The following is a 57,671-nucleotide window of genomic DNA, read 5'->3' on the forward strand; positions in this document are numbered from 1 at the left end:
TTTTCAAAAGGTGCGTTGGTCAGGTTCGAGCCGGTCAGCGTCACACTGAAGCCCTTGAGCGGGCCCTGCTGGAACTCATAGCCGATCTGCGCGCTCAGCAGACCTTCGCCGCGGGTGATGTTGTAGGATTCAGCCTGCTCCACCGTGGTCGAAAGGCCGAGGAAGCTGCTGCGATACTGATAGGTGGTGCGCAGCGAGAAACCGTGCTTCTCGTAATAGCCGGTCACCACGCCCGTCCAGGCCGAGAGACCCGGCACCGTCACCGTCTGCAGCACGCCGCCGCCCGGAGGCGAGAAGCTGACCGAGCTGATGTTATGCGTGCCGTTCAGGCGCAGACCAAAACCATCCAGCGAGCGCGAGAAGGCCGAGAACGGCAGTTCCGCCTGGATTTCGAAGCCCGAAACATAGCCGCGACCGGCATTGTTCGGCACCGTCACCAGCACCTGGTTGTTGGCCGCCTGCCCGCCCGAAATCGCCGCCGCAGCAGCCGGCGAGATGGTGGTCACATAGGAACCGACCGGATCGACGAAATTGGTCAGGTTCTTGTAGAAGGCCGAAAGCGAGACCAGACCCGAACCATTCGCGAAATACTTCTGCAGCGAAAGGTCGAAGTTGGTCGACAGGTAAGGCCGCAGCGAAGGCAGGCCGCCCGTGCCGCTGAAGCTGAAACCCGCATTGCCGCCGGTGGTGGTGTTGTAGGTGATCTGGAACGGCACGGCCTCATAGGCCTGTTCCGAACGCGACATCGACTGCGAGGCCGAAATCACCACGAAGGCATTGTGCATCACCTCGCCCTTCAGCGTGAAGCTGGGCAGGAAGTAGGTGTATTTCGCGCCGCCATAGGCCGGCGAATAGGTGACCGCGCCCGTGGAGGACAGCGACGCCGACTGGCCGGTGGAGTACTGGTTGGTGTTGACGATCTGCACGCCGATGTTGCCCTTCAGGGGCACACCGCTCACCTCGCTGTCGATGTTGGCCATGATGTAGCCGCTCCACACCTTCTCGCGCACCAGCCAGTCGCGGGTGGTCGAGGAGGGGCGGTTGTCGAAGGTGCTGGTCAGCAGGCCTTCGGCAGCCAGCGGATCATAGGCCAGCGTCTGCCCATTGTAGCCATAGGGGCTGACCGCGCCGAGCAGGATCGAGCTGGGCAGCGCCAGCTGGGTCGTGGCATTGGTGGCGCCGGGCGTCAGGAAATAGGACTTGAAGTCAGCGGTCTTGGACCGAACGCTGTAGGACACGCCCGCCTTGATGCTCTTGAAGAAGCCGCCGCCCAGATCCTTTTCCAGATCGGTGCGCAGCGCCTTGATGTCATCGACATAGTCAGGCGCGTTGAGGAAGCCGGCCTGCACCACCGGCGAGGTGCCGTTATAGCCCCAGCCCAGCGGATCGGTCAGCACTTCGGCGGTGGGATTGTTGTAGTTCAGCGTGCTCGACAGATTGTAGACGCCGTTGGGCTGCTGGGTCACAGTGATCGTCGAAGGCTGGCACGAGGCCGACTTGGTCACATAGGCATTGTAGCAGGTGCCGGTGTAGGTTTCGAGATTGGTATCCCGGCGATGCGCGCGCGAATAGCTGGCATCGACATTGAGATGCAGCGTTTCCGAGAAATTATACTTGGCATTGCCGCCCAGTTCCAGCGTGCGGGCATTGCGCTGGTTGTAGTTGTTGCGCTGCACCGCATATTCATTGCTGTAGCTGGCCTGAGTCACCACGCCATTGCTGATCGTGGTGGAGCCGGGCACCAGCGTGCCCGAGCCATAGGACATCGGCACTTCAAGCCCGCGCTGCTGCTGGACGGTGCGGAAATGCGAGTAGAAACCGTCAAAAGACAGCTGCAGCTTGTCATTCGGACGATACTTCAGGCTGCCGAAGACCGACTGGCGGGTCTCGATGTTGCCCGTGGCGAAGTATTTGGCACCGCCCGGCAGATAATTGCCCGAAGCATCGGTGGGATAGCCCCAGTTCTGATACTGCCGCTCCTGCTGAGGCGAGGACAGCAACGTGCCGCCCAGCGCCACGCCCAGCGTGTCATCGGCGAATTTGTCGACATAAATGCCCGTCACGCGGTAGCCGCGATGGGTCACATCGGGCGCTTCCTTGGCATAGGCATTGCCTTCGAACTTGCCCGAAACGGTCAGGATGCGGTGGTTCTGAGCCAGCGGATCGATCGTCATCAGATTGACGGTGCCCGCCACGCCCTGCGCGATCATGTCGGGCGAAGCGGTCTTGACCACATCGGCGCGGTTGATCAGCTCGGCCGGGATCTGGTCATACTGGAAGCCGCGGTCGTCAGCGATGGTGGCGATTTCGCGACCATTGAACAGCGTCGTGGTGAAGTTCGGGCCGAAACCGCGCACGGCCAGCACGTCCGAACGCCCGTCGAGGCGCTGGGCGGTCACGCCCGGCAGCTGCGACAGCGCATCGGTGATCGAATTGGTGGGCAGTTTGCCGACGTCTTCAGCGTTCACCGTCTCGACCACGGCGATCGACAGCTTCTTGACGCGGATCGCATTGTCCACCGACTGGCGGTAACCGCTGACGATGATGTCCGCACCGGTGGCTTCGCCAGCGCTGGCGCTCTGCGTGGTGTTGTCAGGCGTGGTCTGTGCGGCATCCTGCGCCGCCTGTGCCGGAGCCTGCGCCCAGGCGGGCACGGCCATGGCCACAGCCATACCGGCGACGCCGGCCTTCAGCGCGTTGCACGACAGGCTCGTGGCGCGCAAGCGCCCGAAAATATTGGTCATAATCCCTCCCTGTTGGCCTCTTGAACCATCGCTCAGCGGTTCATTCGCCCGCCCCTCACCTCCGGGGCACGTCAAAATGACTGCTCCCGCGCTGCGGTTTTGAGAAGAAGATGACATACGTATACCATTGCTATGCGATGACGATCCGTTGCTGACGGCCCGAGCTGTTGCATCTTTATCGCTATTGGTGTGTCTTTGGTCACAGTGGCTTACGCAGAGTAACGGAGGTATGCCGCGCCCGCTTTTCAGCGCCTTGCCCGGCTGCTAGATTTCCGGCCCGAAGCAGACAGGGTTCCGCGATGACCTATAAGCCGACATCCTTCGATATTGCGCAGCGCGCCGGTGTCTCGCAGCCCACCGTGTCGCGCGCGCTGCGCGGCCATCCCTCGGTCAGCGAGGCGACGCGCAAGCGGATCGAGGCGATTGCCGCCCAGCTCAACTATGCCGTGGACCAGAATGCCTCGCGCCTGCGGTCGGGCACCACCAGGACGCTGGCGCTGCTGTTCTTCGAAGAATCCGCGCCTGAGGATGGCCAGATCAACCCCTTCTTCCTCTCGATGCTGGGGGCGATCTCGCGCGCCTGCTCGCGGCAAGGTTACGATCTGCTGGCCTCTTTCCAGGAACTGTCGCGCAACTGGCATGTCGATTACGAAGACAGCCACAAGGCCGATGGCATCATGCTGCTGGGCTATGGCGACTATGAAGCCTATCGCGACAAGTTGGCCCTGCTGGAGCGTGAGGGCACCCACTACGTGCGTTGGGGCGCGGTGAATGCCGAAAATCCCGATGGCACCATCGGCTGCGACAACCGGTTGGGCGGACAACTGGCCGCGCGCCATCTGCTCGATCGCGGCTATCGGCGCATCGCCTTTCTGGGCGATGCCTCCAGCCGCGCGCCCGAGATCGAGGAGCGCTATCGCGGCGCCTGCGATGCCATGCGCGCCAACGGTGTCACGCCAGATCCGGCGCTGTGCGTCAGCGCGGAGACCAATGAGGCTTCAGGCTACAGTGCTGCGCAGCAATTGCTTGAACGCGATATGGATTTCGACGCAGTCTTTGCTGCCTGCGACCTGATCGCGGTGGGCGCGATGCGCGCCTTCGAGGAGGCCGGGCTGAGCATCCCCCATGATCTGGGCATCGTCGGCTTCGACGATATTCCCATCGCCGCTCTGACCAGCCCGCCCCTCACCACCATTTCACAAGACCCGGCCCATGCAGGCACGATGCTGGTCGAAACGCTGATCGCCAAGATCAGGGGTGAGGCCCCGCCCGCCATGATGCTGACCCCTCACCTGATCCTGCGCCACTCGACGCAAGCGCCGATCACCGTGCTGGACTAGATCCCGTTACGTCTCGATGGCTTCGAGCGAGCGCTGCTTGGTTTCGGGAAAGAAGAACCACACCACCACAAACTGCGCCGCCATCATCAGCGCGAAGATGACAAAGGGCAGCCCGCGCGTATGTGCCGCCACAATCGGGAAGGCCATGGCAATGATCGCATCCATGAACCAATGCGTCGATGAGCCCAGACTTTGCCCGCGGGCACGCACGGCGGTGGGGAAGATCTCGCTGATATAGACCCAGATCACCGCGCCCTGACTGAAGGCGAAAAAGGCGATGAAGGCGATCAGCAGCCACAGCAGCCAACCCTGCCCTTGTCCGGTCAGGAAGACCGCTGCCGTGCCAGCCAGCGCCAGCGTCAGCCCCACCGCGCCGATCAGCAGCAGCGTCCGCCGCCCCAGACGGTCGATCACCGTCAGGGCCAGAGCGGTGAAGAGGAAATTGCACAGGCCGATGGTCACCGCCTGACGATCCGCCGAAAGCTGATCGAAACCGGCAGCTGCAAAGATGTCGTTGAGATAATAGAGAATGGCATTGATGCCCGAAAGCTGGTTGAACGCGGCGATCGCAAAAGCCAGCAGCATCGGCTTGCGATGCGCCGCCCAGGACAGGCGCCCGCCCGGTGCGGCATGGACCCGGTCATAGCTGGCCAGTTCGCCCTCGGGATCGGTGACGCCCAAGGCACCCAGCACCTGAAGCGCCTCGCCCCGGCGCCCGCGCGCCGCCAGCCAGCGCGGGCTGTCAGGGATGGTGAACATCAGCAGCAGAAGCAGCGCGCCGGGCACGGCGCTCACCGCGAATTTCACCGGCCAGGCGCCCGGCCCCGGCAGGATGGAGCTCACCACCGCATTGCTGAGATAGGCCAGCAGAATGCCCAGCACGATGTTGAGCTGGAACATGCCCACCATCATCCCGCGCTGTCTGGCAGGCGCGATCTCGGCCAGATAGACCGGCGCCAGCACGGATGAGGCGCCCACCGCCAGCCCCGCCATCACGCGGCAGGCCAGCAGCATGGTCCAGTCGGCAGCCAGCAGACAGCCCAGCCCCGACAGGCAGTACAGCACGGCAATCGCCCGCAACACGGAACGCGCCCCGAAACGATCCCCCGGCTTGCCCGCCACCAGCGCGCCGATCAGCGTGCCCCACAAGGCCGCCGAAACGGTGATCCCCACCGAAGTGGCATCGAGATGGAAGGCGGTGCGAAACCCTTCCGTGGTGCCCGCGATGACCGCCGTATCGAAACCGAAGAGCAAACCCGAAAGGCCGCCGACAAACACACCCTTGATCAGCGTGGCGTTCACTGTTTTGACTCTCCCGTCTTTTTTGCTCCGGCGCTTCGCGCAGGCGGCTTTGGCGGATGGTGTACGCAGTGCTCCCCGATGTCCAGCCGGGAAGCTCGCACAGCAGCCGCAGGGGCATCAATCCGGCGGGAACAGGGCCGCGAGGCGCGCCTCATAGGCCTTGACCTGCCGGTCCGCGCCCGGATCGAGCTCGGCCAGCAAGCGGGCGGCCTTGTCGCGATAGGCGGCCAGATCGTCATCATGATGGCGCAAGGCGCTCAGCAGGGTTTCGGCGCCGTCCTCCGGGTCGAAATCCTTGTAACGATAGCCGCAATCGCCCAGCAAAGGCGCGTTGTGGATCAGCGGGAAGCCGCCATGCAGCGCCTCATAATGGCGATAGCTCTGCCCCATGCCCCAATGGTGGCTGATCAACGCCTCGGCGCGGCTGCCCAGCATGGCGAAACCGGGAATGGCGTCAAAAAACTGGACCTTGCGCTGGCGCACCACATCGAGACTGTCGACGAAGTAGCAGAAATGCTGGCCTTCCATCATCGCGGCGCTGTCGCCCACGCAGATGCTCTCCACCGCCTCGGGCTGACGGCGGTAGGCGGCATCGCAGAGCATCAGCGGCAGATGGCAGGATGCCGCAGTCGACCGGTTGGGTTCGAGAATGGCCAGACGCCACGATCTGCGCCCCGGTGCGTAACGCCAGAGGACACCCTGCTCGCTGGCACTTTGCTCCAGAATGGCCGGGCTCCACAGCGGGGGCACCACATGCACATGGGCCAGCGTGGTGTAATGAAGATAGCTGCCATTGGCCGCCGCATAGGCGGGCCAGACCCAGATCTCGCGATAGAAATTGGGGGCGGGCAGCAGGGCCGTGGGGCAAGCGAAGGCCATGGCCTCACTGTCAGCGATCAGATCGCCGGTGATGCGCTGGGCCACCAGCACGCCGCCTTTGGCCGAGAAATCATGGGTCCAGTCTTCGGGCAGACGGCAGCCCATTTCAATGATCAGATCGAGGCTCTGCATCGCCTCATGCCTGCTAACCACCGGCAGCGGCGAGCGGGCGGAGGCTTCAAGCAGATCGGTTTCCCGCCCGGGTGCTGCATCCAGTGCCACGCAGCATGCCACACCTGTGCAGCGCAGCAGCACCATGGCCAGAAAGACCCCTGCCTGAAGCGCATCGCCATCCCACAGGCCCGGGGCAGTCGCGCTCAGGTCCAGCGCGATGCCGATGCGCAAGGAACGGGTATGGCTCATGCGGGTTGCTCGCTGCTGGTCAGGGCCAGCAGGCGGCGGGCATAGGCCTCCTGATTGGCGGCATCCTCGGGCGAGACAGAGGCGATCATGCGGCGGTTGCGCGCCTCATGAAAGGCCAGTTCCTGATCGTGCAGATCCAGCGCATGGGTGAGGCAGCCAAGGCCCGCGGCAATGTCATTGCCCTCATAATAATAGCCCACATCGGCGAAGAAGGGCGAATTGTGGATCAATGGATAATTGCCGTAAAGCACGTCGAGATAGAGATAATTCTGCCCCCAGTCGATCTGGTGAGAGACCACCACATTGGCCGTCTCGGCCAGCACCCTGGCGACAAACTGCCGCCCGTCCAGCGAGACCCTGCCCTCCTGCGCCAGCCGCGATCCGCCCACCAGCGCGCCAAAAACGGGATGCTCTGTCATATGTCTGGTGTTGAGATAGGTGAGATGCGCGATCCGGCCCGGATCGACCTTTTCCAGCGTCTCGCAAATGAGGAAGGGAATGGTGCTCATCTTGCCCGCCGAGCGGTTAGGCTCGAAAAGCGCGGGCCGCAGCCCCTGCCCCAGCATCCCTTCGCGATAGCCGAAATGCGAGCCCTTTTCCGTCAGCTCGGCCACCTTCTGCTCCAGAAACATCGGCGACCACAGATAGGGCAGCTCATGCACCGGGCAACGATAGAGGCTGCGCATCATCGCGGTAAAGGCGCGGTCCTTGGGGAGCAGCCAGATTTCGTCGCTGCGCTCGATGGGCGGGAAATAGTCGTTGCGCCCGAAGAGATCGGGCTCGACCAGATCCATATAGGGATGGCCGCAATTGAGATAGACAGCCTTGCCCCCGCCCGCGCGAAAGGCGCTCAGCCAATCGGGGTCTAGCGCGCCCGATACCTCGATGACGACATCGAGCGCCGTAAAGGCCTCCTGAGGGGAAAGCATCGCATAGCGCGCGCCCACCGCCCCGGCATCGCCGGGAGGGCCGCCGTCGCCGGTGTCGACCAGCAGCACCTGCTCAACAAAGGGCAGCGCTTCGAGCAGGCGGGCCAGATGATAGACATTCTGGCCGATGCCATTGCTCCAGATGTTGTGCTGGGCGCTGGTCAGGATCGAAAGGCCGATGCGCATGCGATCCGCTCGTCAGGGGTTGGGGTGGACAGCGTAACGTCTCTTGCCGGGTCCGGCAATGGAGCGCGTGGGTTTCCGGTGTGGGTGGCGGAGGTCTGCTATGGGGAAGGTATGCTGCAAGCAGTCAGGGTTGCGGATAATGACCGCGGGGAGCGATCGCATTGATCAGGCTGGTCATGGGGCTGCTGGGCTGAGACGGAGGCGGCGACAGATCACGCTCGACAGGGGGATTGTTGACGCACCCCACAAACCCGCCCGGGTTGATCTCTGCCTTCCACAGTCGCCCTTCCGCACGCCATATGAACAGCGCGGTGGTGTAGTCGAAACGCATTGGCGCAGGGCTGTGAGGCATCACGACCCATTTATCATGAAAGCACAGGCGCAAGCTGTGCTTGTCATCGATCAGAATGTCAAAGCTCTTGGTCAGGCCATCCGATTTGCGGATCAGCGTGGCTGAAACAGCCGATTTCCGCACGACCACAAAGCCATTGTCTGCGAAAGTATGTTTGCCATCCTCCGCCCATCTTACGCCCCGGTTTCCGAAAGAGGCCAGATCAAGATGCTGCATGACCGTGTCGGACGTAATGCCTTCCGGCCCACCATGACGAGGAGACGCGCCGATTGCCACCAGGGCAAGAACGATAGCCAACCTCATCACCACACTCTCGCCCCCCATGTCGCATGGACACAATGTTTCCCACCGCGAAGCTGAATGGTGCTGTAACGGCGTATCGGATGCATGATGGTGGTCGGTCTTATGCTCTCGATGTACAGAACGGGGAGTGCATCCGCTCCTCTCAGTTCTTAGCGTTATCGGCCTGCACGATGGGGCAAACGGTATAAGCTGAAAACGAAAAGCACCTGGCGACCATGCGCGAACGGATTGCCCATCTTACCGCTTATCCCGGATAGGATGGAGACAGAAAAACAGCCTTCGGCAATGAAGTAAGGCCAATTCTCTGGATGATCAGGAAATATGGTCACCCCGCAATGTGGGGGTAACGATGGTAGGGAGGAGGGACTGAAATAGGATCATTGAAATAATTGAATTATTTCTGGAAATTATGATCGTCCTTCAGACAGGGCCCCCAAAAGAGCCCTAAAAATTCTGGCCTGAAAAATCACTCGAACCGCCGACATTCGAGATTCAGAGGACCTTTCCCTTCTCACGACGTGATCTGTAGGTCAAACATGCGATCCCAGCGATAGGACAAGTTACGACGCATGAACGTCGCGGACTTGCCGAAGTGCTCGATTGAAGAAGTGGCGCGTGGCCTTGTCCCGCGCCTCCGCGTCCGTCAAAACGATGTTGCGCATCTCATTATCGCGCTGGAACATGCGGACCGCGCCTTGGAAGAACGCTTGGGCGAAGGCAGTGTAAACAACATCCGGCGGGTTATTGCGCAACATCTCCGCAAGGTCGTCGCCTAGAATCTCCTCGTTCACCTGCTCGAAGCGGATCATGTCGGTTTCGGAGAATTGCGTTCCATAACGTTCGTTGAACGCCTTGACGATCTCGGACAACTCCTTCTGCTCGTCCTCGGTGTAGGGCTTAGCCCCGAACTCGCTGATCCCTTTTAGCGCCGCCCTGTCGCCGACGGCGAGCGAGGCGTCACCCTGCTCCTTCTGCTCAACCTTGAACTTTTGTAGCCGGAGCATGTCGTCAGTGATTTCAATTTCGGGTGGGATCTGCCGGTTGGGAAGGAGGCGAGCGAGCCATGCGCCGTATGAGTAGAGCTTTTCCAAGCTCGTATCCTCCAGCCTCATCACCTGCGCGATAAAGCTATAGAAACGCATATAGCTGCGCAGAAGTTGGCGGAACTCCTCCTGCCGCCCCTCATCGTCATCAGCTTCAAACCGGGCGACGGCCTCACGGACAAGCCCTTCGAGCCGCGCACGGTCCACGCCATCGAGTTGCCCCTTGTAGTAAGTCGCCGCAAATCGCTCAATCTCTTCCTTATCGAGATAGGCGAATTTGAACAGCCGTCCTTCAAGGTCGTAAACGAGATTAGGATCGGAGTTGGCTTCGAGCGCTGTCACCTCGAAATATGGGCGGAAGGCATCCTGTATGTCCTCGATGATATTTTGGAAGTCGAGGATATAGGTCTGGTCCTTACCGGGCCGGGTGCGGTTCAGACGCGATAGAGTTTGCACGGCCTGTAAGCCCGCCAGTTTGCGGTCCACATACATAGCGCAGAGTTTCGGCTGGTCAAAGCCGGTCTGGTATTTCTCGGCGACGATCAGGATTTGATACTGGTCGGGATAGGGCGTGCCGTCTGGCTTAAAGCCATCGAATCGGCCCGGCAGTTCGGTTTCGGCAAAGCCTGTCAGGTCGGCTTCTGTGTAGGTTTGGCCATCGAAGGTCAGTTCGCCCGAGAAGGCGACAAGCGCACGGAGGTCGCGATAGTCTTGCGCCTTGATGTAGTCGCGCACACCGAAGAAGTAGCGCAGCGCATGATCGCGGCTGCCTGTAACGATCATTGCCTTGGCCTGTCCGTCAAGCATTTTCGCGACATGGCGGCGAAAATGCTCGACAATTATCTCGACCTTCTGGCCGATGGCGGTAGGATGTAGATTGGCATAGCGCGCAACTCGGCGCTGGCCGCGCCGCCCACTTAGCTGCGGGTCGTCTTCGATAGCTTTTTCCAGTTCGTAATAGGCCTTGTAGGTCATGTAATTCTGCAGAACGTTCAGAATGAAGCCCTCTTCGATGGCTTGGCGCATCGAATAGAGATGGAACGGGTGCGGAAGTCCGTCTGGACCCTTGGTGCCAAAGCGTTCCAGCGTGACATTGCGCGGGGTCGCGGTGAAGGCGAAGAAACTGATATTCGCCTGCGGTCCGCGCGCCTTTTGATAGGCGGCGATGATATCCTCTATATCGTCGCTGGAATCCGCCTCGCGCGTGAGCGCGTCGGTCATGGCTTGGGCGGACTTGCCGGACTGGCTGCTGTGTGCCTCGTCCACGATGACGGCGAAGGTGCGATCGCCCAGACCGGAAATCGCTTTCAAATGATCAGTAGAGAATTTCTGGATCGTAGTGACAATGATGCGCGCGCCTCTGGCGATGGCCTGCTTAAGCTGCTTCGATGTGCCGTCTATTTTGCGCACAACTCCCTGCGTCTGCTCGAACTGCGAGACTGTGTTTTGAAGCTGACGGTCCAACACAATGCGGTCGGTGACGATGATTGCAGTGTTGAATACCGCCTTGTCATCCGCGTCATGAAGGTTGATCGCGTGGTGGGCGAGCCAGCCGATGGTGTTGGATTTGCCTGAACCTGCCGAGTGTTGGATCAGGTAGTTGCGTCCCGCGCCAAACTGACCTGCGTGCGCCATAAGCCTGCACACGGCGTCAAGCTGCTGGAAGCGCGGAAAGATCAAGGCCTCGTTCTTGCCGCTGGTATCAAGGTTTACGAACCGCCCGATGATGTCGAGCAGCACGGCGCGGGAGAATATCGCCGCGCCCCATTCGCCAGAGTTGTAGAGATAGGCAACGCGGAACTCGTCCTCAATGTCGGGATTCCCGGCCCCGCCATCGCGGCCACGGTTGAAGGGCAGGAAACGGGTGCGGCCATTTTGCAGCCGCGTGGTCATGGACACATTGTCCTCGTCCAGTGCAAAATGGACCAAGGCCCCGCGCTTGAAGGTCAGCAACGGTTCTCCCGCTGGTGAACGGTCCTGCCGATATTGCTTTTCGGCGTGACGGAAATTGGAGCCGGTAAGGAGGTTCTTGGCCTCCATTGTGGCGACGGGCAGGCCGTTGAGGAACAAGGCCACGTCCAACCGCCCCCCGTGGCGTTCGCTATATTCAACCTCCTTCATCACCGAGAGGATATTGGCCTCGTATTCGGCGACGCGCTTGGGTTCCAAGCTGCTAGCGGGCCGGAAATAACAAAGGGAGAACTTGATGCCGGGGACAATCTTGATTCCCTGCCGCAACACATCAAGCAGTCCGCGATCTTTAAGGGACTTTTCAAGCTGCTTGAAAAACGTGTCTTCCGCCGCAGTAGTGTAATGCTCTTCCAGCTTGGCCCATTCTTCGGGCTGAGTGTTTTGAACGAAACTCAAGACCAAAGCCCTATCCATCGCCAGCCCACGGTGGTAATCGATCTTGGTATTGCGCAATTCATAGCCCTCACCCGCGACAAGGCGGGCGATCAGGTGGTCCTGTACCACCTGTTCCTTATGGAGGTTGTGAGCGGCGGACTGCTTCATTCGGAAACCTCATTCTCATCCCGATGGGTCGCAGCGGCAGCGGCCAATCTTTGCATCAACTTATCAGAAATCTCTTCGTGAGCGACGGATGTAGAGGCCATGATAGCCTGCACAATGGCCGCTTGGCGCCTCTTGGCCAGCAGGGACAGGAGTGATCCTTCAGTTGCCACTTGAACCGCTCTATTACCGCCAATTTGAGAAACTATGGAATCTATGGCGAACAGGGATTTTTTTAAACGCCCTGTTATTTCCCTCTGCTCCGACAGGTCGGGAGAAAGAATCCAATCGTTTGGAAAATCATTGAAGCTTATAGATTGCCTGACCCCGCCCCCTAGTGAATAGTAATATTTCGATATGTCCAAGGCATACAAGAAATAATACCAATACTCAGGGTCATCGCCCTGCGAAGCGTGCACAGCATCATATGCGGACGTTACAATCCCCCGCTCTTTCACTAGTCCCTGACGTAGACTGCGCTTGTCATTTTGGAGGTCCGTCAATCGAAGAACGATGTCTCCCGGTTCAACAATCTGGTATCCTTCAAAAGAAGCAGGGACCAGACCTTCAGCGCTCTCTATATCTTTGCGAATGATGTTACCGTAACTCAGCGAAAGAAGATTTTTCTCTTTCAGACCTTCATTTTTATTAGACTTCCTGATTCTCAATACATGCTTGAGCTTTCTAGGCATCCAATGAGGCGGCGGCTCGATCCCAGTGACCTTAGATTGAAGAGAGATCATAGTGTGACTTCCATAAGGAGATCAGATATATCGGCGCGCATACTCTCAATTGCCTTATCTATTTGTTCCATGCTTTCCGGCCTGTAGAACTGAAAGAAATATCTATTGAAGTTAATGGCGTATCCGACGCGACCGACCCCTCTATCCTTTGGGTCAATATATTGTTCATCAACCCAAGCGTCTGAAAAGAACGGTGTCACCTCGCGCGCGACATACTCGCGCCAATCCTCTTTCAGCGGCACAAGTTCGTGGTCGCGCAGGTCGGTATCCGGCTCGGGATTGCCATATTTGTCGGCACAGATGTCGGCTTCTTCATCGCGCTCGGAAAGTGCCGAAAGGATCGCCTTCTTGACCGGTCCGGCGATTGCCACGCCCTCGTCCTTGAGCGCTTTGGTCAAAACCTTGTTGAAGGCATCGCGGTTCATGAAGAGCGCGTCGTCCATGCTTAACAAGACGACCTCGATCTCTTCCCGCTCGTCGTCGGGCAGGCGGGCAAACACTTTCTCATCAGCTAGACGGGCGATCCGCTCTTGGCTCGCCCGAAAATTAAGGCGCAACGGGCGCTCGACACGGATTTCGCGGTAGCCGAAGTCCGCAACGTCAAAGATTTTGGCAACGCCGCCTTCACCGCTGCCGCCGTTCAGGAAGCCTTCATAGATACGCACAATGTCGGCGCGGGCTTCTTCGGGAATCTCGCGGCGCTTGGAGCCGAGGGATTTGCGCATAGAACGCCAAAACCGCTCGCCGCTGGCGTCGATCAACTGCACCTTGCCCCGGCGATTGTCGGGCTTGCGGTTGGTCAGCAGCCATACATAGGTCTGGATGCCGGTGTTGTAGAACAGATCGGTGGGCAGCGCGACAATCGCTTCGACCCAATCATCTTCGAACATCCAGCGGCGGATTTCGCTTTCGCCGGACCCGGCCCCGCCCGTGAACAGGGGCGAGCCGTTCATGACGATGCCTATGCGCGAGCCGATTTCATCGTCGCGCATTTTCGAGATCATGTGTTGCAGAAAGAGAAGCTGGCCATCGGAAATGCGCGGCGTTCCTGCGCCGAAACGACCATCAAAGCCAAGGGAATCGACTTCGTCCTTGATCGCGTCTTGATACTTTTTCCAGTCCACGCCGTAGGGAGGGTTGGACAGCATGTAGTGGAATTTCTTTTCCTTATGAGAGTCTTGTGTGAGCGTGTTGCCGAAGGCGATCTGCTCGGGATCGTGGCCTGTTACAAGCATGTCGGATTTGCAGATGCCAAAGGATTCCCCGTTCAATTCCTGCCCGAACAATTCGACCCGGATTGAGGGATTGAACTCCTGCAAGGCGGCTTCGGTGAGGGCGAGCATACCGCCCGTGCCGCAGGCCGGATCATAGACTTGCCGGATGATGCCGCGTCCGGTCAGCTTAGTATCGTCATTGGCGATCAGCAAGTCCACGATCAGGCGTATCACCTCGCGCGGGGTGAAGTGTTCGCCCGCCGTCTCGTTGGAGATTTCCGAGAAGCGGCGGATCAGTTCCTCGAAGAGATAGCCCATCTCTATATTGCTGACCGCATCGGGATGCAGGTTGATCTCAGTGAAACGCTCAAAGACGTTCCAAATGATACCCCCTTCCTTGAGGCGCTTAAGCTGGTCGGTAAACAGGAATTTATCGAGAAAGATGTCGCGAACGTTTGCCGAAAATTTGGTGATGTAATCGACCAAGTTTGCGTGAAGCTGGCTGGGGTCTTGACCCTTGAGGGTGGCCAGCGTGAAACGGGACAGGTTGTAGACTTTCACATTCCCGCCCACCGCGCCGAACAAAATCATGTCGCGGGTGGCGTCGTCTACGCCCTCGGGAACCGAATTGGCGGCTTCAAGAACGGCGGCTTTGGTAGAGGCAAGGATGCAGTCGAGGCGGCGCAATACGACAAAGGGTAAAATGACCTTCCCATATTCAGACTGCTTGAAGTCACCGCGTAGAATCTCGGCAATTGACCACACAAACCCGCCAAGGGTGCGAACTTCTTCTCTTTGCATCAGTTAATATCTCGCCGTTCTCGAATTTATAAACGCGACCACTACCCACCCGATCTGGGTCACTTAGGCCAGTTGTTGCTAATCGTCTCGCTGCTTCCATTTGAAAGGAAAAACTCTAATTTCCGCTTCCCTTTTGCGAGTCTGCGCGATGTCGTAGCTGCTTTGCATCTGCATGAGGGTATCCATCGACACCCCAAATCCCTTCTCGATACGCAGCGCCATTTCAGGCGACAGGTTCGCGCGCTCATTAAGCAAGGTCGAAAGTGTAGCGCGCGTAACGCCCAGCACGTCCGCTGCGGCTGTGACCGACAAGCCCAACGGCTCTATGATCTCATGCTTGATGAAACCGCCGGGGTGGGCCGGATTTTTCAAGCGAATATCTGCAATCGCGGTCATAGCTGCCCCCCTGGATCGTGCGGCGTTGGGCGACGCTATACAGATGTCGGCGTGCAAACAAACCCTATCTTCATCACAGCCCGGCCCCCGCTGCCTTGGCGGCCGCTGGCGTGGGCATGGCGGCTTGCACAAGGGCAGTCTGGACCTGTCCCGCGCGCTCGTTGATGGCCGATACTAGCTTGCCCCGGTCATTGGTGAAGACCGTCGCAGTCTCCTTGGCGCGGGAAATCCCAACGTAAAAGCTCTTCTGATCCACCAGATTGGCTGCCTTGCTGTCGGCATGGATCATGACGTGATCGGCGGTACGCCCTTGAGCGGCAAAGGCCGTGTCCACATAGGCATGGCGGAGATGCTGGTCGCGAGCAGCATCAATGTTCAGCGTTTCAGTCCTCCCGCGTGAAGTCTGGATGGTGGCGCAGCGAGCCCTTTCGTCCACTGCGACAACCTCGCACCGCCCACCATTGATCCGCCCCACCTGCCGGTCATTGCGGGTGAACTGGATGCGGTCGCCCGCCTTCAATTCCAGCGATTGGGGCGCAAAGGCTTGGCTCTGCCCGGCTCCCCATTGCCGCAAGCGCCAATCCACCTCCCCGCCACCCTCCGATCTCAGGGTGATGGCTGCTTTGGCCGGATCGATGGCCTCCACCCGATAAGCCTCGCCCCGGCTCACACCCTTGTCGGCATAATCGCGGGTGAAGCGCACCACATCGCCTTTGTCATAGCTCAGTGGATCACGGGCCTCGGCACGGGTCAGCCCCTTGTTCGTAAGGCTCTGCATGGTGACAACTGGGCCGGTAAGCACACCCGCTCTGGTGAGCGCATCGCGAATATCAGCCGTCAGCACATCCCGCCCCTCCCGCGAAGGCTCGATAACAAGGGTACGGATACGCGCCGCTTTGTCCATACCGGCATATTGCTCGGCCATGGCGGCAAAGCGTTCGGCCTGATCCGCATTCTCGATAATCCGGCCTCCGCCGCTATCCAGCGCAGCGAGCGCCTTCTTGGCATCACCCTCGATGGAAGCCAGCACGGCCTCTTTCGTGGCCTCATTGGTCTGCCGGACAATCTCGCTTAGTTTCGCGGTTTCCATCCCGGCGCCCTGCAATTGGGCAAAGGCCGCGCCCGCCTCGACCGATCCAAGCTGCTGCACATCCCCTACCAACACCACGCGGGCATTGTGCCGTTCAGCGAGGTCAAAGAGCCGGGCAGTATCGCGGGCCGACAGTAAGGATGCCTCATCGACAATCCACGCGGCGGGCTGCCCCTGATTGGGCAGCTCTGGCGACAGCAGATGGCGGGCGACAGTATCGCTCCTTGCGCCTAGCGCCTCGCCCAGCACCATCGCAGCTGACGCAGTTGGGGCCAAGGCAATGATCTGCACACCCTGCGCCTCGGCCTCGTGGGCAAAGGTCGCTAAAACGGTCGTGGTCTTGGCCGTGCCCGCATAGCCTTGCAATGCTGTGATACGGTTTTCGCTGGACAGAAGCTGCTCGGTGGCGGCCCGCTGGTCGGCATTCCAGCCAAAGCCCACCCGCTCCGCCTGAGCCGAGGCGGTAGCCACGGCTTTGGCTGCGGCAAGCGGCGATGCGATAGAAGACAATGTCCCGCGCCCTTCCGCCTCGATCCGCAGCATCTTTGTCTCGATCTCGACATTCTGGCGGGTAGTGAAGCCAGAAAACTCGGCGCCGCGCCGGTCCAGAAAGGTCCGGTCGATTAATTCGCCCTGTTTCGTGGCGGCAGCGATAGCCTCGCCAATCTGGGCATATCCCACTTTGCCCAGCCCGGCTCGCCCGGCCTCTTCCTGCAAGGCGGCGGCGGAAAACACCGATTGCCGCTCGCCCAGCTTCTCAGCTGCATGCGCAACGGCCCGATCTGCCATGGTTGCCTGCCGGGCCATATCCGCCCGGTGAGATGGGCTTGCCGCTCTGGCCTCGGCCTGTTCGATCATGGCCAACCGGGTTGCCGGGCCGAAACCGACTTGTTTGGCGGTTTCTCGCCATTCGGCAACTAGGGTGGTGTGATCGGTGGCAACCTTGGCGGCGCGGGTGTCGAGCGTAGCCATCTGCTTTTCGGCGGCACTGGCGGTATCACGCGAGGAGCCGCGTTCCCCCAGCGCCGCCTCGATCTCGGCGCTACGGGTGCTGAACGCCGCAATGACCTCCACGGACAGGCCCTTGATCTCGAACATGGAGTCCTTGCCCGGCTCGATCTCATAGCCAAGCTCCCGCACTTTCACGGCCAGCTCCTGCCGGTAGATCGCGCCGATTTGCTTCTGAAGCTGGTAGATCGCGCGGGGTTCAAGACTGCGCCACGCGCCATCCTCGCCCTGTGTCACATTCATGATGACGTTATGGGTATGAAGCTGCGGGTCTTGCGCCCGGCTCGTGCCATGCTGGAAACTGGCAACGACAAGATTGCCGGTCGCCTCCCGGTTGACGCTGCCGCCCTCCCTGACACGGGTAGCCGCCATATGCTGTTCAACGTGAGCCATCGCCGTTTGCACCGCTTCGCCATGGGCTACGATCAGCCTGCGGTCGCCCGCAACCTCGGCCATCACCGAAACGGACTTGGGCGCGCTTAGGGTAACATCCCAGCCGGGGCGATGCTCAAGCTGGCCTCCCCGGAAGGTGCCAAGCTGCTGATCGCCAACCTTCCCTTCCAAAAGGTCGCGGAACTGTTCGCGGTCCACCTCGCCGGACAGGCCGAGGACCTGCGCGCCTTTGCCCTGCCATTGCGAGGGCGAAGGGCCACCCTCCGAATAATAGTCGTCAGCCTCGTAATAGCTGGCGGCCTGTGCCGAACTGGTCAGCGCGGAAACGGAGGCCACCATCACACTGGCCCCTGAGTGCGGGGTGATGACGATGGGGGCAATGTCCCCTCGGGCGTCGGGGACGACGGCGGCGCGGCGGCGGTCGTCCTTTCCCAAAGGGTGTTCTTGGGATCGCCGGGAAGGAAACCCGCCATGCGCGCAGGACCGCGCCGCGCGATATGATCTGCGGCCAATTTGATACGCGCCACCGGCAGGCCATCGGGAAAGAGAAGATACCCCTCGAATTTGGGCAGGCGTAATTCGCTCTCCAGCACGGCAGGCCGCATCTTCCGCGTCACCCCCAAGGTGGTGCGAGGCCCATCATCGCCCTCGGCCAGCGCATCGGTCATCGTATGAATCTCGACCTCGCATTCCCCGATGGTCTGGCTGGCCCATTGCCGGGTTTCGCTGTCGATGATTTGCAGGAACAGCTTGGTGTTGCAGCAGCCCAGCATGGATTCGGCAATCTGCGGCCCATAGCGGTGCTGCATCTGCCCCAGCGCCTGAAAAGTCAGGATCGCGGCGGCGCCGAACTTGCGGCCTTCGGGCAGGAGCCGCGCCAGATTATCGACGCGAGGAAGATCGGCCAACTCGTCCAGCACGAACCAGATACGCCGGTCGGGCGAAGGCGGCAGGCCAAGTACGGCGCTGGCGGCGCATTCCAGCCAGCAGGCGAGCAAGGGCTTCGACGCCTCGAAATAGTCCTCCTTGCGCGGAACGAAGATCCAAGGGCGGGCGCCCTTCCGCTTGTCCAGCCCGTGGATGAAGTCACGAAAAGCGAAGGGCGTGCCCCCGCTGTCCTCGATGCGGAGGAACTGGATCAGGTCGGCGGCTTTGGCGAGCATGAACAAGACGCTGCCTGTTGCCCGGTCGGCATCGTCCGCGAAGGTTCGGGCTGATGAGCTCGTGGCCAGCCATTCCTTCAGATCATCCTTGGTGCGATTTTGCAGAGCATGCAGCAGGTCGGCCAAGGTGCATTTCCCGTCGCGCCAGAGCGCGCGGATCATGTTGGCGACAAGGATGCGGCTGGTGTCGAGCCACACATCGCTGTCGTGCTGGCCGGTCTCGGTGATTAGCTGGTGCGCGATCCGGTCGGCGTCGGCGGGATGTTTCATCTCGGCGAAGGGCGACCAGAAGGCGCAGCGGGCATCGAACGGGTTCAGGACGATGTCGCCCCGCTCGGGCCTGTAATAGTGGGCGATGAACTCTCCGCTGGTGTCGTAGACCAAGGCGGCTTCACCCCGCGCCTCGATACCGTCAAGCAACTGGCGCAGGGCGGTCGTCTTGCCTGAACCGGTCGTGCCGATCATTGCCATATGGCGCGTTTCCAGCCGCGAAGGGATTGGCACAGTGCCGATAGACAGGGGAGCCTTACCCGCCTCTTTGCGGGTCAGCTTGGCCAAATCCTTCTCGGTCGTCGTCGCCGTTCCGGCAATCCATCGGTCGGCCAACAGCTTCTCGCGGCGGTAGAGCGTTACACGACGCCGGGCAAGCAAGAGGCCAAACGAGCCCGTGAAGCCAAGCAAGCCGCCCCATTTGGCAAAGGTCCAGACCTGCCTGACCCTCCGCTGAAAGTAGGGGTGCGCGATGATCTGGCGTGCCGATCTGCCCGGAAGCACCTGCCCCCCGATATGGACATCGACCTCGGTATCCTTGGCCCAAGCCGATACGACCCATAGCTTAGCCTGGGCCCAGTGATACGTCTCGGTGGCGACAATCGCGTCCCGGCCTGCCATCCCATAGGGCAAGGCCATCCCGACTAGTGCGGTTGAGACAAGCATGGCGATAGCTTGCCGTTTGAATTGGGCGACGCTTCTGCCTTGCTGCTGCTTGTGCAAGGCATCGGCGTGGATACGGCGATCATGAGGGCCGGTCATCGTCTGTCCTCCCGTGCCAGCCGACGCTGGCGATTATAGGCCGCGTTGATTTCGGTGGTGATGGCCTCATCGCTCTGGCGCTGGCCCGTGGCGGCGCTGCGCGCATAGCAATAGGCGGCGCAGGCGGTGAACAGCGCCCGGTCGAGCATCCGCTCGGCGTCCACCATGCGGGTGCTGACCATCGCCAGTTCCGCGATGATCTCCCTGCCGGACGTGTCACGGGCGGGCGGGTTGGCCAGCGCCGCCACCCCGGCTTTGACGCTTCGCTGAAGCAGGGCGTAGACGCTTGTGCCGTCGCGCTCGGCCAAGGCGCGGAGCGCCTTATCGAGCGAGGCGGGCAAGCGGACGGTGTGCTGAACCGGCCTCATCGGGCCGCCTCCTTGGGAGTGCGCGGAGAACTCCCGAAAAGCCCCGGAATTGAGGCATTCCGACAACGGGCCGGGGCGGCGCACTCGCGGCGCACTCGCCAAAACTGGCGGAAAACAGGCATGCACCCGTGCGTGAGGTGTGTATCTGAATTGCTGGCTCGATGCGTAGCATCGCAGCCCCGCCACCTTGCGGTTTGGAGGTTCGGCTCAGTCACGGGCCAGCCTCCTTCCGCAGAGGGCACAAGGCGGCGAGAGAACATCGCGAAGTTCGCAATCGCGGGGCCGAACTGTCTCAACATCACGCCCATTGGCCGATGCTTGCTCCGCCGCCCATGCCGCGATCATGACCTTGGCAGCAGGATCAGCCACGCCCCTGTCGATGGCGTCGGTTCCCTCTGGCAGGGAATAGAGGTCCTGATCACGCGCCCATGCCCGGATCGCTGTTTCTATGGCGTCCTGCATCTTGCGGTGCAGAGCCTTCGCCTCGAACGGGTCAAGGTGGGCCGTGGCGCCAAGGGTGAGGACCAGACCACCGAGGGGAAGCCAATAACTATCCACCTCTTGCCATGGCCCATCGATCCGGCAGGTGGATGTGTCGCCCCGGTAGATGTCGATGGGAGGGCGTTCGCCTTGCATCGACCGGCTCAGGAAGAAGCGAAGTGCTTCGCCGTCCTGTTCATCGGCGGTGATCCTGTCGAGCATTCGGCTTAGATAGGCAGCCTCGCGGGCATCGATGCGGGTGCGATAGGTGACTTTGCCGTCACGGCGCAAAAGGTCAGAAAGCCGGTCCACGGCCTTGCGGGAAACAGGCATGGGGCATCCTTTCGTGAAAATCACGGTTGCGGGAACAAAGGTGTGGGGGAGCAGTCGCGGAGCGGCCCGCCATTCAAAAGGCTGGGGCCGTGCCGCGTCTGCGGATCAGAGCGACGTTCGGATCTGCGCCAGCTTCTTGATGGACTCGGTGGTAAGCAAGGTACGCCTGCCGATCTTGATGGCGACCAATCCGCCGGATTTGATCAGGGCGTAAACGGAGGACCGACCGACGCCCAGCGCCTTGGCGGTTTCATTGATGGATATGGCAAGGGTTTCCATGTGCATCTCCTTGGTTGCCGATTCGCGGCGGGAGACCATTCAATTTGCACACGTTTGCCGGTGTGTCGTCCAGTTATGAAAAATTTGCGGAAAACCGCAGAAAGCTGCGGGTGTCCGCGCAATCCAGAAATGAGTTCGCGTCATCCAGAAATGATTTTCTTCCCTAACCAGACCGCTCCAAGGGTGGCGCGCTACCTTGAAATCCGCAGCCGCTCGCCCGCGTCTGGCATAGTCTGAGATTGAACCGCCGCCACGATAGGAGGGCTGGTCTTGTTGCAATAGCGGATGGTGATGGTGTCCCCCCGGATCGCCGAGCAAACACCGGAGCCACGAAGAATATCGGCAAGCGCATCGAAGGTGCTGACCTTCGCGTGATACCCACCTGCCCACCGGATGGCCAAAATGTCATCGGTCGCCTTGATCCGATAACCGGCCTTTTTTGCTATTGCCGATACAGCGCCTAAAACCGTGTCGGCGTTCACATCGAAATCCAGCACAGCAGATGGGATGGCAGGCTCGTAACGATCAGCCGGTGCATGATGGGTGACGATCATCCGCAGTAGACCGCCGTCAGAACCGGCGAAAAAAAGAAACACGCTGACCAACGCAATCGCTATGCGGCGTGACCAAATCGAAGATCTATAGGAGCGCCGTAGCCGTATGCTATTGACCGGAATAAGGCGGCGCCAGCAGGGCCCTGATGGCCTTGCCCTGCTCACAACCCTTGAGGCGCCTTGCAAAGCCTTAGCCTGAATGTGGAGCTGAGGAACCGCTACCGCCGCTAGTGCTGCCACAGATGGAAGCATCGGCACCACTGGCTGCACGATAAGCGACGTGTGGTGATCGGCGCAAACCTGAATGACACTTTTTTCAAGTTCTTCCACCCGCTCGAACGCCCATGCCAACTCTTGAGGAGAAATGCGGTAGGTGTCCCCATAACGTGCTTCAATGTACGCCCGGCGGATACATGCGAAGGCCCGCCGCTCGAAATGTGTTTCTCTCGGCCATGCATCCCGCAAGCGAATATCCAACGCCTCTGCCGCCTCACGCAATTCGTCCAGCGCATGGATGCGAGGGCCGTAAAGTGTCACTGACCATAGGGCACAGAGATAGAGGTGTTCACATGCCTGATGCAGGAGCAACGCGGCCATGGGCGCATTGCTCTGGTTCCGGTAAAAGGCCGCGCCAGCGAGAAAGTCACGGCCCCGCGTATGCCAGCGCTGAAATTCGGCGAAGCCGCGCCCCGCGCGGTCCAACGCTGGCAGGCGGCGAGGTGATTGCAGGCGCAAACCCTCCATCTGGTAGAGGGCGATACCCTTTTCCGCGACGGCGACAAAATGGGGGACACCATCGAGAAGGGAGCGGTTGACCCTATCCAGACCTTCGACCGTCAGGCGGATCGGGTGAGCTAACTCTCCGAACTCCCATGCCCGTTGGAGCCGGTCGCGCACGATCCGCCAATCCCGTTGACTCCGTGCCAGTCGAGCGTGATTGACTATCGCCACCAGATGGAATGCTTCTCCCGGCGCGATTTCCTGCCAGTCTTCCGCCACATGACGCCCATGAAGGATAAGCGCAAGGATGCGACCATTCCGACGATGTTCTGAACACCCGCCCTTGGTTATATCCGCAAACGCCTCAAACAGGATCGCCGCAGCGCGGCGTAACTCCTGCTGCATCGACCACGGCAGATGGTCGGCATCCGTGCGCAGCATCATGGCCGAAACTCCTGCTGGATGCGTTCCCAGCCCTTTGGGCGGGTATGGCCGGTCACATCATGGACACGTTCCAGCAAAGCCCTGATTAGCGAACGGACCTGATCAGCTGTAAACCCGCCATCGTCCATCGGCGGGTCACCGATCAAATGCGGGTAGCCCCATTTGTAGTAAGGGGTGAGGATAACGGCGAGGCGAGCCATTTCAGGGCAGTCATGCCCTAGGCCGGTGGCGTTGGCGTATGCCAGCACCTTCGAGATATCCTGACGAATATACTCGGCATTCCATGGGTCTGGAAAACCCACGTCGAGAAGATGCGCGCACAGCGTGAGCTTCGCGACAGACCCTGCCGTGTGCAGCGTGGTCCGAATCCGGCCTCCGTGGAAACCACCCTCAATTCCGTAAAATTCGATTTCTGCGCTGTGATAGCGCCTGCGGCTAATCTCTCTGCCCTCCTTGGTCCGCAAAAGAATGGCTGGCCCATCTCCATATCGTTCATTCAGCGCTGCGATGGCCATCACCGATGGTGAGGCGATCATTGAGGCCACGACAGGAGCAGCACCAAGCCCGCGAAGCAGGGCACGGCGGGAAGTACCTTCAATCGAATCACGTTGAGAAGAATCTGGCGAGGTCATGAGTATGCCTTCCTCGTTTCTGCTTCTGGCGGCCCAGTGGGCACGGCGGAGCGATTAAACGGCACCGCTTATAACCTTAAAAACAGAAACACTCAATAACCGGTGCCGTTTAATCGAGTTCCGATTGAACGAGTGGCGCGCGCCGTTACGACGCAGGTATGGGAAGACCTCCGCTCAATGTTAAATCCACCAACATCCGCTTGCCGGAAGGGCTTGGTGAGCGGATTGACGCTCTCGTGGGAAACAGGCGGCGAGCGTCATTCATCCGAGAGGTGCTTGAACGTGAAGTCGAGCGGCTGGAAGGTGAGGACCGAGCTAGGATCGGCGGCAAATTCACTGGGTGACAGCATCCGTTTTTCGTTTGCGCGTAATTTCGGGTTCCGGCCTGCGCCCTTGCAGATGGCACAGGCGCACATAGATTTTTCGGACAAGCTCCTGCACCTGATCAGCACGTGGCACGGCGCCGGAATCATCAACATGCTCGACGAAAAAGCTGTTTAGACGCCGCCTGATCGCCGTATTCGCCATTTCCTGACGGGTCGCATCAATAGACAGAATATCGCTATCGCCAAGGAACGACACGAGGGCATCGGCGTAAGGATATTTCGCGTACCGCCCATGTCCGGCTGGACGCTTGGGCTTAATAGCCAGAATTTTTAGCACCTCTGCCGGATCAGCATCAATCTTGATCGCAGCGGCAATCCGACCGCCAGTGGGTGTTAAGCAAAGCTCCCGAACGGAAGAAAATTCCGAAAGAAGCAGGACACGCAGAGATCCGAAAAAATTACGCCGGTTGAGAAAGTGCTGCTTGCCGTGCTTATCCCGATAATAGAGCTTCGGACCGTCTTCGCGTTGCAGATAGGCAAAGAGCTTTTCCAACGCTGCTATGGTTTCCTCACTGGCTCCCAAATAAAGCGCCTCACGAGGCTTGCGCAACCTGCCTGTTCCGTATTGGTTGCGATGCCAACGCCAAACCATAAACAGTGGCAGAAGGCAGGCAGCGAGCGCTGCTACAAACAAGGAATTTCCCAGCAACTTTGAGGCTGGTGCGAGGAGGATCGAAAATATTAGGAATATAGGAGTGAATATGATGATGGTTGGTATGGTCCAACTCTGAATGAGGGGCTGATGCCCTATATACTCTTCAATTGCTTGGATAATCTTGTCCAGCTCTTCACGCGCCAGTTCTTCGCTCTCGTTCAAAAAGCGCAGGACGATCCTGCGTAGGGAACGATCCTCGTCATTCCAATCCATACTCAGTCCTCCTAGTCGCGGGACTGTTTCCGCTGTCGCGCAACTCGTCTAGATAATTGCTCCACCATTGAGCCATTTCAATACGTTCGCGCCAGTAAGCGGACTGATTATAGATGCGCCGTATCTCACCAGATACCATATGCGCCAATGCGCGTTCGATAGCGGCGGGGTTCCATTTACCTGACTCGTTCAGCAACGAGGATGCAGAGGTCCGAAATCCGTGCGCGGTCATCTGCTCTTTTGAATACCCCATGCGTCGTAAGGCCGCCGTGATCGTATTTTCCGAAATCGGACGGGTACGGCTCCGAACCGACGGGAACACATACTTCCCATTCCCCGAGAGGGACCGCATGCTCTCCAAAACAGCCACTGCCTGCTTTGATAGGGGGACCGCATGGGGCTGGCGCATCTTCATCTTCCCCGCAGGAAGTGTCCAAACCGCCTTCTCAAAATTAATCTCGGTCCACTCCATATGACGCAGTTCGCCGGGGCGCTGATAGAGGTGCGGGGTGAGCTTGAGAGCATGCATTACCGCAGGGTCGCCAACGTAGTCCTCGATTGCCCGAAGCAGGGCGCCAAACTCGACAGAATCCGTGATCGCAGCGAAATGCTTTGCCTTCGGCTGGATGAGTGCCCCGAGCAGCATCTGTGCCGGGTCGCGCTCGGCTCTAGCCGTAGCCGCAGCATAACGGAAAACACGGCTGGCGAAGGAACGTATGCGCTTGGCAGTCTCATATCGCTCGCGCCGTTCATGGTGCTTGATTTCGTGAAGCAGTTCGGCGGGGGTGATCTCCGTGACAGGCCGCCGCCCAAACTCGCTGCCAAGCAACTTTAACAACCAGCGATATTTCTCAAGAGTGCGAGGCGACACACCCTCCTTTTCCCGTTTTGCGATTAATTCCTCTGCGACGCTGGCAAAGGTGTTCGTTGCCCGGATGCTGGCCTCTATTCGCGCTTGCCGTTTGGCCGCATTCGGATCGACCGAATGGGCTACCTGCTTGCGAGCGGCATCCCTTGCGGAACGAGCTTCCGCAAGTGTGATCTCAGGGTAGGCGCCAAGCGCCAATTTCCGCTCAAGCCCGTTTATGCGGTATTTGACGCGCCACAGCTTACTGCCTCTAGGATTGACCAGCAGGTACAACCCCTGCGAGTCTGAGACCTTATAGGGCTTCTCTTTGGGCTTGGCGTTTCGGATCGCGGTATCGGTCAGCACCATTGGGGGCCTCGATTCTGCGGGGCCTCGCGAAGCCCCCTTGTTGGGCCCCCATCTTCCACGATTACGTGCAAACAGAGGCAATCACCGACGGCCAGTGATTGCTTCAAAACTACCTGAATCTAGGGATTTTTTCAATCACCCGCGACCCTGCGCGGTCTGATTTATGGTAGCGGAGGAGGGACTCGAACCCCCGACACGCGGATTATGATTCCGCTGCTCTAACCGACTGAGCTACTCCGCCACACGTTGCCGCATGGGCTTTCTGCCGCCTTTCGGATCGTCCGTCCGGGGCAGGCGCGGTCCTTAGGCGGGGGTTGCGCAGCGGTCAACCAGGAAAAATGGGGTCGGTGTATTTTCTTTCAGGATTTCCACAGGTGCTTCAAACATCAGCAGCGGGCGCGCCAAGCCGGGCGCCATAATGCACCGAGACGAAGCCCTTTCCCGATGATATTCGCAAAGTCTCTGCCGCTTATCCGGCGGGAGCCAGCCCCACTGCGCGAAAGGCAGTTCTAGATCTCACCCTTGGCGCGGCGGATGGCGAACCACTTCTTCACATTCTCATTGTGCTGCTCAAGCGTGTCGGCGAAGGCGTGGCCGCCCGTGCCGTCGGCCACCATATAGAGCGCCTGAGTCTTGGCCGGATGCAGCACCGCCTCGATGCTGGCGCGGCCCGGGTTGGTGATGGGGCCCTTGGGCAGACCCTTCATCGAATAGGTGTTGTAATCGTTCTGGGCGACGATCTCGCTGTGCAGGATGCGGCGGCCCAGCGGCTTGCCGCGCGTGATCGGGTAGATGATCGTCGGGTCGGCCTGAAGGGGCATATCCTGCCTCAGGCGGTTCTCGTAGAGGCCCGCCACCATCGCACGCTCGGTGGGCTTGCCGGTTTCCTTCTCCACGATGGAGGCCAGCGTCAGCGCCTCGCGGGGCGTCTTCACCGGGATCGAAGGATCGCGCTTGTCCCAAGCCTCTTTCAACAGCTTGGTCATGCCCGCCTGCATGCGGGTGACAACCTCCACGCGCGTCTCGCCCGCCTTCACATCATAGGTGTCGGGCAGGATCGAGCCTTCATCGGGCACGGTCACCGGGCCGGTCAGCGCGCTCTGCGCCATCAGCCGTTCCTGTACCATGATGCTGGGCAGGCCCTCAGGCACGGTGACGAAGCGGCGCAGAGCCTCCTTGCCGGTCAGGATAGAGAAGATTTTCGATTCGCTGGCGCCCTTGGGCAGCAGGAACTCGCCCGCCTTGATACGGGCATCGCTGCTGCCCATCAGGCGGACATGAAAGCGGAAGGCCCGCGCGGAATAAACCGCGCCAGAAGCCTGCAACTTCACCGCCACATCGGACAGCCTGGCGTTATCAGGGACGATGAAATTCTTTTCGGCAGGCAGCGGCCCGGCGCCGTAATAGCCATGCAGCAGGGCGCCACCGGGCACCACAACCACCAAAGCGGCCACACCGGCCAGAATCAGAGAGGTCTTCTTCTTCATGCCGCCCAATATGCCGCCGAATTTACTGCCAGTTGGCCATCAGGCCGATATGTGACGGCGGGGCCGAGGTTCAAGCCCCCGGCCCCCACTCCATCTCAGTCTTCGATCGCCTTGACGATCACGCTGGCATTGGTGCCACCGAAACCGAAGCTGTTGTTGAGCGCCGCGCGCACAACCCGCTTCTTGGCGACATGCGGCACCAGATCGACGCCATCCGTGCCCTCATCCGGCGTGTCCAGATTGAGCGTGGGGGGTACGATCTGGTCGCGCAGGGCCAGAATGCAGAAGATGGTCTCAACAGCGCCCGCGCCGCCCAGCAGATGGCCGATGGCGCTCTTGGTGGACGACATCGACACGCGGCCGATGTCATCGCCGAACAGGCGGCGCACCGCGCCCAGCTCGATGGTGTCGGCCATGGTCGAGGTGCCATGGGCGTTGATGTAGTCGATGTCGGCGGTGGTCATGCCCGCCTTCTTCAGCGCCATCTCCATCGAACGGTACGCGCCAAAGCCCTCAGGGTGAGGCGCCGTCACATGGAAGGCATCGCCCGAGAGGCCATAGCCCACCACCTCGGCATAGATCTTGGCGCCGCGCGCCTTGGCATGCTCATACTCTTCGAGCACGATCACGCCCGCGCCCTCACCCATGACGAAACCGTCGCGGTCCTTGTCATAGGGGCGGCTGGCCTTTTCGGGCTCGTCGTTGAAGGCGGTGCACAGGGCGCGCGCCTGAGCGAAACCGGCGATGCCGATGGGGCAGATGGTGCTTTCCGCGCCGCCCGCCAGCATGATGTCGGCGTCGTCATCCTTGATCATGCGCGCGGCGTCGCCAATCGAATGGGCGCCGGTCGAGCAGGCGGTGACGACCGCGTGGTTGGGGCCCATCAGGCCATATTTGATCGAGACCTGACCCGAGATCAGATTGATCAGGCGGCCATGGACGAAATGCGGCGAGACGCGGGCCGGGCCCTTCTCGGCCAGCACCAGCGATTCGCTCTCGATACCCGGCAGGCCGCCGATGCCGCTGCCGATGGAGCAGCCAGCACGCAGCTTCATCTCTTCGGGCATGTCGATCAGGCCGGCGTCTTCAAGCGCCTGGCCCGCGGCATCGATGCCGTAAACGATAAAGGGGTCAACCTGACGCTGAACCTTGTGGTCCACGCGCTTGTTGGGGTCGAAGCCATATTCGTGATCGGCGGGCTTCACCTCGCAGGCGATATGGCACTTCTGCCCCGTGGTGTCGAAGCGCGTGATGCGCCCCGCGCCCGACTTGCTCGCCAGCAGATTCGCCCAGGCGGTTTCCACGTCAGCCCCCAGCGGGGTGACCAGACCAAGTCCGGTGACAACGACACGACGCGTCATGCTTGCTTCTTCCTTCCTGCATCCCCGGCGAAAACAAAGCCGGGTTAAGACAGCAACAGGCCCAGCCCTCGCGGACCGAGCCTGCCATGCCCTCCGACCGATCCTTCAGAGACCGTTCATCGGCTCTCTGTCAGATCGTGCAGACCCGCTGGTTTTCAAGATCCAGCGCATCTGCCGCCGAGGGTATTGGCGAGCCCTTATGCTCGCCCTCGGGCTGAGGCATGGCGGGGCGTTTTGATGCGCCTTGAAGCCATATCCATCAGCCCCGGGGCACCGGCCCGCGCCCATCAAGGGCGTGGCCGGGAACCCGAAAGGCTGATCAGCCCTTGTGCTCGTCGATGTACTTGATCGCATCCGAGACGGTGCTGATCTTCTCGGCGGCATCGTCCGGGATCTCAACGCCGAACTCTTCCTCGAAGGCCATCACCAGCTCGACGATGTCAAGGCTGTCTGCGCCCAGATCGTCGATGAAGCTTGCGTCTTCGGTGACCTTCTCGGCCTCGACGCCCAGGTGCTCGACAACGATCTTCTTCACGCGGTCAGCGGTGTCGCTCATGGTATTCCCCTTAAGAAGCGGCAAAACAAAAACTCTATCGGCCCACGCCACTAATGGCTGGCAAGGGCACTGGCAAGAGGCATAGCGAAGGCGGCGGCACCGGCGACCCGGCCTTATGCGACGCAATCGCGCTTTACAGCGGCGAAACGTGATTCGGGCAGGAAATTGTGTGACCGATTGTCGCAGCAAAACCCGCCGAATCGCAGCTGTTCCGGGCTGTATGGGGCGCTCTTCCCGCCCCCGAAAGCCGGATGCGACAGGCCGAAACCAGCCGCATCCGTATTCGTCTCAAAACGGATCAACCCTTCGAAGGCTCGATCACGCGGATGTGAAGCTCGCGCAGCTGCTTGAGGCTGGCGGGCGCCGGGGCGTTCATCAGCAGATCCTCGGCACGCTGGTTCATCGGGAACAGCGTGACCTCGCGCAGATTCTGAGCGCCGCAGATCAGCATGACAATGCGGTCCACACCGGCGGCCATGCCGCCATGCGGCGGGGCGCCATACTGGAATGCGCGGTACATGCCGCCGAAGCGATCCTCCACGTCCTGCTTCGACAGGCCCACCATCTCGAAGGCCTTGACCATCAGATCGGGGTGCTGGTTACGGATCGAGCCCGAAGCGATCTCGAAGCCGTTGCAGACCAGATCGTACTGGAACGCCTTGATCGAGAGCGGATCACGCCCGTCGGTCAGCGCCTCGATCCCGCCCTGCGGCATGGAGAAGGGGTTGTGAGCGAAATCGATGCTGCCCGGCTCCTCGCCTTCCTCGAAGAAGGGGAAGTCGACAATCCAGCACAGGCGGAAGGCGCCCTTCTCGATGAGGTCGAGCTGCTCGGCGCAGCGCGTGCGCGCAACGCCCGCCAGCTTGGCGGCCTGATCGGGTTTGCCAGCAGCGAAGAACAGGCCGTCGTCCGCGCCCAGACCCAGCTCTGCATAGAGCTTTTCCATGCCTTCGGTGCCGTGGTTCTTGGCGATGGGACCGCCGAACTCGCCGCCCTTGCGGGTGACATAGCCAAGGCCCGCATAGCCTTCGCTGCGCGCCCATTCGTTCATCTCGTCGAAGAACTTGCGGCTCTTTTCAGCGGTGTTCGGGGCGGGAATGGCGCGGACCACGCCGCCGGTGCCCACGATCTTCTCGAACAGGCCGAAGCCCGAGGTCGTGAAGTGATGCGACACATCGCTGATGATCAGCGGGTTGCGCAGATCGGGCTTGTCGCTGCCATACTTCAGGATCGCATCGTCATAGGCGATGCGCGGGAACTGGCCGATGGGGGTCATGGCCTTGCCGTCGGCGAACTTCTCGAAGATGCCGCCGATCACCGGCTCCATCGTCTCCCACACCTCTTCCTGCGTGACGAAGCTCATCTCCAGATCGAGCTGATAGAACTCGCCGGGCAGACGGTCGGCGCGGGGGTCCTCGTCGCGGAAGCAGGGGGCGATCTGGAAATAGCGGTCGAAACCGGCCACCATCAGCAGCTGCTTGTACTGCTGGGGCGCCTGAGGCAGCGCGAAAAAGGTGCCGGGGTGGATGCGGCTGGGCACCAGGAAGTCACGCGCGCCCTCGGGGCTGCTGGCGGTCAGGATCGGCGTCGAATATTCGGTGAAGCCGGTGTCTTCCATGGCGCGGCGCATGGCGCTGATCACCTGCGTGCGCTTCACGATGTTGGCGTGAAGCGTCTCGCGGCGCAGATCGAGGAAGCGGTACTTGAGGCGGATTTCCTCAGGATACTCCTGCTCACCGGCGACCGGCATCGGCAGCTCTTCGGCGCGGCTCAGCACGGTGGCGGCGCGGGCATAGACCTCGATCGCGCCGGTCGGCAGGTTGGGGTTGACGGTGCCCTCGCTGCGGGCCTTCACCGTGCCGTCGATGGTCACGACGCTTTCGACGCGCAGCGAATCGAGGATGGCGAGCGCCGGGCTGTCACTGTCGGCCACGATCTGGGTGATGCCGTAATGGTCGCGCAGGTCGACAAAGAGCACGCCGCCATGGTCGCGCTTGCGATGGACCCAGCCCGAAAGACGAATGTCCTGCCCCACGGCATCAAGGGTAAGGGCGCCACAGCTGTGCGAACGATAGGGATGCATCGAAGAAACTCTTTCCATAAGCCCCCTTTCCATAACGGAACCTTTGAGGCAGGGGAGTGCAACGCGCACCGACAGGCGCCGGACGCGTAGGGCGGCTAACAATCCAATGCCGCCTGTTTGTCAAGCCGAGAGGGGCATGTTCCCTCACCCATCACCGCCGGAATGGCGCCTTTGAAGGGCGCTGTGACGGCTGCGGCCCGCATTCGGACCGACGAAAGAACGAAAAGAAGACCTATGAAAATTCATCCGCTGATCACCACCACCGACGCGCTGGCCGATCTGTGCGACCGCCTGTCGCAAGCCGATTTCATCTGCGTCGACACCGAATTCATGCGCGAGAGCACCTATTGGCCCGAGCTCTGCCTGATCCAGATCGCCGACAGCAAGGAAGCTGCCGCCATCGATCCCAAGGCGCCGGGCATCGACCTGTCGCCGCTGCTCGACCTGCTGGTGGACAATGAGGATGTCCTCAAGATTTTCCACGCGGGCGGCCAGGATGTGGAAATCATCTACAACCTCACCGGCAAGACCCCTCACCCGATCTTCGACACGCAGATCGCGATGATGGCCATCAGCCAGAGCGAGCAGATCGGCTATTCGAATCTGGTGGAAGCATGGCTGGGCCTGACCATCGACAAGGGCGCGCGCTTCACCGACTGGAGCCGCCGTCCGCTCACCGACCGCCAGATCGAATATGCCATCGGCGATGTGACCCATCTGGCCAAGATTTTCCCCAAGCTGCTGCAGCGCCTGATCAAGACCGGGCGCGGCGAATGGCTGGACGCCGAGATGGAAAAGCTGGCCGATCCCGCCAATTATTCCAACGATGCCTCCAATGCCTGGCTGAAGATCAAGGCCGCCGGGCGCAACCCCGCCATGCTGGGCCGCCTGAAAGCGCTGGCCGCATGGCGCGAGTATGAGGCGCAGGACAAGAACATCCCGCGCGGCCGCATCGCCCGCGACGAGACGCTGGCCGATATCGCCAGCCATCCGCCCAAAGCTCAGGCTGACCTTGCCAAGGTGCGCGGCCTCTCGCCGGGCTGGAAGGACAATGAGATCGGCAAGCGCCTGATGCAGGCCATCGAGAATTCCAAGCCGCTGCATGAAGATGAGCTGCCCCCGCGCACCCCGCGCGGCGCCCCGCTGGGCAAGGAAGGCGCTCTGGTTGCCGATCTGCTGAAACTGCTGCTGAAAATCCGCGCGCGGGAAATCGATGTCGCCGCCCGCCTGCTGGCCCGCTCCGACGATCTGGAGCTGCTGGCTGCCGGTGTCCGCAAGGATCTGCCGATTCTCGAAGGCTGGCGCGTGGGCGTGTTCGGCAAGGATGCGCTCGATCTGGTGGAGGGCAAGCTGGCCTTCGCGGTGGTCAATGGCCGCCTGAAGATGACGCATGTGGACGATGTGCCGCCCGCCGCCACCCCTGCCCCCGCAGCGGAGCAATAAGCCGCGATGCACGTCTATCAGCCCACCCTCAAGCAGCTGCAATATCTGGTGGCCCTGCATGAGCATGGCCATTTCGGTCGCGCCGCAGAGGCCTGTTTCGTCTCGCAATCGACGCTGTCCGCCGGTTTGCGCGATCTGGAAACGCTGCTGGGCGTGGTGCTGGTGGAGCGCACCAAGCGCAATGTCCGCTTCACCCCGCTGGGCAATGCGGTGGTCGAGAAATCGCACCGCATCCTGCGCGAGGCCGAGGAACTCTCGGATCTGATCCACTCCTCCAGCCAGCCCCTCTCGGGCGAGGTGCGGATGAGCGTGATCCCCACCATCGCCCCCTTCCTGCTGCCGCGCATGCTGCCCCGCCTGCGCCGCGAGCGCCCGAACCTGAAGCTGTTCCTGCGCGAGGAGCCCAGCGCTCAGGCGGTCGAATCGCTGCATCATGGCCGCGCCGATTGCGTGCTGCTGGCCCTGCCCTTCGCCACCGGCGAGGTGGAGAAGGAAACCATCGAGCTCGACGCGCTCTTCGTGGCCTTCCCCAAGGACGATCCGCGCGATCCGCCGCAGGAAATCCTGCCCGCGATGATCGAGGAAAACCGCCTGCTGCTGCTCGAAGACGGGCACTGCCTGAAGGACCACGCGCTGGCGGCCTGCAACCGGCCCGAACTGCGCGCCTCGGCGACGATGATCGGCACATCGCTGCACACGCTGGTGCAGATGGTGGACAATGGCCTCGGCCTCACCATGCTGCCCGAAATGGCGCTGGATGCGGGCATCCTCACCGGCACCAATGTGGTGGCGCGGCCCCTGAAATCGGAAGCCGCCAACCGCGAGATCGCGCTGGTCTGGCGCAAGAACAGCCCGCGCTCGGAAGAATTCCGCCTGCTGGCCGAGGAATTGCGCGCGGGATGACCGAAAATCTTTCCCCCGATTCGCTGGACGACATCGCCGACCTGCGCGGCGTTCCCCATACGGCGGTCGAGGATTTCTACGGCATCTTCATCGGCTGCGTGCTGATCGCGCTGGGGCTCTATCTGCTGCGCATGGCTGGCCTCATCACCGGCGGTGTGGCGGGGATCGCGCTGATGGTCTCCTATTTCGTGCCGCTCAGCGCCGGGCAGCTCTTCGCCATCATCAATTTGCCGATCTTCCTCGCCTTCTGGCGGATGCTGGGCACGGCCTATATCTTGCGCACCATCGTCGCCACCATCGCCATCATGGTGCTGGTGCAGGTGGTGGCCCAGCAGATGATGATTTCCATCATAGCCCCGCCGATGGCCTCACTGGTGGGCGGCACCGTTACCGGCATGGGCGTGCTGGCTGTCACCCGCCATGCCACGGGCGTGGGCGGCAGCGCGGTGATCGCGCGCTGGCTCAGCCGCCTCAAGGGCTGGAATTTCGGCGCGATCTGCATGAGCATCGACGCGATGATCGTGGCCGTCGCCTTTATGGTGCTGGGGCCGGATCGCGGCATCTGGTCGCTGGTGGCGGCGCTCTCGATGAATGCCGTGGTGCTGGTCTGGCACCGGCCTGATCGTTATCTGGCAGACAGTTAACGGCTGGTCGCCGGGCAGCGGCATCCGATCTCGAAAGGCTGGAACCGGGGCTGACCTCAAGGGTTAAGCAGCCGGGCGGCGGTATATCAAAACCAAAGCCGCCGCCAGATCAGTCTCTCGAATCAGGAGCCCCCTATGAACCGCAAGACCATGGCCACCCTCGTTCTGACCGGCCTTGCCTTCGCCTTCACCAGCGCCACCCCCGCGCTGGCTGGCCCGCACCATCCGCCCCGCAAGGTGTGCAAGACCGTGCGTGACCATCATCACGTCAAGCGCGTCTGCCGCTGGGTGCGCTAAAAAGCGTGCGGGGCTGCTTCGGCGGCCCCGCCCTCAATCCATATGCTTGAGGCCGACGCGCAGATAATCCCAACCGGTGACCAGCGTCAGCCCGGCAGCCACCCACAGCGTGACAAAGCCCACCGAGGCCGGGTTGATCCACCCCCCGGTGAAGGGCACCGACCAGCCCGGCACCGCCGGAATCAGGATCAGACTGCCCAGAGCCACCATCTGGAAGGTCGTCTTCCACTTGGCGAGCTTGGACACCGGCACCGACACGCGCAGGCCGCCCAGAAACTCGCGCAGGCCCGACACCGCGATCTCGCGCAGCAGAATCACCAGAGCGGCGATGATATGCACCCCGCCGATCACATTCTTGCCCGTCAGCACCAGAATGACCGCGGCCACCATGATCTTGTCGGCAATGGGATCGAGAAACACCCCCAGTTTGGAGACGGTGCCCTTGGCCCGCGCCAGATAGCCGTCGAAATAGTCGGTGATGCCCATCAGGCAGTACATGCCATAGGCCAGCCCATAGCCCAGGCGCCAGGCAGGCCACCACAGCAGCCAGACAAGCACCGGAACGGCAAAGATACGCGACAGGGTCAGGATATTGGGCAAGGTCAGCATTACCCCTGCCCATAGCGCGCAAACAGCGGGGGAAAAAGATGGTGCCGCAAAAACTCCTGCAAGACGCTCTGGCCCCTTGCTAAAGCCCTGCGCAATCCATCCGTTCTACGGCTCAGCTCGCGTTCATTCTGCGGCTTGGGGCTTATCCGCTCTTGCGGCACGGGCCGCATCCGCTAGGACTGCGCGCAAGCGAAATCCAGAGGGGCGCAAGCCAGTTACTCATGACCACATCCACGCATCTGGTGCGGCGCAGGCGATTCCTGCCGCTGTTTGTCACCCAGCTGCTCGGCGCCTTCAACGACAATCTGTTCAAGAATGCCCTTGTCTTCTTCGTCGTCTACAGCGTCTATGATTCGGATACGGCGGAGGCCAATTTCTCCGCCCTGTCGTCGTTTCTCTTCATCCTGCCCTTTTTCCTGTTCTCCGCGCTGGCCGGGCAGCTGGCCGATATGCGCGACAAGGCCAGGCTGATCCGCTTCATCAAGATGGCGGAGATCGCCATCATGTCGGTGGGGGCTGCCGGCCTGCTGCTGGCCTGGAAAGGCATGGCGGTGCAGGGCCTTGCCGTGCCGCTGATGCTGGCGGCGCTGTTCGGCATGGGGGTGCATTCCACCTTCTTCGGCCCGATCAAATACGCCATCCTGCCTCAGCATCTGCATGAGAATGAGGTGCTGGCGGGCACCGGCCTTGTCGAGGCCGGCACCTATATCGCCATTCTGACGGGCACGATTCTGGCGGGCTGGATTCCTGTCGAATGGGCCGCGGGCGGCGTGGTGGTGACAGCCCTGATCGGTTACGTCTCCAGCCTCTCCGTGCCCCCGGCCCCGCCGCTGGTGACGCCCGAGCCGCTCGATTTCCACATCTTCCGCTCTTCGGCTGCGCTGGTGCGCAACACCATGGAAGACCGAAGGGTGTTTCTGGCGATCATGGCGATCAGCTTCTTCTGGTCGATCGGCGCGATTCTCTTCATCGAGTTTCCGCCGCTGGCCAAGAATGTGCTGGGCGCCAGCAAGGAAGTGGCCAGCCTGTTCCTGGTGATCTTCTCGATCGGCGTGGCGATCGGCTCGGTGTCGATCAATGCGCTGCTGAAAGGCCGGGTTTCGGCCCGTTACAGCCCCTATGCGGTTCTGGTGATGGCCTGTTTCGTGGTCGCCTTCGAGCAGACCTGCGTGATGTGGCCCTCGTCCGACGGCACGCTGATGGATGTGCCGAACTTTCTGGTGCAGCCGCTGGCGCCGGTGCTGCTGGGCACGCTGGGCGGCATCGCCATTTCCGGCGGCATGTTCGTGGTGCCGCTCTATGCCTTCCTGACGACCTTCGTGCACAAGTCGCAGGCGGCGCGGACCATTGCCGCCAACAACATCGTCAATTCCGGTGCGATGGTGGTGGGCGCCGTGCTGGCTGCGGGGCTGAGCGCGCTGGGCGTGCTGGTGATCCAGCAGTTGCTGCTGGCTGCCGCCCTGTGTCTGGTCTCAGCCTGGCTGGCGCTGCGCCTGTGCCGGGCCGAGGGTTGCGGCGCCTCGGCCTGAGGGCCTGAGGCGCCTCACCAGATAAAGGTGCTGACCGCCACGAAGCAGGAGCAATAGGCCAGCAGGAACTGCCGCAGATCGCGCGCGGTGATATCGGCCAGCACACCGCGGCGGCGCTCGGCCAGCGCGGCGCGGAACGGATGGGCTCCGGCGGCCTTGGCAGGCACCGTTGCATCGCGACGGACAGGCACAACACGCCCGCTGCGCACATGCGGCGGCAGGCTTTGCAGGAAGGGGTGACGGGCGGCTTCATCGCCCAGAACAAGCGAACGTCTCATGCCCCGAGGTTTAAGAAATTCTTAACCTTTGGAGCAAGCCGCCCGCCGCCTGATCACAGTCCCGCAGCGGGACAGGCGGGCAAGAGTCCCGCTATGGGACAGATCGCCTTTCACCCAAACCCCGGAAAATCAGGCCTTTTCGGACAGGCCGATGATGTAGTCCCACTCTTGGGGCGTGATCACGCTGACCGACAGGCGCGAGAGGCGGATCAGCTCGATCTCGGCCAGTTCAGGATCAGCCTTGATCTGCTTGAGCGACACCGGGCGCTTCAGCTTGCGCACCGGCTTCACCTTCACACAGGCCCATTTGCCGGTCTCGTCGGTGGGATCGATCAGACCGCTCTGGCTGATCTCGCAGATGCCCACGATCTCCAGCCCGATGTTCGAGTGGTAGAAAAAGGCCAGATCGCCCACCTGCATCGCGCGCAGATTGTTGGCCGCGCGATGGTTGCGCACCCCGTCCCACGTCCCCTCGCCCTCGGAGACCAGCCTGTCCCACGAATAGGCGTCGGGCTCGGACTTCATCAGCCAATGATTGATTTTGGTCATGCGCAATGCTTCCATTTCGCCTAAGGACGGGGACAGCAGGGCGCCCCACAGCGGCATGCGCCCCTACAAACAAGCGCTTTAGCGCCAAGCGACATACAGGACTACCCATGGATCTCACCACACTTCCCGTTCTCTCGCTCGCCGCCGCGCCCGCAGACTTCGCGCGCGACATCGGGCAGAGCTTCCGCCAGTTCGGCTTTGCCATGGTGAAGGATCACGGCGTCGATCACGATCTGGTCGCCCGCGCCTGGGCGCTGACCGAGCAGTTCTTCGCCCTGCCCGAGGAGGAGAAGCGCGCCTACTTCCTCGCCAATGGCGGCGCGCGCGGCTACACCCCCTTCAAGACCGAGATCGCCAAGGGCGCCACCCGCCACGACCTGAAAGAGTTCTGGCACGTGGGCCGCGACCTGCCCGAAGGCAGCCCGCTGGCCGGCCCCTCCATGCCGCCCAACATCTGGCCCACCAAGCCCGAGGGTTTTGAAAAGACCTTCCGTGAGCTTTACGCCGCGCTGGATCATGCCGGTGAGCGCATCCTCTCGGCCATCGCGCTCGATCTGGGGCTGGACAAGCACTTCTTCGACAAGCCCATCGAGGATGGCAATTCGGTGCTGCGCCTGCTGCACTACCCCCCCATCGCCGATGCGACCGAGGGCGCCATCCGCGCCGGCGCGCATGAGGACATCAACCTCATCACCCTGCTGCTGGGCGCCGAGGAAGCAGGCCTTGAACTGCTGACCAAGCAGGGCACATGGATGGAAGTCGCCCCGCCGCCGGGCGCGCTGGTGATCAACATCGGCGACATGCTGCAGCGCCTGACCAACCATGTGCTGCCCTCCACCACCCACCGCGTGCGCAATCCCACCGCGCAGCGCGCCGCCCATTCGCGCTATTCGATGCCCTTCTTCCTGCATCTGCGCTCGGACTATCGCTTCGAAACGCTGCCCGGCTGCATCACAGCCGAGAACCCGGACCGCTATCCGAATTCGATTACGGCGGACGACTATCTGCAGGAAAGGTTGCGCGAAATCGGCCTGAGGATGTAAGCCGACCTTCCCCCCAATCATTCCGGAAGCCAGCATGACGCAGATCCTCCTCACCGCCCCAACACCCTTGGTCGAAAAGCGGCTGGAGGGTCGCTTCACGCTGCACCGCCTGTATCAGGCGCCTGACAAGGGCGCCTTTCTGGCAGAGGTCGGCCCTTCCATCACCGGCATGGTCGCCACGCAAAGCGGCGGCCTGCTGGGTGAGGATCTGCTGCAGCATCTGCCCAATCTGCAGATCATCGCCAGCTTCGGCGTGGGCTACGACCACCTCGACATCCCCGCCATCGCCGAGCGTCGCCTGATCGCCACCAACACGCCCGACGTGCTGACGGAAGAGGTGGCCGACCTGACGCTGGGCCTGCTGCTCGCCACCATCCGCCAGATCCCCGCCGCCGAGCGCCATCTGCGCGAGGGCAAATGGCTGAAGGGCGGCTTTCCCTTCTCACCCTCGCTGCGCGGGCGGCGCGTGGGCATCCTCGGGCTGGGCGATATCGGGCTGGCCGTGGCGCGGCGCCTTGAAGGCTTCGCGGTCGAGATCGACTATCACACCCGCCACAAGCGCGATGTGCCCTACACCTATCACGAAAGCCCGGTCTCTCTGGCCGCCGCTGTCGATGTGCTGGTGGTGCTGACCCCGGGCGGCGACGCCACGCGCCACCTCGTCGGCGCCGAAGTGCTGACGGAACTGGGCCCCGATGGCATCCTGATCAACGTGGCGCGCGGCAGCGTGGTGGATACCGAAGCCCTGATCGAGGCGCTGCAGAACGGCACGATCCTCTCGGCCGGGCTGGACGTGTTCGAAGATGAACCCCGCGTGCCGCAGGCGCTGCTCGATCAGCCCGGTCTGGTGCTGCTACCGCATATCGGCTCGGCCTCGGTCATCACGCGTGAGGCGATGGGGCAGCTGGTGGCGGACAATCTGGTGAGCTGGTTCGAAACCGGCAAGCCTTTGACGCCGGTTGTGGAGACGCGGCCCTTTTTACGCTGAAGGGGGTTTAAGGAGAAGATGCGAGGGGGTTACCCCCTCGCGCTCCCATAACGTCTTCCGACGATAAGGTAGCGGCACCCGATCCTTGTGCGCGGCCTATCCACCAGCGTAAGATGAAGCGCCGCAGGCAGGCATCATCGAAGAACCGGGCTAGCGATTTTAAGCCTGCGGCGCTGCGACCTTGCTCTTTGGCTGAACCCGAAACGCCACGTAGACATTCATGGGAGCGCGAGGGTGTAACACCCTCGCATCTTCCCTTTCTTTCTTCCTCTTACCCCAACACCAAAGTCACCATCGGCTGCAAAAACACATGAACCCCGGTCGAGGCGATCTCTGTGGTGACGAAACCATGGCGCCAATAGAGCCACCCCCAGACCACACCGGGCAACACATAACGCAGCGACCAATACAGCAGCATGGCAGAGCTGATCGACCCCTGCTCGATCAGCGCAACATTGAAGGCGATGTTGGCCATCTGAGCCAACAAGGCCAGAACCAACACGAGCGCCGGCGCCAAGGGGCGACCTGAACGCAGAGCGCGACACATCGCCACCAATTCGCCGAACAGGAACAGCCGATAGATCACGCTTTCGTTGAAGGCGCGCGCCATATAGGCAGCCAGCCTGCCCGGCAGAGACGCATGACCGAAGGCCACGATGGTTGGCGGCACCATCGGGCGCATCAGCACGCCATCCAGCACCAGCACATAGGCCGCCATCCCCAGCGCCCAGAGCAGCCCGACGCGGAAGTTCGCCACCGATGTCAGCCCGGCCTTTTGCGCGAAGAAGCCGCCTGCCAGCGCCAGCAGCCCCATCAGCAGGATATGAAGCGTATCGCGCCCGCCGCTCAGCAGGCGCAGGCCCTGATCGAAGGGCAGCAACGCCGCGATGCCCATGGCGATCAGGGCAATCAGCAGGATGGAACGTCGCGGAAAAGAGGCAGCCATGCCTTGCCCCTAACCGCAAACCCTTGAAAAAGCGCTTAACCGCCGCGCAGAAGCTGCACGCCCCAGTCGCGCTCGAACAGATAGAGCAGCAGCCGCGCCGCCTCGCCGCGTTCGCCGACAAGGCCGCCGTCGCGCTCCATCAGCAGGCGGGCGTCGTCATGGGCCATGGGGAGCAGGCGCTGGATCTGTTCGAGGCTGGCGGTGCGGAAAGGCGTATCGCCCGACTGGCGGGTACCCAGCAGTTCGCCCCCGCCGCGCAGACGCAGATCTTCCTCGGCGAGGCGGAAGCCGTCTTGCGTTTCGCGCATCAGGGCCAGCCTTTCGCGGCCGACTTCGCTCAGGGCCTCGCCGCGCAGCAGCAGGCAGGTGGATTTCTCGCTGCCACGCCCCACGCGACCGCGCAGCTGGTGCAGCTGGGCGAGGCCGAAGCGCTCGGCCTGCTCGATCACCATCAGCGTGGCATTGGGCACGTCCACGCCCACCTCGATCACCGTGGTCGCCACCAGCAGCTTGGCCTCTCCGCGAGAAAAGCGCTCCATCGCGGCGTCTTTCTCTTCGGGCTTCAACTGGCCATGCACCAGCACCACATCATTGCCGAAATGCGCGGCCAGATCAGCATGACGCGCCTCGGCGGCGGCGAGGTCGGCGGTTTCGCTTTCGCGCACCATCGGGCAGACCCAATAGGCCTGCTGCCCGGTCTCGAAATGGCGGCTCAGCGCGGCGACCACATCGCCGATCCGCTCCTGCGCCACCACGCGCGTGTCGATGGCTTGGCGCCCCGGCGGCAGTTCATCCAGCCGCGACACATCCATCTCGCCATATTGCGCCAGAGTCAGCGTGCGCGGAATCGGCGTGGCGGTCATGGCGAGGCAATGCGGCGTGGCCTTGCCCTTTTGCGTCAGCATCAGCCGCTGGCCGACACCAAAGCGATGCTGCTCATCGATCACCGCAAGGGCGAGGTTCTTGTAGGCCACCGCATCCTGAAAGATGGCGTGGGTGCCGACGACCATATCGATGCTGCCATCCATCAGGCCCATCAGGATGCCCTCGCGCGCCTTGCCCTTGTCGCGCCCGGTCAGCAGGGCGATGTTCACACCAGTTGGCGCAGCCATGCGGCGCAGCGTTTCAAAATGCTGGCGAGCAAGGATTTCCGTGGGCGCCAGCAGCGCGGCCTGAGCCCCCGCCTCCACCGCGATCAGCATGGATTCCAGCGCAACGACCGTCTTGCCGCTGCCCACATCGCCCTGCAGCAGGCGCAGCATCGGGGCGCTCTGGGCCAGATCGCCCTCGATCTCGGCGATGGAGCGGCGTTGCGCCCCGGTCAGCGCAAAGGGCAGCGCCAGCTTGGAGCGCAAACGCCCGTCGCCCTGCAAAGGCTGGCCCTTGCTGCGGCGGTTGCTGGCCCGCACCAGCATCAGCGCCAGCGAATTGGCCAGCAATTCATCATAGGCCAGCCGATCCCGCGCCTTGGGATCTTCCCCGCGATGCGCGCCCAGCACGGCGGGCTGCCAATCGGGCCAGCCCTGCTTGGCTTTGAGCGAGGGCTCAATCCATTCGGGCAGCTCGGGCACATGGGTCAAAGCCTGCTGCACCAGCGCGCCCAGACGCCCTTGGGTCATCCCTTCGGACAAAGGATAGATCGGCTCGATGGTCTTGCCCATCGCGGCCTTGCTGTCCTCACCCACATGCTCGGGGTGGACGATCTGCAGGCTCTGCCCGAACTGATCGAGCCGCCCGGCGATCCAGCGCGGCTCGTTCAGAGGCAGCTGCTTGCGCGCCCAGCCCGCATTGCGCCCGAAATAGACCAGAGCGCAGACATTGCCCGCCCGGTCCTGCGCCATCACCCGGAACGGCGCGCGCGGATTGCCGCCGCCGCGATAATCGACGGGCGTCAATTCCAAGATCACCTGCTCGCCCACCGCGCTTTCCTCCAGCACCTGAAGCACACGGCGGCTGACGAAACGGTCGGGCAGATGGTAGACAAAATCGCGAATCCGGTTGAGCCCGAGCTTAGCCAGCGGGCGGGCCAGACCAGCCCCCACGCCTTTCAGCGCTTCGGCACTCACGAACAGGGGGTTTAGCTCTTCGGGACGCATGGGCGTTCTCATAAAGGCGGGAATCGATTCTGCCACCCACGTTCCCGCTTTATTCCACTGTTCCGCTTTGCGGTTGATCTGGCGCCCCGCCCGGCCTAACCCGCGCCCTATGACCGACTCCCAAGCGCATCAAGATCGCCTCAAGCGCCTCCATTTCCGCGCCTGGCATCGCGGCACGCGTGAGGCCGACTATATGATCGGCTGCTTCTTCGACCGCTTCCACGCGCAATGGAGCGAAGAGGAACTGGTCTGGTTCGAAACCCTGATCGAGGAAGAGGATGTCGATATCCTCGGCTGGGCGCTGGGCTCGCTGTCCGTGCCCGAGGAGTATCAGGGCGCGCAGATGGAGCGCATGCGCAAACTGGATTACGTCGATATCCCGCGCTGATTGATCCGCGCCCGATCGGAACAAAACGCAAACCAACGCCTTCCCTCCGGGCGCGGCCTGCCCTAAAGGCGTTGGCTCTGCCCCTGCCCGCCGAATCGGCGCGGCGGGTTTTCCGCCGTGCCCGGATCTGACGAAAGCGCTGTTGCCATGCCCGATATCTCCCGCATCCTCGCCGCCAAGAGCCCGCTGACGCTGGCCGGGCTGGTGCGCGGCGCCCAGCCCATGGTGCTGGCCGATCTGGCGCGGGCTGCGGCGGTAAAACAGGGCCGCGCCGTCTTCGTCGCCGCAGACGATGCCGCCATGCGCGCCATCGGCGACGCAGCGAAAATCTTCGCCCCCGAGCTGGAGGTGGTGGAATTCCCCGCGTGGGACTGCCTGCCCTATGACCGCGCCAGCCCCGCCGTCTCGATCTCCACCCGCCGTCTGGCCGCGCTGCACCGGCTGCAGCAGAAGGTGGAGGCGCCGCAGCTGCTGCTCACCACCGTGGGCGCGATCACCCAGCGCGTGCTGACGCCCTTCCGCATCCGCGAATCGGTGCGGCTGCTCAAACCCGGCGTGGAAATCGGCCGGGAGAGCCTCACCGCTCTGCTCGCCCGCGCCGGCTATGCCCGCACCGACACCGTGGCGGACGCCGGCGAATATGCCGTGCGCGGCTCGATCTTCGACATCTTCCCCAGCGGTCTGGACCAAGGCCTGCGCCTCGACTTCTTCGGTGACGAGATCGAGACGATCCGCCTCTTCGATCCCGCCACCCAGCGCACCACCGGCACCCTGCCCCAGCACCTGCTGCTGCCCGCCAGCGAGGCGCTGCTCGATGACGACAGCATCAAGCGCTTCCGCACCCGCTATCGCGAGCGTTTCGCGGCGCACGCCACCACCGATCCGCTTTATCAGGCCGTCAGCGATGGCCGCCGCCTGGCCGGCATGGAGCATTGGCTGCCGCTGCTCGAAAACCGCCTCGTCACGCTGTTTGACCATCTGGGGCAAGCCGATTTGCTGGTGGTGGAAGCCAGCGCGCAAGGCGCCATCGAGGAACGTCTGGCCGATGTTTCCGATTATCACAATTCGCGCTCCGACCCGGAAACGCAGAAGAAATCCGGCGCCTATCGCCCGCTGCCCGCCGATGCGCTGTATCTCTCGCAGGATGAGATCGCCCGCAGTCTGCAAGGCTGGCCCGCCCATACCGCCCAGCCCTTCCCTCAGCCCGACAGCGCCGCCACGGTGGACTTCGCCTTCAGCGGCGCCCGCGATTTCGCCCCCGAACGCGCACGCGGCGACAACGCTTATGAAGCCGCCGCCAAGCATCTGATCGCTCAGGCCCGCCTCGGCAAGAAGGCCGTGCTGGCCTGCTATTCCACCGGCAGCCGCGCGCGCATCACCAGCATCCTTGGCGAAGCGGGCGAGGCCTTCAAGGCCCCCACCCCCGCTCTGGCCGACACATGGCAGGAGGCCTTGGGCATTGCCGCCTCGGGCCGGGTCGCGGCCTTGGTGCTGCCGCTGGAAACCGGCTTTGCCAGCGAGAGCGTCGAGATCCTCACCGAGCAGGATCTGCTGGGCGACCGCCTCGTCCGCCGCAAGAAAAAGAAGAAATCCGCCGACGCATTTCTGGCCGAACTGGCCGCGCTCAGCCCCGGCGATCTGGTGGTCCATATGGATCATGGCATCGGCAAGTACGAAGGCCTGCAATCGGTCCCCGTCGGCGGCAGCCCGCATGATTGCGTGATGCTGACCTATGCCGGGGGCGACAAGCTCTACATCCCGGTCGAAAATCTCGATGTTCTGTCGCGCTTTGGTGCCGAGAATGAAGGCGTCGCGCTGGATCGTCTGGGCGGCGAGGCATGGCAGAAGCGCCGCGCCAAGCTCAAGGAACGCATCCGCGAGATCGCCCATGAGCTGCTGAAAACCGCAGCTCTGCGCGCCCTGCGCACCGCCCCGGCGCTGGTCAGCGACCCGGCCAGCTTCGCCCCCTTCGTCGACCGCTTCCCCTGGGACGAAACCGAAGACCAAGAAGCCGCCATCGGCGATGTGCTGGAGGATCTGGCCAGCGGCAAGCCCATGGACCGTCTGGTCTGCGGCGACGTCGGCTTCGGCAAGACCGAGGTGGCCCTGCGCGCCGGTTTCGTCGCCGCCATGGCGGGGATGCAGGTGGCGGTGGTGGCTCCCACCACCTTGCTCGCGCGCCAGCACCACAAGAGCTTTTCCGAACGCTTCGCCGGTTTCCCGCTGGAGGTGGGCCGCCTCTCGCGCCTCGTGCCCGAGAAGGAGGCCAGCGCCACCCGCGCGGGTCTGGCCGAGGGCAAGGTCGATCTGATCGTCGGCACCCATGCGCTGCTCGCCAAATCGGTGAATTTCAAGCGACTCGGTCTGGTGATCGTGGACGAGGAACAGCGCTTCGGCGTCACCCATAAGGAGCGCCTCAAGCAGCTGCGCGCCGACGTGCATATGCTGACGCTGACCGCCACCCCCATCCCGCGCACGCTGCAGATGGCGATGAGCGGCCTGCGCGAACTCTCCACCATCCAGACGCCACCGGTCGATCGCCTTGCCGTGCGCACCTATGTGATGGAATGGGACGAGATGGTGATGCGCGAGGCCCTGCTGCGCGAACACCACCGCGGCGGGCAGAGCTTTATCGTCGTCCCCCGCATCTCCGATATGGCCGAGATCGAGGACTGGCTCCACGCCTATGTCCCTGAGGTGAAATATATTTCTGCCCATGGCCAGATGGCGGCCAGCGAGGTGGAAGAGCGCATGAGCGCCTTCTATGAGCGCAAATATGACGTGCTGCTCTCCACCACCATCGTGGAAAGCGGGATCGATATTCCCAGCGCCAACACTATCATCATCCACCGCGCCGACCGCTTCGGCCTCGCACAATTGTACCAGCTGCGCGGGCGCGTGGGGCGTTCAAAGCTGCGCGCCTATGCCTACCTCACCACGGCAGCGGGCAAGGGCATGACCGACACCGCCGAAAAGCGCCTGAAGGTGCTGGGCGATCTGGACTCGCTGGGCGCCGGTTTCCAGCTGGCCAGCCACGATCTCGACATTCGCGGCGCAGGGAACCTGCTTGGTGACGAGCAATCGGGCCATATCCGCGAAGTCGGCTTCGAGCTGTACCAATCCATGTTGGAAGACGCGATCCTCGCCGCCAAGGCGGGCGAGATCGGCCTTGAGCGCGACAGCACCAAGGGCCTCTCGCCCCAGATCACCGTCGACGCGCCGATCATGATCCCCGAGGAATACGTGCCCGATCTGGCCGTCCGCATGGCGCTCTATCGCCGCCTCAACGATGCCGAGGATGGTGCCGAGGTCGAAGCCCTCTCCGCCGAGATGATCGACCGCTTCGGACCCCTGCCGCAGCCCACGATCAACCTGATCCAGCTGATCCAGATCAAGCGTCAGGCCATCGAGGCGCATATCGCCAAGATAGATGTGGGTGCGAAGGGCACTTTGGTGTCGTTCCACAATGACTCGTTCCCGGATATCGCCGGGCTTGCCGCTTATGCCGCGCGGCTTGAGGGCACGATCAAGCTGCGTCCGGACAGCAAGTTGATCGTAAGCCGTGCGTGGGGCGATCCCAAGGCTCGGTTGAACGGATTGTTGCAGTTGACCAAGGGGTTGAGTGCGATTCTCAAGAAGAAGGGCAAGTAAGAGAAGGTGCGAGGGGGTTACCCCCTCGCGCTCCCAGAACGTCTTCCGACGATGGGGCGGTGGTGCCCGATTGTTGCGCCCCGGCTTTCCACCTGTGCGAGCTAAAGCGCCGCAGGCAGGCATTCCGTGAACGATGGCCCGCCCTTGGGATTGTTTGCCTGCGGCGCAGCGATGTTGCTGTGCCGCCGAACCCGAAGCGCAAGGTAGACATTAATGGGAGCGCGAGGGTGTTACACCCTCGCATTTTCTCTTTTCCTACTGCTCCAAGGCCAGCTTCAAAAACGCTTCCGCACTCATCGGCTGAGCCCGCACGAAACCCTGATAATAAGCGCAACCCTCACGCGCCACAGCCAGCCGCTGGGGCTCGCTCTCGATCCCTTCCGCGATCACCTCCAGATCCAGAGCATGCGCCATCGCCGCAATCGCGCGCAACACCGCCAAATCGCGCTTGTCTTCGGTGATGCCGTCCACCATCGAGCGGTCGAGCTTCAGATAGTGCAGCGGCAGGGTCTTGAGGTAACGGAAGTTGCAGAAGCCAGCGCCGAAATCATCCAGCGCGATGCGGATATCCTGCGCGGCAAGGTCCGAGAGAGACCGCTCGGCCAGACTCATGTCCGTAACCAACACCTGCTCGGTGACCTCCAGCGTCAGGCGGTCATTGGGAAAGCCGGTCTTGCCCAGAGCGCGGCCCAGATCGAAAGGAAAGCTGCCCGCCGACAAATCCGCCGCCGTCACGTTCAAGGATAACCGCAGGGGCGCAGGCCATGCCGCAGCGGCCTTCAGCGCCTGCTCGGCGATATGGCGCGACAGGGGCACCACATGATCGGCCCGCTCGGCAATGGCAAACAGCGCGCCCGCTCCGATGCGGCCCAGCTTGGGGTGATTCCAACGGGCCAGAGCCTCTGCGCCGGAAAGGCGCTCATCAGCACGCTCGCCATCGGGGCCGGACTGCCAGTTCAGAGCGAATTGCGGCTGGAAGAGCACCTCGATCTCATGGCGGTCGATGGCTTTCAGCAGATCGGCTTCCAGCTCGGCGGCGGTGCGACCGGCGCGGGTGGTCTCGCCATCGGCCCACATCACGCGCAAGCCCTGATGGCGCTGGGCCACAGCAAAGGTCTGCGCCAGCCGGTCCAGCACGCTTTCGGAGCTTTCGCCCTGAAGCACCCGCAGCAGCGCCACACGCGGAGACAAGCGCAACGTGCCGCCCCGGCGCACCAACGGACGCGCCACGCGGTCGGCCAGTTGTTCGGCGAACATCTGCCAGCGCTCGCGGCTGCAGGGTTCGTCGGCGATCAGCAGGAAGGTGCCGCCGGGCGCGCGGGCGGCCATCCAGCGGCCTGTCAGTTCCTGCTCGGCAAAGCGGGTCAGGCGGCCTGCCACCTCGACAAGAGCGCCATCGCCCGTGGCCGAACCATAGGCCAGATTGACCGTCTCGAAGCGGCGCAGGCCCAACAATAAAGCATGGACGCGCGTGGCCGGGTTGGGTTCATCAGGGGCCTGCCCGGCATCCTGCGCCCATTCGGCCAGCTTTTCGCGCGCCATATCCAGGTCGGGCAGGCCGGTCAGCGCATCGCGCATCGGCTCATCCTCAAGGTCCAGTTGCGCGTCGTCCATGGTGTGTTGAGTCCGGTGCCTGGCGGGGACGGTCCCCGCCTCGAATCAGCTTCTTACCCCCTGCAGCTTGCCAAAGCGTTCCTTTTTGTAGCGCCAATCATCACGCTGCCGCCATGGACAGCGTCAAAGCCCCCGCCTATGAAAGCGCCCTCCCCACGACGTTTGCCGGATCGAGAATGACGACAGAACCAAGGCTCGCTCTGGCCGCATCGGAAACCCCTGCCGCGCAGGCCGCGCGCGAGGCGATGCAGAACGATCACGACTGGGTCCCTCTGGCCGAGGCCGACGCCGTGGTCGTGCTGGGCGGCGACGGCTTTATGCTGACAGTGCTGCATCAGATGCTGGATCTGGATCACGTCGTGCCCGCCTATGGCATCAACTATGGCACGGTGGGCTTTATGATGAACAAGGTGCGCTCCTCACGCACCATCGAGCAGCGCGTGGCCCGCGCCACGCCCATTTCGGTCACGCCCTTGCAGATGGTGGCGCGCACCCATGCGGGCGAGACGATCAGCGCCTATGCCATCAATGAGGTCTCTCTGCTGCGCGAAACGCGCCAGACCGCGCGGCTGGAGATCACCGTGAATGACAAGGTGCGCATGGCCGATCTGGCCTGCGACGGCATTCTGGTGGCGACGCCTGCCGGTTCCACGGCCTATAATCTGTCCGCCAATGGCCCGATCCTGCCGCTGGGCAGCCAGATGCTGGCGCTGACGCCGATCAGCCCCTTCCGCCCGCGCCGCTGGAAGGGCGCGATCCTGCCGCAGAGCGCCGAGGTCTCCTTCCGCGTGCTGGAGCCAGCCAAGCGCCCCGTCGCCGCCGTGGCCGACCAGAAGGAGGTCCGCGACATCGACAGCGTGACGATCACCGCCGCGCGCGACCGCAAGCTGCATCTGCTGTTCGACCGTGGCGCGAGTCTGGAAGAGCGCATTTTCGCCGAGCAGTTCCTGGTCTGAGATTTTTTTGCAGCGTGATCGGGGCCGGAACCGCGTTTACTTCGCGGTTCCGGCCCCTTTTTTGTGCCTTTCGGGGGTACTGGAGGGCAAAAAACCGCCTCAACACCTTCAAAAGGCGAAAACTTTTCCACAGATGGATGTTTTTTGCATTTTGGCGGCATTTTTGGGTTGTCAGCTTCGGAATGCCTGCTATTAGCGCGCTCCTGCCCGGCAGCGATGCCACGGCGGAAACGACATGGTCCCTGATAGCTCAGCGGTAGAGCTCTCGACTGTTAATCGAGCGGCCGTAGGTTCGAATCCTACTCAGGGAGCCATTTCGTCAACGTCCTCGTGAACGAGATCACGATCCCCAAAACACCATAATACGCAACACAAGGCTGCAAAGCCTTGGCTCAGCGCGGATCGCTGCGACCGGGCCCGATCCTTTCGGGCAGGCCCGGCCTCACCCTCTATCGACGATGCCCGCTGGTCATGCTGCGCAGCACGCCATCACGGCGGATCAGGCCATGCATCAGCGCGGCGCTCAGATGCGCCAGCACCAAAGCGAAGAACAGCAGCGCGATCACCGTATGGGCCCAGCGCAGCAGCGCATAGATGGCCAGATCATGCGGTAGGATCGGCGGCAGCACCAAGCCGCCCACCACCACCGGATAGCCCCCGGCTGACAGCATTGCCCAGCCGATCAGCGGCATCGCCACCATGCTGGCATAGAGCAGCACATGCGAAGCCTTGGCCACCAGCTTCTGCGGCGGTGGCAAATCGGCAGGCAGCGGCGGCGCACCCGTCACCAGCCGCAGCGGCAGGCGGATCAGCACCAGCACCAGAATCGCAATCCCCACAGGCCGGTGCCATGCCAGCAGCGCCGGATAGAGCGGCCCGGCGGTCGAAACCATGCCCACGCCGATGAACATCATCGCCAGCACCATCAGCGCCATCAGCCAGTGGAGCAAACGCAGCAGCGGGTGGAAATCCTTGGGATGACGGCTCATCGTGCGGTCTCCTTGGCGATGTCCTGTCCGATGGCGCTGGGATGGGCGCCCTCCCCGGCCCGGCGGTTGAAGGAGGAGGAATAAGTCTTCGACCGCGCCCCCAGCAGCGGATCGTCAGACGGGCTGATCCCGCGCGGCAGGATGGTGGGATCGAAATTGAGATCGCGGCAGGCGCCCTGCTCTTCGGGCTGCACCGCCGTCAGCGTCAGCATCCCGGCCTCCACGCTGCGATGCGGGCCGGTCCAGGCCACCGTGGCCTTGTCCGTTACATCGCCGGGATTGGCGACCACCAGTTTCAGATGCCAGCGCGACGGGCCCTTGGCCGTGCGGGCGATCATCTCCTTGAACAGGGCATCGCGCGGCAGATCGGCCAGCTTCGCCTTGTCCAGCCCGGTCAGAGGCGCCTCGGGCTCGAACTGCCAGCGCACGAAGCGGGTGGTGCCCGCCGCATCGGTGAAGCGGAAGGCGTTGATGCTGTAATAGGTGGCATTGGCAAAGCTGTCGGGCAGCACCGCCTTGGCCATATAGCTCTGGAAGGCCGTGACTTCCGGATGGGCGGCAAGGAAAGGCTTCATCAGGGCCGGATCGGGCTTGCCGGTTTTCGGATCAGGTGTGGAGGCCTTCTGAAGCCCCACGAAAGCGGGAACATCCGCCACCGGGAAAATCGGCGTATGGTCCATCGCCATGCGCCATTCCTGCCCGTCCGGCGTGCGCAGCACCAGTGCCATGGAATGGAAGACATTGCGCCCGTCGCTCGCCAGCGGATTGCCGCCGCCCAGCGAAAAGCGTCCCGTCACCGGATAGCTGCCGGGGCGGAAGGCCGCAGCGGTGGACAGCGCCGTGCCCTCCCCATTGGCCGCGAAGGAACCGCTGAAACACAGACCCTTGGCATGGGCGCGGCGATAGCCGGGATAGCGCCCGCCATTGTCCTCCAGCGCCGTGGCCACATCGCCGCCGCTGATGCGGTGCGGCCCGATCAGCCCTCCGGCCCAGGCGAGCCCGAGCGAAAGCGTCGTGGCAACGGCGCCGATCAGCGCCATGGATGCAAGGGGAGGTTTCTCATGAGCCGGCACGGTGTGTATCCTGTCGCTTGGATCTGGCTGACGCATGGCTGTGTGCCCTGTGTCTCTCCCCTATACGACGACAGGAGCGCGCAGGATACGCGCCGTATCGCTTTTTCCGTGGCGTCAGGCGCTCAGCCTTCGGACTTGCCCTCCGCCAGGCGCCCGGCGATGGCATGCACAACCGGCATCAGCTGGCTGATATCGTCGATCACATAATCGGCGCCCGCATCCTGCAGCAAGCGGGCCGAGGCTTCGCGCCGCGCATGGCGTTCGGCTTCGGGCAGAGCGCGGTAATCGGCAAGGCTCAGCCCCATGCCGTTGCCCGAGGCGGCCAGGCCCACCGTCCAGCAGCCAGCTTCGCGGCCTTCGATGATGCCGACGGGGGCATCGTCCACCTTGATGCAGCGGCGGGCGGGCCAAGCGTCCAGAGCGATCAAGGCGGCCCATGTCATCAGCGGCGCGGGCCTGCCGCTGGGGGTCTCTCCGGCGCAGATCACCACCTCGGGCGCATAGCCCTGCGCCGCGGCCAGAGGCAGGATCGGCGCCATCATCTCACGCGTGTAGCCGGTGCCCGAGCCGATGCGGATGCCCAATTGGCGCAAGGCTTTGGCGGTCTCGACAGCGCCGGGGATCAGCGTGGCAGAGGCCGCAGCCGCCGCCTGCATCGCCGGTTCTAGCCTTGCGTAAAGCGCCAGCACATCGCCCTCATCGGGCAGGCTGCCACGTGCCGCCTGCCAGCGCGCCGCCAGCTCCGGCTTGGCCAGAATGGCGCGCAGATGATCGAGCTTGGCCTTGCCCATATCGGCCCGCGCCTCGGCATCGGTGAGCGCGATGCCTTCGCGCGCAAAAACCGAGACCAGCGCCTCGACCGGGGCCATGCAGCCAAAGTCGATCATCGTGCCGGCCCAGTCGAAAACCACGGCCTTGATGGGGAAAGCGGAGGCGGTCATGCTGTAACTCCCACATGCAGGCCGGCCAGATCGGCCAGCACCTTTTCGGCAATGCCAAAGCCGGTGGAGGCGCCCGTGCCACTGGTGACGATCACCAGCCGGACATTCTCGGCAGGCGTATCGATCAGGAAAGTTCTGTCCGCCGCGACGGCATAGGTCCCCGTCCAGCGCTCGATCACTGGGGGCACCGGGCCGCCCAGCGCGGTGGCATATTCCTGAAGGATGTCCTCTTCGGCGCTGGCGGGAGCGAAGGGGGGCGGCACATCGGCGTAATGGTGGCTGTCGCCCACGATCAGGCTGCCATCGGTGCCCTGCGCCACGATCAGATGGACGCCATTGTCAAACAGGCGCGGCACCTCGGCGCGCAGCCTTGCCTCCAGAGCGCGGGCCTCAGGCAGAGCGCCATAGCCGCGATAGCGCACCAGCCCCAGATCGGACATGATCGCGCCGGGCAGCCTCACGCGCCCCGGCGCGGCCAGCCGCAGCATCGAAAGGCGGCAGCGCGTCAGGCCATAGGCGGCGATCCGCTCGGGATAGAGCGTGCTGAAATCATCGCCGGGGCAGACCACCACCTGCCCCGCCTCGACCACCCCGCGCGAGGTGGCAAGGCGCGGCGGGGCTATCTCATGCACGGCGGTTTTGGTCATCACCGTCACGCCCATCTGCTCGGCAAGGAAGGCGGTGATGCGGGGGATGGCAAAGCGGGATTCGACGCGGATCTCATGCGGGCTGTGCAGTGCGCCCAGCAGATCCGTGCCGCCCATGCCGCCCGATGCTGCGCGGAAGGCTGCGGCATCCATCAGGCTGCAGCCCTCGCCCATTTCGGTTTTCAGAAAGGCCTCGATCACCGCGATGGCCTCAGGCGAGCGGGCGGTGAGGTAGAGGCCCTCATGCTCGACGGGGATGGCGGCGCGCGGCGCCAGATCGGCCCAGATATCGCGGGTGCGGCGGGCCAGCTGCCAGCTGGTGCCGCGCTCCTGACCCGTGACGGTGATAAAGCCGAAATTGCGGATCGAGGCGCCGCTGGCCGCGCCGTCGCGCTCGATCAGCACCACCTTCAGGCCTTCGCGTGCCGCAACATAGGCATGGGCCAGCCCCAGAATGCCGCCGCCCACCACCGCCAGATCATAGGTTTGCGTCATCGTCTCTCCGTTCAAGCATCGTGCGAAAAAGTGGGCACCGGTTTTTCGCGAAAAACGATGCGACAACAAAATCTACCGCCAGTCGGTCAGCGCGCTGCCGAGGTGCGTTTTCAAATCATCGAGAAAGGGTTCGAAGGCGCGCCACTGGTCCATCCCGTCGCGGAAGATCGGGCGGCGAACCTGCTCGCTCGACGGCGTGCGGACGGCGCGACGGTTCTGGTGGAAGTTGAGGCAGGCCTCATCGAAAGGCAGGCCGCAATGGTCGAGCAGGCGGCGGACCTGGGTTTCCAAATCCTCGATCACATCCTCATGCAGCACCCGCAGCACCCGGCCCGGCAGAGCTTCATCCCAATGGCGCATCAGCTCCAGATAGGTGCGGTAATAGCGGGCGATGTCTTCGATTGAGTAAGTGAACTCCTGCCCCTGCGCGAAGAGCTGCTTGAGGTTGGAAAAGCAGCAGGACATCGGATCGCGGCGCGTATCGATGATTTTCGCGTTCGGCAGGATCAGATGGATCAGCCCGATATGGCGGAAGTTGTTGGGCATCTTGTCGATGAAGAAGGGGCGGCCCAGACTGCGCTGCGCCTGTGTTTCGGCCAGATAGCGCTCGCCCAGCGCCCGGCATTGCAGCGGGGTAAGATCGGCCAGCGAGCCGGGATAGGCGGGCGCATCGATATCATGCTCGCGCCCTTGCAGTTCCAGCACGATGCGCTGGATATCGGGCAGTTCCTGCGTGCCCTCGATCTCGGGGTGGCTGGCGAGGATCTGCTCGATCAGCGTCGAGCCCGAGCGCGGCAGGCCCAGCACGAAGATCGGATCGGGGGCGGCAGCGCCCCAGCCCTCGCGCGCCGTGAAAAAGGCGCTGGTGCAGACCTGCTTTTGCAGGCGGGTGTTGGTTTCGAGGATTTCGGGGCGGTACTGGCTGGCCTCGCGCTGCAGGGCGTTCCCCCGCGCGTAATGATGCCATGAGGATGCCGCATCGCCTGCATCCTCCAGCGCCTTGCCCAGCGCGAAGTTGAGATGCACCCGGTCGATGGCGATGGTGCCGGGCGCTTCTTCAGCCTTGCGCATGGTCTCCACCGCCTCGGGGGTGAAGCGATAGGTTTTCAGATTGGCCAGACTCCACCATGCATCGCCGAATTCGGGGCGCAGGGCGGCGGCATGGGTGTAGGCGGCGATCGCCTCGGGCACGCGACCCAGCGTTTTCAGGGCATGGCCCAGCCAGAGATGCAGATCGGCCAGTTGCCCCCGCAAGGCGGTGTTGTCACCCGGCTCGGCAGGCAGACGGGCAAGCATCGCATGATAGAGCGCAATGGCTTCCTCATGATGCCCCAGCCCGACGGCAATGGTGGCATCCAGCCTTTGCAGATCCTCATCCCCGCCGCGCAAGGGGGCCAGCGCCTCACGCGCTTCGGGGTATTTGTGGCGGGCGATCAGCGTCTCGACATACTCCTGACGTGCCGCGCGATGGTCGGGGGCAAGGGTCAGCACGCCCGCGTAAAGCACCTCGGCATCGTCAAGCACATCATGCGCCACGCCGATCTTGGCGAGCAGGCGCATGGCTTCGGGATGGTCGCCATGGGTGAGGAGAAAGCGGCGGGTCAGCGCCTCGGCCTGCGAGAGATCGCCATCGGCGAAAAGCGCGGTGGCCTCCACCACCACCGGCGGCAGGGCGCGCAGCGTGTGGACATGCGCCTCGGCCTTGAGCGCGCTCTCCATATCGCCGGTCAGGCGATAGACGCCCGAGAGCATTTTCCAGCTGTGCGGCAGCGCGGGGTTGATGCCCACGGCGGTCAGCAGGGCCTCAATGGCGGCAGGGGCATCGCGGCGCGCGATATGGCACAGGCCGCGCTCCTGATGCATCAGGCTGAAATGCGGATGATCCACCGCCAAACGGTCCAGCTGCGCCAGAGCTTCATCGAAACGACCCAGAAAACGCAGGCTGGTGGCATGGATCAGCAGAAGATCGCGATGGTCGCCCCAGCGCGCCAGCAGATCGGCGGCCTCGCGGGCGACGGTCTCATGCTGCCCCTCCCCTTGCGCGGCGCGCAGCCGGATCAGCTCCGCCTCGGGCAGGGTTTCGGGGGTGTGCAGCATGGGGGCTTCCGTCAGCGGAGAAGAAGGTGTCATGGGCAGGGCGACTGGCACCCCGCCCATGACAGTATCGTGACACGTTAGAGATCGATGGCGAACTTGATGCCATAGGTCATCGGCCGCAGCGGCAGTTCCGATTTGATGAACTGCGCCGAGGAGGTGAAGGTGGAGGCATGGGTGTTGGTCAGGTTCTGACCGAAGACCGACATGGTCCAGTTGTTGTGCTTGAAGCCGAACTGGGCGTCGAGCAGAGCATAGCCCTTCATGTGATAGCGCAGCAGCGTGGTGCCCGGCACCGAAACGCCATCGCCCGAAGGATAGGTGGAAGGCTGGTTCCACATCGGCCCGTTGTACGACACGCCGCCGCCCACGAACCAGTTGTAGTCCCCGCGACCGGCCCATTCATAGCGGCCACGGATGTTGCCCTGCACCTTCGGGCTGTAGGGCGTGGTGCTGCCGATCGCGCCGAAGGGGCTCTGCACCGGCTGCTGGACACCCTTGGGGTAATAGCTGGTGATGCACTGGCCATTGTTCACCGAAAGCGGGTTGTTGGCCACCAGACAGGGCGAGGAGGACTGCTTGCTGTCATTATAGGTGCCGCCGAACTGGACCGAGAGGCCCGCCATCGGCCGCGCGGAGATCTGCAGCTCGGCGCCCTTCACATGATAGCTGGGGCCATTGGTGGCAAAGCTGGTGTTGCCGAAGCCGCCCGCCGGGTTGAAGAAGTTGATGATCGCATTGTTCCAGACCATGTAATAGGCCGAGAGATTGAACTGCACCTTATGGTTGAGCAGATCGGTCTTCAGACCCATTTCCCAGTTGGTCAGCGTATCGGGCTGATAGCCGTTGGGACGCTTCAGCTGAGGCACGCCATTCTGGTCGGGCAGCACCAGGCTGCTCGAACGGTTGAAGCCACCCGGGCGGAAGCCCTGGCTGAACAAGGCATAGACCAGCGTGTGCTCGCGCGGCTTCCAGGCGATCTCGGCCTTGCTCTTGAAGCCGTGATAGGTGACGTGGTCATTGGCCGCATCGATGTTGACCTGGCCTGCCGTGCCGCAGGAAATGGTCTGATAGCAGGCGCTGGGCACGGTGCCGAACTGCGAGCCGACCTCATATTCCTTGTAGCGGTAATAGCGCGTGCCGCCGGTCACCGTCAGATTGTGCAGAATGTCGATGTCCGCCGAGCCGAAGAAGGCCAGCTGATCATAGCCGCGCTGCGTATCCTCGCCGAAAGCGGTGTTGCCCGGCTCAAGACCCGGCTGGTTGGCGGTGCTGTTCGGCGCCGTCGACACCGAGCCCGAGCAGACGCCATTGGCCGCGATCAGCGTCGTGGTGCAGCTGGGGATCGACTTGTAGTCGAAGCGCATCACGTCCTGAATGCCGAACTTTTCCCAGTAAGCGCCGCCGATCACGCGGATGCGCTTGTTCTCGGGGCTCTGGAAGCGCAGTTCCTCGCTGTGATGCGTGTTGCGCATCGTGTCGTTCCAATAGGCGACCGGCGAGTAGCAGAAGGTCGATCCCGTGCCCCAGCCGGTGGCCTTGCCGCTGCACTGGTAATACATGCCGCCGCCGGTGCGCGAATAGTTCGAATAGTCCTGCTGTTCGGAGATATGGCGCGTCATATAGGCGCCGGTGTAGACCACCTTCCACGCGCCGATCTTGCCGTTCAGCGTCCAGGCGGTGTTCCAGTAGGTGTCGGTGTTCCACTGCGGCACGAAGGTTGTGGTCTGCAGGGCGCCCAGCGTCTGGAAGTCGCTGCCCACCGGATAGCTGCTGGCCGAACCCTGCGCGTCGAGATGCTGATAGCTCTCGGCCACCAGCAGGTTCCAGTCAGGCGCGATGTCCCACAGCGCCTCGACACGGCCGCCGGTGTAGTCGACCGGGTTGAAGTCATGCTTGGCCAGCGCGTAATTGTTGTAGACGCCGCCGTTCGACTGGT

The 57,671-nt window shown here is 62.5% G+C and carries 45 protein-coding genes and 2 tRNA genes (2 of these 47 cut by a window edge); 12 read left to right on the top strand and 35 right to left on the bottom strand.

Translation table 11 applies throughout. The features are described from left to right. Positions 1-2,744 carry the 5' portion of a TonB-dependent receptor gene (locus HGK27_RS11355; RefSeq protein WP_206240639.1) on the bottom strand. The gene continues 82 nt to the left of window position 1, outside the view, so the window shows 2,744 of its 2,826 coding nt (coding positions 1-2,744); its start codon is at positions 2,742-2,744; its stop codon lies beyond the left edge, outside the window. Between the two features lie 299 nt (positions 2,745-3,043). On the opposite strand from HGK27_RS11355, the gene HGK27_RS11360 reads away from it, so the two are divergent. Next, positions 3,044-4,084 (top strand): LacI family DNA-binding transcriptional regulator, encoded by a 1,041-nt coding sequence (locus tag HGK27_RS11360; protein ID WP_206240640.1) that lies wholly within the window; start codon positions 3,044-3,046, stop codon positions 4,082-4,084. Positions 4,085-4,090: 6 nt separating this feature from the next. Here the strand turns inward: HGK27_RS11360 and HGK27_RS11365 are convergent, their stop codons facing one another. From HGK27_RS11365 to aspS, 22 genes are all read right to left on the bottom strand, one after another. Beyond that, positions 4,091-5,386 (bottom strand): sugar porter family MFS transporter, encoded by a 1,296-nt coding sequence (locus tag HGK27_RS11365; protein WP_206240641.1) that lies wholly within the window; start codon positions 5,384-5,386, stop codon positions 4,091-4,093. A 117-nt stretch (positions 5,387-5,503) separates the two neighbouring features. Beyond that, positions 5,504-6,628 carry a DUF2827 family protein gene (locus HGK27_RS11370; RefSeq protein WP_206240642.1) on the bottom strand — a complete coding sequence of 375 codons (1,125 nt, stop codon included), beginning with the start codon at positions 6,626-6,628 and terminating at the stop codon, positions 5,504-5,506. Further along, positions 6,625-7,743, bottom strand: a complete 1,119-nt coding sequence (locus HGK27_RS11375; RefSeq protein WP_206240644.1) for a DUF2827 family protein — start codon at positions 7,741-7,743, stop codon at positions 6,625-6,627. Before HGK27_RS11375 ends, HGK27_RS11370 begins: the two co-directional genes overlap by 4 nt. Positions 7,744-7,867: 124 nt before the next feature. Beyond that, a complete protein-coding gene (locus HGK27_RS11380; protein ID WP_206240646.1) occupies positions 7,868-8,404 on the bottom strand; it encodes a hypothetical protein in 537 nt (178 codons plus the stop codon). 554 nt (positions 8,405-8,958) lie between these two features. Beyond that, entirely contained in the window at positions 8,959-11,955 is a 2,997-nt protein-coding gene (locus HGK27_RS11385; protein WP_206240647.1) for a type I restriction endonuclease subunit R, read from the bottom strand. Next, positions 11,952-12,695 carry a restriction endonuclease subunit S domain-containing protein gene (locus HGK27_RS11390; protein WP_206240648.1) on the bottom strand — a complete coding sequence of 248 codons (744 nt, stop codon included), beginning with the start codon at positions 12,693-12,695 and terminating at the stop codon, positions 11,952-11,954. The genes HGK27_RS11385 and HGK27_RS11390 overlap by 4 nt, the downstream gene beginning before the upstream one ends. Continuing rightward, on the bottom strand, positions 12,692-14,710 hold the full coding sequence (locus HGK27_RS11395; protein WP_206240650.1) for a type I restriction-modification system subunit M: 2,019 nt from the start codon (positions 14,708-14,710) through the stop codon (positions 12,692-12,694). Before HGK27_RS11395 ends, HGK27_RS11390 begins: the two co-directional genes overlap by 4 nt. Positions 14,711-14,788: 78 nt before the next feature. Then, positions 14,789-15,106 carry a HigA family addiction module antitoxin gene (locus HGK27_RS11400; protein WP_206240651.1) on the bottom strand — a complete coding sequence of 106 codons (318 nt, stop codon included), beginning with the start codon at positions 15,104-15,106 and terminating at the stop codon, positions 14,789-14,791. Positions 15,107-15,179: 73 nt separating this feature from the next. Beyond that, positions 15,180-17,936, bottom strand: a complete 2,757-nt coding sequence (gene mobF, locus HGK27_RS11405; protein ID WP_206240652.1) for a MobF family relaxase — start codon at positions 17,934-17,936, stop codon at positions 15,180-15,182. Continuing rightward, positions 17,936-19,753 (bottom strand): type IV secretion system DNA-binding domain-containing protein, encoded by a 1,818-nt coding sequence (locus HGK27_RS11410; RefSeq protein ID WP_322099032.1) that lies wholly within the window; start codon positions 19,751-19,753, stop codon positions 17,936-17,938. Before HGK27_RS11410 ends, mobF begins: the two co-directional genes overlap by 1 nt. Before the next feature lie 35 nt (positions 19,754-19,788). Continuing rightward, positions 19,789-20,160: a hypothetical protein gene (locus tag HGK27_RS11415; protein ID WP_206240654.1), complete on the bottom strand. Its 372-nt coding sequence runs from the start codon at positions 20,158-20,160 to the stop codon at positions 19,789-19,791. Between the two features lie 207 nt (positions 20,161-20,367). Further along, positions 20,368-20,973: a hypothetical protein gene (locus HGK27_RS11420; protein ID WP_206240655.1), complete on the bottom strand. Its 606-nt coding sequence runs from the start codon at positions 20,971-20,973 to the stop codon at positions 20,368-20,370. A 105-nt stretch (positions 20,974-21,078) separates the two neighbouring features. After that, positions 21,079-21,252 carry a helix-turn-helix domain-containing protein gene (locus HGK27_RS11425; protein ID WP_206240657.1) on the bottom strand — a complete coding sequence of 58 codons (174 nt, stop codon included), beginning with the start codon at positions 21,250-21,252 and terminating at the stop codon, positions 21,079-21,081. Between the two features lie 191 nt (positions 21,253-21,443). Next, positions 21,444-22,970, bottom strand: coding sequence for a HEPN domain-containing protein (locus HGK27_RS11430; protein WP_206240659.1), 1,527 nt, complete (start codon positions 22,968-22,970; stop codon positions 21,444-21,446). Continuing rightward, complete coding sequence (locus HGK27_RS11435) at positions 22,967-23,602, bottom strand: hypothetical protein (protein WP_206240661.1); 636 nt, start codon at positions 23,600-23,602, stop codon at positions 22,967-22,969. Before HGK27_RS11435 ends, HGK27_RS11430 begins: the two co-directional genes overlap by 4 nt. Positions 23,603-23,935: 333 nt before the next feature. Further along, positions 23,936-24,856, bottom strand: coding sequence for a hypothetical protein (locus HGK27_RS11440; protein WP_206240663.1), 921 nt, complete (start codon positions 24,854-24,856; stop codon positions 23,936-23,938). Then, positions 24,843-26,072 carry a tyrosine-type recombinase/integrase gene (locus HGK27_RS11445; protein ID WP_206240665.1) on the bottom strand — a complete coding sequence of 410 codons (1,230 nt, stop codon included), beginning with the start codon at positions 26,070-26,072 and terminating at the stop codon, positions 24,843-24,845. The genes HGK27_RS11440 and HGK27_RS11445 overlap by 14 nt, the downstream gene beginning before the upstream one ends. Before the next feature lie 164 nt (positions 26,073-26,236). Further along, positions 26,237-26,313, bottom strand: a tRNA-Met gene (locus tag HGK27_RS11450). 268 nt (positions 26,314-26,581) lie between these two features. Beyond that, positions 26,582-27,559, bottom strand: coding sequence for an endolytic transglycosylase MltG (gene mltG, locus HGK27_RS11455; protein ID WP_206240667.1), 978 nt, complete (start codon positions 27,557-27,559; stop codon positions 26,582-26,584). 95 nt (positions 27,560-27,654) lie between these two features. Next, on the bottom strand, positions 27,655-28,920 hold the full coding sequence (gene fabF, locus HGK27_RS11460) for a beta-ketoacyl-ACP synthase II (protein ID WP_206240668.1): 1,266 nt from the start codon (positions 28,918-28,920) through the stop codon (positions 27,655-27,657). Positions 28,921-29,239: 319 nt separating this feature from the next. Next, the gene (locus HGK27_RS11465; protein WP_068091019.1) at positions 29,240-29,476 is read right to left on the bottom strand and encodes an acyl carrier protein; all 237 of its coding nucleotides are present in this window, start codon (positions 29,474-29,476) and stop codon (positions 29,240-29,242) included. Between the two features lie 298 nt (positions 29,477-29,774). Then, the gene (gene aspS / locus HGK27_RS11470) at positions 29,775-31,559 is read right to left on the bottom strand and encodes an aspartate--tRNA ligase (protein WP_206240670.1); all 1,785 of its coding nucleotides are present in this window, start codon (positions 31,557-31,559) and stop codon (positions 29,775-29,777) included. 234 nt (positions 31,560-31,793) lie between these two features. Between aspS and rnd the strand changes: the two genes are divergently transcribed. The 4 genes from rnd to HGK27_RS11490 all read left to right on the top strand — a co-directional run bounded on the left by rnd (position 31,794) and on the right by HGK27_RS11490 (position 34,846). After that, complete coding sequence (gene rnd / locus HGK27_RS11475) at positions 31,794-33,002, top strand: ribonuclease D (protein ID WP_206240672.1); 1,209 nt, start codon at positions 31,794-31,796, stop codon at positions 33,000-33,002. Positions 33,003-33,008: 6 nt separating this feature from the next. Continuing rightward, complete coding sequence (locus HGK27_RS11480; RefSeq protein WP_206240674.1) at positions 33,009-33,905, top strand: hydrogen peroxide-inducible genes activator; 897 nt, start codon at positions 33,009-33,011, stop codon at positions 33,903-33,905. Then, positions 33,902-34,549 (top strand): YitT family protein, encoded by a 648-nt coding sequence (locus HGK27_RS11485; protein ID WP_206240676.1) that lies wholly within the window; start codon positions 33,902-33,904, stop codon positions 34,547-34,549. The genes HGK27_RS11480 and HGK27_RS11485 overlap by 4 nt, the downstream gene beginning before the upstream one ends. 135 nt (positions 34,550-34,684) lie before the next feature. Further along, positions 34,685-34,846, top strand: a complete 162-nt coding sequence (locus HGK27_RS11490; RefSeq protein ID WP_206240677.1) for a hypothetical protein — start codon at positions 34,685-34,687, stop codon at positions 34,844-34,846. A 33-nt stretch (positions 34,847-34,879) separates the two neighbouring features. On the opposite strand, the gene pgsA is transcribed toward HGK27_RS11490, so the two are convergent. Further along, positions 34,880-35,455, bottom strand: a complete 576-nt coding sequence (gene pgsA, locus HGK27_RS11495) for a CDP-diacylglycerol--glycerol-3-phosphate 3-phosphatidyltransferase (RefSeq protein WP_206240678.1) — start codon at positions 35,453-35,455, stop codon at positions 34,880-34,882. Positions 35,456-35,676: 221 nt separating this feature from the next. Here pgsA and HGK27_RS11500 point away from each other — a divergent pair, with 221 nt between their 5' ends. Continuing rightward, the gene (locus tag HGK27_RS11500; RefSeq protein ID WP_206240680.1) at positions 35,677-36,984 is read left to right on the top strand and encodes an MFS transporter; all 1,308 of its coding nucleotides are present in this window, start codon (positions 35,677-35,679) and stop codon (positions 36,982-36,984) included. A 14-nt stretch (positions 36,985-36,998) separates the two neighbouring features. Here HGK27_RS11500 and HGK27_RS11505 read toward each other — a convergent pair whose 3' ends face one another. Both HGK27_RS11505 and HGK27_RS11510 read right to left on the bottom strand, forming a co-directional pair. Then, positions 36,999-37,262, bottom strand: coding sequence for a hypothetical protein (locus HGK27_RS11505; RefSeq protein WP_206240682.1), 264 nt, complete (start codon positions 37,260-37,262; stop codon positions 36,999-37,001). Between the two features lie 129 nt (positions 37,263-37,391). Then, positions 37,392-37,811 (bottom strand): EVE domain-containing protein, encoded by a 420-nt coding sequence (locus HGK27_RS11510; protein ID WP_206240683.1) that lies wholly within the window; start codon positions 37,809-37,811, stop codon positions 37,392-37,394. 107 nt (positions 37,812-37,918) lie between these two features. On the opposite strand from HGK27_RS11510, the gene HGK27_RS11515 reads away from it, so the two are divergent. After that, entirely contained in the window at positions 37,919-38,854 is a 936-nt protein-coding gene (locus HGK27_RS11515; RefSeq protein WP_206240685.1) for an isopenicillin N synthase family dioxygenase, read from the top strand. Positions 38,855-38,888: 34 nt separating this feature from the next. Continuing rightward, entirely contained in the window at positions 38,889-39,842 is a 954-nt protein-coding gene (locus HGK27_RS11520; RefSeq protein WP_206240687.1) for a 2-hydroxyacid dehydrogenase, read from the top strand. 271 nt (positions 39,843-40,113) lie between these two features. Here HGK27_RS11520 and HGK27_RS11525 read toward each other — a convergent pair whose 3' ends face one another. Together HGK27_RS11525 and recG are read right to left on the bottom strand one after the other, a co-directional pair. Further along, positions 40,114-40,788 (bottom strand): hypothetical protein, encoded by a 675-nt coding sequence (locus HGK27_RS11525; protein WP_206240688.1) that lies wholly within the window; start codon positions 40,786-40,788, stop codon positions 40,114-40,116. Between the two features lie 35 nt (positions 40,789-40,823). Next, complete coding sequence (recG, locus tag HGK27_RS11530) at positions 40,824-42,884, bottom strand: ATP-dependent DNA helicase RecG (RefSeq protein WP_206240689.1); 2,061 nt, start codon at positions 42,882-42,884, stop codon at positions 40,824-40,826. Positions 42,885-42,993: 109 nt separating this feature from the next. On the opposite strand from recG, the gene HGK27_RS11535 reads away from it, so the two are divergent. Then, positions 42,994-43,272 (top strand): FAD assembly factor SdhE, encoded by a 279-nt coding sequence (locus HGK27_RS11535; RefSeq protein WP_206240690.1) that lies wholly within the window; start codon positions 42,994-42,996, stop codon positions 43,270-43,272. Between the two features lie 147 nt (positions 43,273-43,419). After that, the gene (mfd, locus tag HGK27_RS11540; protein ID WP_206240691.1) at positions 43,420-46,923 is read left to right on the top strand and encodes a transcription-repair coupling factor; all 3,504 of its coding nucleotides are present in this window, start codon (positions 43,420-43,422) and stop codon (positions 46,921-46,923) included. A 255-nt stretch (positions 46,924-47,178) separates the two neighbouring features. On the opposite strand, the gene HGK27_RS11545 is transcribed toward mfd, so the two are convergent. Further along, entirely contained in the window at positions 47,179-48,537 is a 1,359-nt protein-coding gene (locus HGK27_RS11545) for a GGDEF domain-containing phosphodiesterase (RefSeq protein ID WP_206240693.1), read from the bottom strand. A gap of 176 nt (positions 48,538-48,713) precedes the next feature. Here HGK27_RS11545 and HGK27_RS11550 point away from each other — a divergent pair, with 176 nt between their 5' ends. Both HGK27_RS11550 and HGK27_RS11555 read left to right on the top strand, forming a co-directional pair. Next, complete coding sequence (locus tag HGK27_RS11550) at positions 48,714-49,493, top strand: NAD kinase (RefSeq protein ID WP_206240694.1); 780 nt, start codon at positions 48,714-48,716, stop codon at positions 49,491-49,493. 239 nt (positions 49,494-49,732) lie between these two features. Continuing rightward, a tRNA-Asn gene (locus HGK27_RS11555) sits at positions 49,733-49,807 on the top strand. A gap of 135 nt (positions 49,808-49,942) precedes the next feature. Here the strand turns inward: HGK27_RS11555 and HGK27_RS11560 are convergent. From HGK27_RS11560 to HGK27_RS11585, 6 genes are all read right to left on the bottom strand, one after another. Further along, positions 49,943-50,482, bottom strand: coding sequence for a cytochrome b (locus HGK27_RS11560; protein WP_206240696.1), 540 nt, complete (start codon positions 50,480-50,482; stop codon positions 49,943-49,945). Next, a complete protein-coding gene (locus tag HGK27_RS11565; protein ID WP_241127051.1) occupies positions 50,479-51,555 on the bottom strand; it encodes a catalase family peroxidase in 1,077 nt (358 codons plus the stop codon). Before HGK27_RS11565 ends, HGK27_RS11560 begins: the two co-directional genes overlap by 4 nt. A gap of 122 nt (positions 51,556-51,677) precedes the next feature. Next, on the bottom strand, positions 51,678-52,496 hold the full coding sequence (gene phnX, locus HGK27_RS11570) for a phosphonoacetaldehyde hydrolase (RefSeq protein ID WP_206240698.1): 819 nt from the start codon (positions 52,494-52,496) through the stop codon (positions 51,678-51,680). Beyond that, positions 52,493-53,638: a TIGR03364 family FAD-dependent oxidoreductase gene (locus tag HGK27_RS11575; protein ID WP_206240700.1), complete on the bottom strand. Its 1,146-nt coding sequence runs from the start codon at positions 53,636-53,638 to the stop codon at positions 52,493-52,495. Before HGK27_RS11575 ends, phnX begins: the two co-directional genes overlap by 4 nt. A 72-nt stretch (positions 53,639-53,710) precedes the next feature. Then, a complete protein-coding gene (locus tag HGK27_RS11580; protein WP_206240702.1) occupies positions 53,711-55,735 on the bottom strand; it encodes a sulfotransferase family protein in 2,025 nt (674 codons plus the stop codon). Positions 55,736-55,812: 77 nt separating this feature from the next. After that, positions 55,813-57,671, bottom strand: partial view of a TonB-dependent receptor gene (locus HGK27_RS11585; protein WP_206240703.1) — the 3' portion only. 781 nt of this gene lie beyond the right edge of the window; the window shows 1,859 of its 2,640 coding nt (coding positions 782-2,640); the start codon falls outside the window, past its right edge; the stop codon is at positions 55,813-55,815.

This window comes from Novosphingobium terrae, from assembly GCF_017163935.1.
In the GTDB taxonomy this organism is placed as follows: Bacteria; Pseudomonadota; Alphaproteobacteria; order Sphingomonadales; family Sphingomonadaceae; genus Novosphingobium; species Novosphingobium terrae.

Coding starts and splice junctions, on each gene's coding strand:
- HGK27_RS11360 (WP_206240640.1), top strand. CDS start 3,044: ATGACCTATAAGCCGACATCCTTCGATATTGCGCAGCGCGCCGGTGTC.
- HGK27_RS11370 (WP_206240642.1), bottom strand. CDS start 6,628: ATGAGCCATACCCGTTCCTTGCGCATCGGCATCGCGCTGGACCTGAGC.
- HGK27_RS11375 (WP_206240644.1), bottom strand. CDS start 7,743: ATGCGCATCGGCCTTTCGATCCTGACCAGCGCCCAGCACAACATCTGG.
- HGK27_RS11385 (WP_206240647.1), bottom strand. CDS start 11,955: ATGAAGCAGTCCGCCGCTCACAACCTCCATAAGGAACAGGTGGTACAG.
- HGK27_RS11390 (WP_206240648.1), bottom strand. CDS start 12,695: ATGATCTCTCTTCAATCTAAGGTCACTGGGATCGAGCCGCCGCCTCAT.
- HGK27_RS11395 (WP_206240650.1), bottom strand. CDS start 14,710: ATGCAAAGAGAAGAAGTTCGCACCCTTGGCGGGTTTGTGTGGTCAATT.
- HGK27_RS11400 (WP_206240651.1), bottom strand. CDS start 15,106: ATGACCGCGATTGCAGATATTCGCTTGAAAAATCCGGCCCACCCCGGC.
- mobF (WP_206240652.1), bottom strand. CDS start 17,936: ATGGTGGCCTCCGTTTCCGCGCTGACCAGTTCGGCACAGGCCGCCAGC.
- HGK27_RS11415 (WP_206240654.1), bottom strand. CDS start 20,160: ATGAGGCCGGTTCAGCACACCGTCCGCTTGCCCGCCTCGCTCGATAAG.
- HGK27_RS11420 (WP_206240655.1), bottom strand. CDS start 20,973: ATGCCTGTTTCCCGCAAGGCCGTGGACCGGCTTTCTGACCTTTTGCGC.
- HGK27_RS11425 (WP_206240657.1), bottom strand. CDS start 21,252: ATGGAAACCCTTGCCATATCCATCAATGAAACCGCCAAGGCGCTGGGC.
- HGK27_RS11430 (WP_206240659.1), bottom strand. CDS start 22,970: ATGATGCTGCGCACGGATGCCGACCATCTGCCGTGGTCGATGCAGCAG.
- HGK27_RS11435 (WP_206240661.1), bottom strand. CDS start 23,602: ATGACCTCGCCAGATTCTTCTCAACGTGATTCGATTGAAGGTACTTCC.
- HGK27_RS11440 (WP_206240663.1), bottom strand. CDS start 24,856: ATGGATTGGAATGACGAGGATCGTTCCCTACGCAGGATCGTCCTGCGC.
- HGK27_RS11445 (WP_206240665.1), bottom strand. CDS start 26,072: ATGGTGCTGACCGATACCGCGATCCGAAACGCCAAGCCCAAAGAGAAG.
- mltG (WP_206240667.1), bottom strand. CDS start 27,559: ATGAAGAAGAAGACCTCTCTGATTCTGGCCGGTGTGGCCGCTTTGGTG.
- fabF (WP_206240668.1), bottom strand. CDS start 28,920: ATGACGCGTCGTGTCGTTGTCACCGGACTTGGTCTGGTCACCCCGCTG.
- HGK27_RS11465 (WP_068091019.1), bottom strand. CDS start 29,476: ATGAGCGACACCGCTGACCGCGTGAAGAAGATCGTTGTCGAGCACCTG.
- aspS (WP_206240670.1), bottom strand. CDS start 31,559: ATGCATCCCTATCGTTCGCACAGCTGTGGCGCCCTTACCCTTGATGCC.
- rnd (WP_206240672.1), top strand. CDS start 31,794: ATGAAAATTCATCCGCTGATCACCACCACCGACGCGCTGGCCGATCTG.
- HGK27_RS11480 (WP_206240674.1), top strand. CDS start 33,009: ATGCACGTCTATCAGCCCACCCTCAAGCAGCTGCAATATCTGGTGGCC.
- HGK27_RS11485 (WP_206240676.1), top strand. CDS start 33,902: ATGACCGAAAATCTTTCCCCCGATTCGCTGGACGACATCGCCGACCTG.
- HGK27_RS11490 (WP_206240677.1), top strand. CDS start 34,685: ATGAACCGCAAGACCATGGCCACCCTCGTTCTGACCGGCCTTGCCTTC.
- pgsA (WP_206240678.1), bottom strand. CDS start 35,455: ATGCTGACCTTGCCCAATATCCTGACCCTGTCGCGTATCTTTGCCGTT.
- HGK27_RS11500 (WP_206240680.1), top strand. CDS start 35,677: ATGACCACATCCACGCATCTGGTGCGGCGCAGGCGATTCCTGCCGCTG.
- HGK27_RS11505 (WP_206240682.1), bottom strand. CDS start 37,262: ATGAGACGTTCGCTTGTTCTGGGCGATGAAGCCGCCCGTCACCCCTTC.
- HGK27_RS11510 (WP_206240683.1), bottom strand. CDS start 37,811: ATGACCAAAATCAATCATTGGCTGATGAAGTCCGAGCCCGACGCCTAT.
- HGK27_RS11515 (WP_206240685.1), top strand. CDS start 37,919: ATGGATCTCACCACACTTCCCGTTCTCTCGCTCGCCGCCGCGCCCGCA.
- HGK27_RS11520 (WP_206240687.1), top strand. CDS start 38,889: ATGACGCAGATCCTCCTCACCGCCCCAACACCCTTGGTCGAAAAGCGG.
- HGK27_RS11525 (WP_206240688.1), bottom strand. CDS start 40,788: ATGGCTGCCTCTTTTCCGCGACGTTCCATCCTGCTGATTGCCCTGATC.
- recG (WP_206240689.1), bottom strand. CDS start 42,884: ATGCGTCCCGAAGAGCTAAACCCCCTGTTCGTGAGTGCCGAAGCGCTG.
- HGK27_RS11535 (WP_206240690.1), top strand. CDS start 42,994: ATGACCGACTCCCAAGCGCATCAAGATCGCCTCAAGCGCCTCCATTTC.
- mfd (WP_206240691.1), top strand. CDS start 43,420: ATGCCCGATATCTCCCGCATCCTCGCCGCCAAGAGCCCGCTGACGCTG.
- HGK27_RS11545 (WP_206240693.1), bottom strand. CDS start 48,537: ATGGACGACGCGCAACTGGACCTTGAGGATGAGCCGATGCGCGATGCG.
- HGK27_RS11550 (WP_206240694.1), top strand. CDS start 48,714: ATGACGACAGAACCAAGGCTCGCTCTGGCCGCATCGGAAACCCCTGCC.
- HGK27_RS11560 (WP_206240696.1), bottom strand. CDS start 50,482: ATGAGCCGTCATCCCAAGGATTTCCACCCGCTGCTGCGTTTGCTCCAC.
- phnX (WP_206240698.1), bottom strand. CDS start 52,496: ATGACCGCCTCCGCTTTCCCCATCAAGGCCGTGGTTTTCGACTGGGCC.
- HGK27_RS11575 (WP_206240700.1), bottom strand. CDS start 53,638: ATGACGCAAACCTATGATCTGGCGGTGGTGGGCGGCGGCATTCTGGGG.
- HGK27_RS11580 (WP_206240702.1), bottom strand. CDS start 55,735: ATGCTGCACACCCCCGAAACCCTGCCCGAGGCGGAGCTGATCCGGCTG.